36 protein-coding genes, 1 tRNA gene and 1 pseudogene are annotated in these 41,298 nt (G+C 46.0%); 8 read left to right on the forward strand and 30 right to left on the reverse strand.

Annotated features, from left to right (window positions below; genetic code table 11):
* Window positions 1-14: 14 nt before the first annotated feature.
* From KIV40_RS08355 to KIV40_RS08370, 4 genes are all read right to left on the reverse strand, one after another.
* Window positions 15-338: a hypothetical protein gene (locus KIV40_RS08355; protein WP_285348661.1), complete on the reverse strand. Its 324-nt coding sequence runs from the start codon at window positions 336-338 to the stop codon at window positions 15-17.
* 183 nt (window positions 339-521) lie between these two features.
* Window positions 522-612, reverse strand: a tRNA-Ser gene (locus tag KIV40_RS08360).
* A gap of 273 nt (window positions 613-885) precedes the next feature.
* Entirely contained in the window at window positions 886-1,335 is a 450-nt protein-coding gene (locus tag KIV40_RS08365) for an L-alanine exporter AlaE (protein ID WP_005426133.1), read from the reverse strand.
* A 440-nt stretch (window positions 1,336-1,775) separates the two neighbouring features.
* Complete coding sequence (locus KIV40_RS08370) at window positions 1,776-4,196, reverse strand: hybrid sensor histidine kinase/response regulator (protein WP_285348663.1); 2,421 nt, start codon at window positions 4,194-4,196, stop codon at window positions 1,776-1,778.
* Window positions 4,197-4,249: 53 nt separating this feature from the next.
* On the opposite strand from KIV40_RS08370, the gene KIV40_RS08375 reads away from it, so the two are divergent.
* Window positions 4,250-4,861 (forward strand): YecA family protein, encoded by a 612-nt coding sequence (locus KIV40_RS08375; protein WP_285348664.1) that lies wholly within the window; start codon window positions 4,250-4,252, stop codon window positions 4,859-4,861.
* 67 nt (window positions 4,862-4,928) lie between these two features.
* Here the strand turns inward: KIV40_RS08375 and KIV40_RS08380 are convergent, their stop codons facing one another.
* From KIV40_RS08380 to aspS, 21 genes and pseudogenes are all read right to left on the reverse strand, one after another.
* Window positions 4,929-6,095, reverse strand: coding sequence for a glutathionylspermidine synthase family protein (locus KIV40_RS08380; protein WP_045377923.1), 1,167 nt, complete (start codon window positions 6,093-6,095; stop codon window positions 4,929-4,931).
* 5 nt (window positions 6,096-6,100) lie between these two features.
* The gene (locus tag KIV40_RS08385) at window positions 6,101-6,670 is read right to left on the reverse strand and encodes a DUF1190 domain-containing protein (RefSeq protein ID WP_103413399.1); all 570 of its coding nucleotides are present in this window, start codon (window positions 6,668-6,670) and stop codon (window positions 6,101-6,103) included.
* Window positions 6,671-6,678: 8 nt separating this feature from the next.
* A complete protein-coding gene (locus tag KIV40_RS08390) occupies window positions 6,679-7,095 on the reverse strand; it encodes a DUF350 domain-containing protein (protein WP_285348667.1) in 417 nt (138 codons plus the stop codon).
* Window positions 7,095-8,138, reverse strand: a complete 1,044-nt coding sequence (locus tag KIV40_RS08395) for a potassium channel family protein (protein ID WP_010646945.1) — start codon at window positions 8,136-8,138, stop codon at window positions 7,095-7,097. Before KIV40_RS08395 ends, KIV40_RS08390 begins: the two co-directional genes overlap by 1 nt.
* A 144-nt stretch (window positions 8,139-8,282) precedes the next feature.
* Window positions 8,283-9,326 carry a quinolinate synthase NadA gene (gene nadA, locus KIV40_RS08400; protein ID WP_045397732.1) on the reverse strand — a complete coding sequence of 348 codons (1,044 nt, stop codon included), beginning with the start codon at window positions 9,324-9,326 and terminating at the stop codon, window positions 8,283-8,285.
* 327 nt (window positions 9,327-9,653) lie between these two features.
* Complete coding sequence (gene ybgF / locus KIV40_RS08405; RefSeq protein WP_285348668.1) at window positions 9,654-10,409, reverse strand: tol-pal system protein YbgF; 756 nt, start codon at window positions 10,407-10,409, stop codon at window positions 9,654-9,656.
* Between the two features lie 15 nt (window positions 10,410-10,424).
* Entirely contained in the window at window positions 10,425-10,946 is a 522-nt protein-coding gene (gene pal, locus KIV40_RS08410; protein ID WP_005426291.1) for a peptidoglycan-associated lipoprotein Pal, read from the reverse strand.
* 31 nt (window positions 10,947-10,977) lie between these two features.
* Entirely contained in the window at window positions 10,978-12,330 is a 1,353-nt protein-coding gene (gene tolB / locus KIV40_RS08415) for a Tol-Pal system beta propeller repeat protein TolB (RefSeq protein ID WP_005426162.1), read from the reverse strand.
* A 10-nt stretch (window positions 12,331-12,340) separates the two neighbouring features.
* Entirely contained in the window at window positions 12,341-13,369 is a 1,029-nt protein-coding gene (tolA, locus tag KIV40_RS08420; protein ID WP_045397726.1) for a cell envelope integrity protein TolA, read from the reverse strand.
* 13 nt (window positions 13,370-13,382) lie between these two features.
* Window positions 13,383-13,826 carry a protein TolR gene (tolR, locus tag KIV40_RS08425; RefSeq protein ID WP_009842719.1) on the reverse strand — a complete coding sequence of 148 codons (444 nt, stop codon included), beginning with the start codon at window positions 13,824-13,826 and terminating at the stop codon, window positions 13,383-13,385.
* A gap of 3 nt (window positions 13,827-13,829) precedes the next feature.
* Window positions 13,830-14,528, reverse strand: a complete 699-nt coding sequence (gene tolQ, locus KIV40_RS08430; RefSeq protein ID WP_005426224.1) for a protein TolQ — start codon at window positions 14,526-14,528, stop codon at window positions 13,830-13,832.
* Window positions 14,518-14,937 (reverse strand): tol-pal system-associated acyl-CoA thioesterase, encoded by a 420-nt coding sequence (ybgC, locus tag KIV40_RS08435; RefSeq protein ID WP_005426200.1) that lies wholly within the window; start codon window positions 14,935-14,937, stop codon window positions 14,518-14,520. Before ybgC ends, tolQ begins: the two co-directional genes overlap by 11 nt.
* Window positions 14,938-15,108: 171 nt before the next feature.
* Window positions 15,109-15,411: a cyd operon protein YbgE gene (gene ybgE, locus KIV40_RS08440; RefSeq protein ID WP_285348669.1), complete on the reverse strand. Its 303-nt coding sequence runs from the start codon at window positions 15,409-15,411 to the stop codon at window positions 15,109-15,111.
* Complete coding sequence (gene cydX / locus KIV40_RS08445) at window positions 15,404-15,511, reverse strand: cytochrome bd-I oxidase subunit CydX (RefSeq protein ID WP_000270284.1); 108 nt, start codon at window positions 15,509-15,511, stop codon at window positions 15,404-15,406. Before cydX ends, ybgE begins: the two co-directional genes overlap by 8 nt.
* A gap of 12 nt (window positions 15,512-15,523) precedes the next feature.
* Entirely contained in the window at window positions 15,524-16,660 is a 1,137-nt protein-coding gene (cydB, locus tag KIV40_RS08450) for a cytochrome d ubiquinol oxidase subunit II (protein WP_285348670.1), read from the reverse strand.
* Between the two features lie 17 nt (window positions 16,661-16,677).
* Window positions 16,678-18,264: a cytochrome ubiquinol oxidase subunit I gene (gene cydA, locus KIV40_RS08455; protein ID WP_012127445.1), complete on the reverse strand. Its 1,587-nt coding sequence runs from the start codon at window positions 18,262-18,264 to the stop codon at window positions 16,678-16,680.
* A 461-nt stretch (window positions 18,265-18,725) separates the two neighbouring features.
* A complete protein-coding gene (gene ruvB, locus KIV40_RS08460) occupies window positions 18,726-19,730 on the reverse strand; it encodes a Holliday junction branch migration DNA helicase RuvB (RefSeq protein ID WP_005426235.1) in 1,005 nt (334 codons plus the stop codon).
* A 21-nt stretch (window positions 19,731-19,751) separates the two neighbouring features.
* Window positions 19,752-20,366, reverse strand: coding sequence for a Holliday junction branch migration protein RuvA (ruvA, locus tag KIV40_RS08465; protein WP_043882971.1), 615 nt, complete (start codon window positions 20,364-20,366; stop codon window positions 19,752-19,754).
* A 78-nt stretch (window positions 20,367-20,444) separates the two neighbouring features.
* A pseudogene (locus tag KIV40_RS08470) lies at window positions 20,445-21,895 on the reverse strand (methyl-accepting chemotaxis protein).
* Between the two features lie 122 nt (window positions 21,896-22,017).
* Window positions 22,018-22,539, reverse strand: coding sequence for a crossover junction endodeoxyribonuclease RuvC (gene ruvC / locus KIV40_RS08475; protein ID WP_005426231.1), 522 nt, complete (start codon window positions 22,537-22,539; stop codon window positions 22,018-22,020).
* A gap of 100 nt (window positions 22,540-22,639) precedes the next feature.
* Window positions 22,640-24,418 carry an aspartate--tRNA ligase gene (aspS, locus tag KIV40_RS08480; RefSeq protein WP_285348671.1) on the reverse strand — a complete coding sequence of 593 codons (1,779 nt, stop codon included), beginning with the start codon at window positions 24,416-24,418 and terminating at the stop codon, window positions 22,640-22,642.
* A 272-nt stretch (window positions 24,419-24,690) separates the two neighbouring features.
* On the opposite strand from aspS, the gene KIV40_RS08485 reads away from it, so the two are divergent.
* From KIV40_RS08485 to KIV40_RS08510, 6 genes are all read left to right on the forward strand, one after another.
* Window positions 24,691-25,557, forward strand: a complete 867-nt coding sequence (locus tag KIV40_RS08485) for a DUF72 domain-containing protein (protein WP_285348672.1) — start codon at window positions 24,691-24,693, stop codon at window positions 25,555-25,557.
* Between the two features lie 104 nt (window positions 25,558-25,661).
* Window positions 25,662-26,399: a carboxy-S-adenosyl-L-methionine synthase CmoA gene (cmoA, locus tag KIV40_RS08490; RefSeq protein WP_005426299.1), complete on the forward strand. Its 738-nt coding sequence runs from the start codon at window positions 25,662-25,664 to the stop codon at window positions 26,397-26,399.
* 185 nt (window positions 26,400-26,584) lie between these two features.
* Window positions 26,585-27,556, forward strand: coding sequence for a tRNA 5-methoxyuridine(34)/uridine 5-oxyacetic acid(34) synthase CmoB (cmoB, locus tag KIV40_RS08495; RefSeq protein WP_285348674.1), 972 nt, complete (start codon window positions 26,585-26,587; stop codon window positions 27,554-27,556).
* A gap of 221 nt (window positions 27,557-27,777) precedes the next feature.
* Window positions 27,778-28,524, forward strand: a complete 747-nt coding sequence (locus KIV40_RS08500; protein WP_005426107.1) for an ATP-dependent zinc protease — start codon at window positions 27,778-27,780, stop codon at window positions 28,522-28,524.
* Window positions 28,525-28,535: 11 nt separating this feature from the next.
* The gene (locus KIV40_RS08505) at window positions 28,536-30,041 is read left to right on the forward strand and encodes an inactive transglutaminase family protein (RefSeq protein ID WP_285348676.1); all 1,506 of its coding nucleotides are present in this window, start codon (window positions 28,536-28,538) and stop codon (window positions 30,039-30,041) included.
* A 3-nt stretch (window positions 30,042-30,044) separates the two neighbouring features.
* Entirely contained in the window at window positions 30,045-31,013 is a 969-nt protein-coding gene (locus tag KIV40_RS08510) for an alpha-L-glutamate ligase-like protein (RefSeq protein ID WP_285348677.1), read from the forward strand.
* 146 nt (window positions 31,014-31,159) lie between these two features.
* Here the strand turns inward: KIV40_RS08510 and KIV40_RS08515 are convergent, their stop codons facing one another.
* The 5 genes from KIV40_RS08515 to cmoM all read right to left on the reverse strand — a co-directional run bounded on the left by KIV40_RS08515 (window position 31,160) and on the right by cmoM (window position 40,280).
* On the reverse strand, window positions 31,160-32,446 hold the full coding sequence (locus tag KIV40_RS08515; RefSeq protein WP_285348678.1) for a sphingomyelin phosphodiesterase: 1,287 nt from the start codon (window positions 32,444-32,446) through the stop codon (window positions 31,160-31,162).
* Window positions 32,447-32,976: 530 nt separating this feature from the next.
* The gene (mukB, locus tag KIV40_RS08520; RefSeq protein WP_285348681.1) at window positions 32,977-37,440 is read right to left on the reverse strand and encodes a chromosome partition protein MukB; all 4,464 of its coding nucleotides are present in this window, start codon (window positions 37,438-37,440) and stop codon (window positions 32,977-32,979) included.
* A 2-nt stretch (window positions 37,441-37,442) separates the two neighbouring features.
* The gene (gene mukE / locus KIV40_RS08525; RefSeq protein WP_005532796.1) at window positions 37,443-38,168 is read right to left on the reverse strand and encodes a chromosome partition protein MukE; all 726 of its coding nucleotides are present in this window, start codon (window positions 38,166-38,168) and stop codon (window positions 37,443-37,445) included.
* Window positions 38,149-39,486, reverse strand: a complete 1,338-nt coding sequence (gene mukF / locus KIV40_RS08530) for a chromosome partition protein MukF (protein WP_134977989.1) — start codon at window positions 39,484-39,486, stop codon at window positions 38,149-38,151. The genes mukE and mukF overlap by 20 nt, the downstream gene beginning before the upstream one ends.
* 2 nt (window positions 39,487-39,488) lie before the next feature.
* Window positions 39,489-40,280, reverse strand: coding sequence for a tRNA uridine 5-oxyacetic acid(34) methyltransferase CmoM (gene cmoM / locus KIV40_RS08535; RefSeq protein WP_005532800.1), 792 nt, complete (start codon window positions 40,278-40,280; stop codon window positions 39,489-39,491).
* A 114-nt stretch (window positions 40,281-40,394) separates the two neighbouring features.
* On the opposite strand from cmoM, the gene elyC reads away from it, so the two are divergent.
* Window positions 40,395-41,201 carry an envelope biogenesis factor ElyC gene (gene elyC, locus KIV40_RS08540; protein WP_005426158.1) on the forward strand — a complete coding sequence of 269 codons (807 nt, stop codon included), beginning with the start codon at window positions 40,395-40,397 and terminating at the stop codon, window positions 41,199-41,201.
* The last annotated feature ends 97 nt before the right edge of the window (window positions 41,202-41,298 follow it).

Genomic DNA, 41,298 nt, shown 5'->3' on the forward strand with positions numbered 1-41,298 from the left:
ATTGGGGTCCACTTCTATTGAGCAACTTTAGAGATCTTCTCATCCGGTGCATCCACTCCATACACTAAGTAGCTTTCAAAGCCATCCAGACAACGTTTAAAATCTTCTCCAACAAGTCCACCTAGTTCTATTGATAGCTCTTCAACGTAATTCAAAAAATTAACTACTGCATATGCATATGTTTCAACTGTCTTGAATGCATATTCCTTACTTAATTGTGCAGACCAAGCATCAAAAACGTCAGCTAACAATTGATTGCTGTGAAGTAACACATAGCGTGTCTTTCCTTGATAAGCACTAGTTTTGATATTCGCATGTTTGTTAGCTAACGGTCTCATGAACTCACCAATGTGCAGTAAATACACACTAAGGATAGGATATGTTCTTTTCGCGTCAACAGTGCGCAGTAGATTTACTGCATATTGATTTTTTATAGTGAAGCGGTTAGTTAAGGATTTAACTAAGTTTTGAAAAGGAAAAAAAGGGCTTACCTCGCGGTAAGCCCTTAATTTTTCTGAATTTGGCGGAAGGATGGGGATTCGAACCCCAGATACGCTATAAACGTATACCCGCTTTCCAGGCGAGCGCCTTCAGCCACTCAGCCATCCTTCCGAATTGTTTTTTATGATACTCGATACTAGCATAATATGCAGTAACTGTGTGACTCGTATAAGAACTCTCGATACGTTGCCGTATACACACTTTCCAGGCGTGCTCCTTCAGCCACTCGGACAACTCACCGAATCAAATTGTGGTTAGCATCATTGGCTAACGAGGCGCTAATTTAATGATTATGTGCCTGATGGTCAAGGCTAAACACGAAAAAAAGCGCCCTTTTGCGTTTGTTTGCTCACTATCTAGCTAAATTGCATAAAACAGGGGCAATTATGCCTCTTGATAGTAGCCAGGTACTCGGAACCAACGGCGGCATTGGTCAAGGAAGTAACCGTAAAGTACACCCATACCACAAGATACAACCGCGTTACTCGCCACTGCTGTAATGATTTGGTCAGTCGATGCGCCTACCGCAAACAAAATACCTGCGTAAACTGGAGATTGGAATAGCACATATGCCACCAAATCAGACACGTTTTTCATGAAAGATGAAGGTGAAAGCTTGTGGCCTTGGCGTAGCACCCAGTCACGGAACATGCCATAAGGCCATGCAATTGCGATATTGACTGGAATAGACAGAGTGCGTGATGCCAGAGACTGCTCGAACGTCATACCCGAGATCAAAATCTCAATGATCATCCCTGTGATAAAACAAAAAACCACCATAGCAAAAGTATCCGCTGCGGCGTTACGAATACAAAATGGTCCACGAGACTTCATTTACAACCTCTAAAATCAAACACTATTAAAAACGACATCTATAAAATGATTTACTGCATTTAAAACCACATAGCAGTTAATGGCGCCATTAAAACACAATATTTTCAGTTTATGATTTCGTTTTAAATTCTTGGTTGTAAATTAATAACCAACTTTAAGCCCAAAAGTAGCAGCTTTCACCAAAACCAGTAAAAACCACCTTAAAACGACCTAAAATGAGGTTTAAAAACGTAATTTATTTACTAATAAACGACTTAGCACACGAAAACACGCAGAAAACCAGAGAAATATCCGGTAAGTGAATTTCAAAAAGATCGGCTTATGCTACTTGGAGGTCGATTTTCAGAGTAAATGCGAAGTTTGTGGGGTTAGAGAAATGGGCTTGAACAAAGGAAGTTGCTCGAACCTCGGTTCAAGCGACTTCCTTTTTATGTGTGAGGTTATTGATCTGCCAATAATATGGTGAGCTGATCGATGTCTTCTTGCTCAGGAGGTAAGGCTTTAAGTAAGTGGCTTTCAATACGTTCGATAACGCTGCTTAGCTCTTCTGTCATGCTCGGTTGCACACTATCGAGAATATAAGACAGCGTCGTTAGCGCTTGAGTGAGGTTGCCATCATCTAACGCTAGATAGAAGTTCAAAAGTAACGCATCTACATCGTGCGGTGTTACTGGTTTATTCCCCTGCTTATCTTGGTATTGATAGAGGATAGAAGCGTGGCGATACAAAGCATCGTCCAATTCTGATTCAACAATAGGTTTTGCAATAATGTGGTTAGCGCCTACATCCAGCATCCGCTCTTGTGTCTCTTTGAATACATCGGCCGTACACCCGAAGATCAACACAGATTTTGCGGATGTATCCATAGAGCGAATCACCGCGATTGCGCCTACCCCATCGAGCACTGGCATGTGGTTGTCCATTAATACCAAATCAAACTTCTGACTGGACACCTGCTCTACGGCTTGTTTGCCATTCTCGACACAAACACAAGCGAAACCCTTCGAGCGTAAGAAAGTCTCCATGATGATGGTGTTGGTGCGGTTATCTTCAACGATCAACGCACGTAAACCTTGGCAATCAAGTTTGTGTGTGCTGGTAGGCTCCAATATCCCCGCTTCACAAGGGTTTAGTTCAAGTTCGACCACAAACTTAGTGCCGATGCATTCTTGGCTCTGCACGGTAATGCTACCGCCCATGTGCTCGGAAATCTGCTTAACAATCGCGAGTCCAAGGCCTGTGCCGCCATATCGACGCGTGGTCGAAGACTCCGCCTGCTCAAACGGCCTAAAGATGCGTTCCTGAGCGTCAGGACTAATGCCGATGCCAGTGTCTTTTACGCTAATGCGCAAGCGCGTTTGCTGTCCCTCAACATACTCTGTCAGTTCTACCTCCACATAGCCTCGGTCGGTGAACTTGACTGCATTATTGAGCAGATTGAACAAAACTTGGCGCAGTCGTGCTTTATCGTTGTTGTACCAACGCCCCTCTGGCACATTGGAAATGACGCGGAATTGCAGACCCTTCTCAGCACACAAGGTGTGATAGACACTGTTGGTACTGCCCAGAATCGAATCAATTGGGAATGGGGTGTTATCAATCTCGATGTGCCCCTGCTCAACCTTCGAGTAATCCAAGATTTCGTTTAGCAACGTCATCATGTGATCGCCTGAGTCATACAGGGTGTTGAGGTGTTTTCTCTGCTCGTCGGTTAACTGGGTTTTCAGCAGGATTTGCGCCGTTCCCAACACACCATTCATCGGCGTTCGAATTTCATGAGATAGCGTCGCCAAAAATGCCGTTTTCGCATTGGTGGAAGCCTGCGCTTTGATGCGCTCTTGCTCTAGGTAGACGGTTTTCTCATTGAACTTAGTGATCAGGTGTCCGATTTCATCTTCACTATCGTAGGTAATGTCGATGATGCCACCAGTTTTGGAGTCATCAACTTTTTGCGCGATGCGGACGATGGGTTCCACAATGTAGCGATTCAGTAGGTAGTAACCCACCAGCACACAGATCAATAAGAAAGGGATGATGCCCCGCTCTACACTCATCACTTGCTCAAACACTTGTTCTGCTACTTGAACTTTGGCATTCACAACGTCCATTTGCCATTGGAAAGCGCCGAATTCAAGCTGACTGATGTAAATGTCTTTGGTGAGATGAAAGTTATGCTCAATCACGACCTGTCCATCCGCGTCACGGATCACCACACCTAGAGAGTATTGATTGGTGTGCTCGCGAATGAATTGAAATAGCGCTTCGAGGGATAAATCGACCGTGGCGACACCAGCGAAAACGCCCTCTTTGTAGTAAGGCGCTGAAGCCGTGATCATCTGAACTTGGGTAAAGGTGTCAATATAAACGCCAGACCAACTTACATAACCAGCGGGCTTATTCGCCACAGATTGATACCAGGGCTCGTTGTCGTAACCACCGGACTCGGGGTTATTGTAAGAATGGATTTGATCTAAGCTGCCGTGCTCGTTCTTATTGAAGAATAAACTTGTGTATTGCCAGCGCTCATCTTCGAGTGTCGGCTTTGGCCATAAACCGCCACTGACGATGATGTCATCACTCACGGCAAGTAACTGGGGAATGGTGCCTTGCAGTGAAATATCGGCTGTTGGTGTTTGCCCTAACCCAACCAAGCTGTTCAGCAATCCAACGGAGCTGGTCAATGGCCCCTCGATTTGAGATGCAAGTAATTGGGTGCGTAAATTCAAATTACGTTCGAGCTTTTCTCGGACTGGCGGGTCAACAACGAGGTACACGACGGAGCCAATGGTCGCGATAAAGAAACACAAATAAAGCGTTAGGGCGAGAATGCTTTTTTTTCTGAGTGACGAACGAATTTCCATAGATGTAGACGAATCATTCCCTAATATCGATTTATCGCTGATTGATTGGTAATATGAGCGCAACCAACCAGCCCATTAACAAATGGTATTCGATTTTGAAACTACAAGACATCCTTTCTCTTCCAGAACTTGATGGAAAACTACTAAACCTAGCGAAAACTCAAGGCTTTGTAACGTCGATGGCGTGTGCGCCAAACGTTCTAAACCCTCAAGAGTGGCTGCCGTTCTTATGGGGTGGTGAAGAAACCGCACCTTTCTCTGATGGCGAACAACTAGAGCAGTACATTGATGAGATTATTCAAATGTGGAACCAAACTCGTCCTGCTCTTCTAGAGGGTTCATGGCAATGGCCAGAAGGTTGTGAACTGGATGATCAAGATATCGTTTCAGCGAACACGCGTGATTTCTGTGAAGGCGTACTTCAAGGCTGGCAAATCACTCGTGATGACTGGGAAAACTTAATGCCTGAGGATAGCGAAGACAGCGCTCTACTGGGTGGTGTTCTGCTTTCTCTTACTATGCTTTACGATCCAGAAACAACGATCGCGACACTTGCAGAGCAAGGCATAGAAGGTTTAGAGCAGTTTGAAGAGATCTTCAATGCGATGCCAATGATGCTTGGTGGCCTGACTCAGCGCGGTGTTATGCTAGCAGAAGAAGAGTAAGACGCTTTACTCACCTAAAGCAGACTGCATTTGATGAAAAGCTCTCCACGTCGGAGAGCTTTTTTGATCAATCGAGAATAACGTGTGGAATATAGCGCGCCATATCTTGCGTGACTAAACTGCTGTCTTCTCGAATAGAAATGCCGGCGGCTTTGTCATTGACTAACCAGCTGCCAATCAAAGTATGGCTCTGACCAAATTTCGGTAGCGGATGATATTGCTGGACGATGTTTTGGCTCGATTCGTACGGGCCAGGAGTTTTCACCAAACGCTGTCCATTTTTGACGATCTCTATATTTGCGCCTTCGCGAGAAAAAAGAGGCTTGATGACATAGTCTTTCAAACTGCTCGCTTTTGGATCGTTCGCAAAATACGCAGGCAGGAGATTAGGATGATTTGGAAAACGCTCCCAAAGCAACGGTAATAGCGCTTTGTTAGACAGAATCGATTTCCACATCGGTTCTAACCAGTTCACACTCGATGTTGCGAGATACTGGCTGTATTGCTCTTCGAACATGAATTCCCACGGGTAGAGTTTGAACATCCAGCGAATAGCTCGGTCATCGGCATCAACAAACTGCCCTTCTTCTGTCACACCAATATCTTCGACAAAAACAAACGCCGTAGCTAAACCAGCTTCACGGGCGCAATCTTCCAGATATTGCACTGTGCCTTTGTCTTCTTCGGTGTATTTGCAGCAACTGAAATGCAACGTCTGCCCCGGTTGCAATTTGGCGATCTCGGCGAAGCGCTCAATGAGGAAATCTTGCAGAATATTAAACTGATCCGCACTTTGGTGGATGCGGCCTTTGTTAACCACATCCTCTAACCATACCCACTGCCAAAAGCCTGTTTCAAACAGAGAGGTAGGGGTATCTGCATTGTTCTCTAGAAGTTTTGCTGGTGATGAACCGTTGTAAGCAAAATCCATTCTTGAATAGAGGGATGGCTCTCTGCGTTGCCAAGAGGAAGCCACTTGGGACCACATGGCTTCAGGAATGGCACATTGCGTCAGTAATCGCTCACTTCGTACGACCTCGTCCACGATTTCAAGACACATTTGATGAAGCTCCTCAGTTGGGTCTTCAATGTCTTGTTCGATTTGGGAAAGGGAGAACTGATAGTAAGCACTCTCATCCCAGTAGGGTTGGTCGTACATGGAATGGAAACCAAAACCAAACTGGCGTGCTAAATCACGCCAGTTTTCTCTTTCTTGTATTTCTCGTCGAAACATCGCTGTTAACCGCCACGACTCACTGATACTGCTTTACCAAATCCACCTCGCGACATGGCACGGCCAATCGTACCGCCACCTCGCTTGTTTAGGTTACTCGTCGCCACCTTGGTAGGTTGATTACGGTAAGAGCCGTAGAACTGCCCTGCGCCGTTGTAATACTTGGATTTGTAGCGATACATCGGCTCTGAATAGTAGCTTTTGTTGTAACCACTTAAACCGCTGACTGCACGGCTGAAGAAGTATCCTCCCACAAACGGTACGTAAGAACGGTGGCGTGAGCTGTAGTAACAATCGTCTTCGTAGAAATCGTCTTCACACTCGTACTCATTGTTATAGCGTGGTGCGTTTTCTTCTGCTTTCGCCATCGCTTCTTGATACGCGATTTCACACTGTTCGCTGAACTCTGGCGCATCCGATTTACACTCATCCGCGTCGGTGTAGATGTAACCTTCCGTTTTCGATTCGTGCGTTGCCAGAAAGAAGATGCCACCAAAAGCAACGAATGGAATGATTCGTCCAACTTTAAAGCTTTTGTCCATGGAAGAACGTTTGACGTTAGAACTGCGTTTCATCGCTCCTCCTAGTACGTCATGCAAGCCGCGTTCAGCACGCCGACACAGACAGAGACGGCCGCTAGCACGATGCCCGCTGGCACTTCATCATTCTCAATACGCTCTGAGACTTTTGGCAAAAGAATGAAACGTACGATACCAAACGCAATGATTTGCGCGAGCATGGCCACAACGCCCCACACCATGAAATCGACGATGTTCACTGAGTTAGTCGCCGCACCTGCAATCGCTAAGCAATAACCAAGGAACGCACCACTTAACGCAACCGCAGCCGCGGTGTTCTTCTCTTCTTTGATCAGGTGCCATTCATCGTATGGCGTCAGTTTGACGTAGATGAACTTGAACGCCAGTACGAAGATAATCGAAACGGAAAAATAGATAAGAAAGTTAGGAAAACCTGCCAACAGGTCGGCAATCATGTGCATTATTTGTCCTTGTTCATGTCAGTCCAAGCGAAATCATCAATTCGCTCATCGGCAATATAAAACAGTTTAGTGCTCGGTGGCACTTGAGCACTGAGCTCTGGGTTAAGCTCAATGCCACTACCAAGATCGAAAGCGATCAAGGTCGCTTGATGGTGCTTTTTAATGAACCCAAAGATCGTCTCGACCGTCGTCGTTGGTTGATCTTCAGGGTAGATCACAGAGTACTGAGTCATACCACGTGTTGAAGCCAACAGCTCTTGATGGAGTGCACTTGAGCCCGGATCCACCGCCGCTTTGGCAAGCATCTCTGCCCCTACTGCTGGGATACATTCCGCTCTCGGGCAGTGCTGGCTCAACAATCGGCCCAAAGCATCGTCTTTGAAATAAGCGAGCAAGTGTGCATCAGGATTCACAGAGGCACAATACAAGGCGGCTGAGAGGGTGATGTCATCGGTGAGATTATCAACAATGATACAGTTCGCTTCGGTGATGTTAGCATTCTTCATCTCCTGCGCATCGGTGTAGCTGTTAACCTTGATAAAACCAATCTCACCCGGCAGTGGGTTTTCAATGTCTGAACGACTGCACAAAACGATTGGACGCTTGCCATGTTCTTCATGTTGCAACATACGGATCAGATGCATGGTACGTGCGCCATTCCAACCCAGTAATACGATATGGTTTTCCACTCTTACTCTCCGTTTGCCCAATATTCCCGCTCGCCAATAGTCGATCGCGCCTCCTGCCACTCGTCCCAAAATGGCGGCAAATAAGCTCAGACCACCAGGGATGATAAACAACACGACTACCCACTTGCCCATATCGGTGACGGGTGAATGATCGCCATAGCCCACCGTAGAGGCGGTGACCATTAGGTAGTAAATGAAGTTCGAGAAGTTATCGGTTAGTGCGTGCTCCCCCGCGAGGGCCAGCAACAACCATGAAATGGCGATATATGCGGCACTAATGACAAGAAGGTTTCGGTTGCTCAATTTGAAAAGATGGGTACTTAGCCACTTTTTCAGTACTAGCCATACAGCCATAAGTTTCCGATTCCTTTCTGATTGCTATAACTAAATACTAACTCATTGATTGTAAAAAACAAAAAAACCAGCCATATTCGGCTGGTTTTTGAGATTTATCGTAGCAAACTTTGGTCTAAGAACTGACTAAGCGTTGCCTTTCAACTACATGTTAAGCTGCTCTGCGAAATCTAGCATGCGGTTCAGTGAGACCAGAGATTTCACACGTAATGCTTCATCAACGAAGATTTCGTGCTCTGCACCACCTTCTCTCAATGCTTTTTCAATCGCTTTAAGGCCGTTCATTGCCATCCAAGGACAGTGTGCACAGCTGCGACATGTTGCACCCGCACCTGCCGTTGGAGCTTCAATCAGCTCTTTCTCTGGTACTAACTGCTGCATCTTAAAGAAGATACCTTTGTCTGTAGCCACGATCATTTGTTGATGAGGTAGCTCTTTCGCCGCTTTGATTAGCTGACTTGTAGACCCCACAGCATCGGCTAATTCCACTACACTCGCTGGCGATTCTGGGTGTACTAGAATAGCGGCATCCGGATACACGTTCTTCATCTTACGTAATGCATCCGCAGAGAACTCATCGTGAACCACACACTCAGCATGCCATAACAACATGTCTGCGCCTGTCTTTTTCGCAATGTAAGAACCTAGATGGCGGTCAGGCCCCCAAATGATTGGCTTATCTTCTGCGTCTAAGTGCTCAACAATATCAAGAGCGATGCTTGATGTGACTACCCAATCAGCACGAGCTTTTACCGCTGCCGACGTGTTTGCGTATACCACGACCGTATGGTCAGGGTGTGCATCACAGAAATCACTGAACTCATCTGCTGGGCAGCCGAGGTCAAGAGAACATTCTGCCTCTAGCGTTGGCATCAGAATGCGTTTTTCAGGCGTAAGAATCTTTGCAGATTCGCCCATAAAACGAACACCACCAATGATCAGTGTGCTTGCTGGGTGACGGTTGCCAAATTTCGCCATTTCAAGCGAATCACCAACAAAACCGCCGGTCTCTTCAGCCAAAGCTTGGATCTCAGGATCGGTGTAGTAGTGCGCGATAAGTACCGCGTCTTTCTCTTTAAGCAGCTTTTTGATTCGCTCGATGTAATCGGCTTCTTCTTCTTGGCTTAATGGGATTGGTTTTGGAGGGAATGGGTAAACTGTCTCGATTTTATCTAGTATGTGGCTCATTGCTCTTGCTCTACGCAACTTCCTTTAATCCGGGTATTGTAACCTTGTTGATTTTCAAAAACCAACCCGTAACCGGAATTTATAGCAGTCTAGCCGTATATCTTTGTTGTAAGTAACAATTCTAACTGTAGAGAATGAACGCTTGTTACATCTCAGGTCAGCAATACAGAGACAAGTATTGAGGGGGATTGAGGCATAGGGAGATAAAGAGTAGAGATTGAAAGAGATAGGGAGATAAAGAGTAGAGATTGAAAGAGATAGGGACACAGAAAACAAAAAGGGAGCCTCTGCTCCCTTTGATATTGTCTTGCTACCGATTAGGCGTGATTACTTCAGCTTAGAGCTTGCAATTTTCGCCGAGGCACTGCCCGGGTACTCATCAACAACTTGCTGATAGTATTTCTTCGCCTGTGCGTCATTTTTGTTACGCTCTGCGATATCGCCTAGCTTAACCAATGCGTCCGCACGCTTGTTGGAATCTTTGTAAGAAACCACAGCAGCAAAGCTTTTCACGGCCTCTTTGTCCTGTTTCTTAGCGAAGTACAACTGACCTAGCCAGTAATGCGAGTTCGCTGAGTAAGTTGAATCAGGATAGTCCTTTTGGAACTGTTGGAATGCGGCGATCGCGCCAGTGTAGTCGCGTTTCTTAAGGATCAAGTCCACCGCATCTTGGTAAGCCGTTTGCTCATCGGCGTTCGATGAGTACTTACCACCCGTTTCCGCTGGTTTAGTTTCTTTTACTGGCGCGGCTTTCATTTCGCCACGCACTCGATCAAACTCAACGAACAACTCTCGCTGACGCTTCAGCATTTGCTGCATCTCGTAGCTGTTGCGTTCTAACTGACCACGTAGATCACTGATCTCTTGTGACATTTGGTCAATTTGCTCTTGCATTTGAAGCTGAACGCGGTTGCGATTTTGCAGCAAGCGCTCTAAACGCTCGATGTCGCTTTCGGAAGAAGATCGAGTAGATACTGATGATGTGCTGTTGAGATCTGATACTGGAGCTGGTGCAGCGAACGCGAAGTTCGCTGCACTTGCCAGTAACGTAAGCGTAACAGCGCGCTTAGTGTTACTGAACATGAGGTTTACCTCGAATTAGTATACTAGAACCGCACGACGGTTCTTAGCGTAAACTTCTTCAGATTGGCCTAGAAGAAGTGGCTTCTCTTCACCGTAGCTAACGATAGAGATTTGGTCAGCTTGAACACCTAGTGCTTGTAGGTAGTTCGATACTGCTTCAGCACGGCGCTCGCCAAGTGCGATGTTGTACTCAGGCGTACCACGCTCATCCGCGTGACCTTCAATCGTTACTTTAAGAGCAGGGTTCTTGCTTAGGTAAGAAGCGTGAGCTGCTAGCATTTCTTCGTAATCGCCCGCAATTGTTGAGTTATCAAATGCGAAATAGATAGTTTGAGTTTCACGTAGCGCTTGCTCTTTTAGCTCTTGCTCCGTTAGCTGACCATTTGGATCGATCGGCGTTACTACTGTTGTTTCTGAAGCACCAGTGTTTGTTTCTGCACCAGTGTTAGAAGCAGCGTCATCACTTGAACTACATGCTGTCATAGCCATCACAGGAATCGCGATTAGTAGCCCTTTTAGAACCTTGTTCAGTTGCATCTTATTTTCCTTTATTAATCAGTTTTTCTTACTACAAAAACGGTGACCATGCGGGAGCTCTTACACGCCCATTTGTTGCCGGTAATCTAGCTTTAAATCGACCATCAATTGACACCATCGATAGTACGTTTTTCTTGTTGTAAATCGAGCTATAGATAACCATGCCACCATTTGGGGCAATGCTCGGAGACTCATCAAGCAATGTTTTTGTTAGAACCTGAAGAGCGCCTGTTTCCAAATCTTGTTTAGCCAAGTTGAAACCCGAATCACTGCGATTCACCATGACTAGGAATCGACCATCAGGGGTGATTTGACCACCTAAGTTTTGGCTGCCTTGCCAAGTCAAGCGGTTAGTAGAACCGCTGCCCAAATCTACTTGATAAATCTGAGGTTTACCACCCCTGTCAGATGTGAAAATCAGTGATTTACCATCAGGGTGCCAGAACGGTTCTGTATTATTTGATCTGCCACGCGTAATTTGTGTCAGCTTGCGAGTTTTCAGATCCAAAGTGTATACCTGAAGCGAACCAGTCTTAGATAGTACCAGTGCTAACTGACTGCCATCTGGAGAGAATCTTGGCGCACCATTGTGACGAGGGTATGAAGTAATCTTCTCGCGCTCACCGGTATAAATGTTCATGATGAAGATTTCAGCTTGGCCATTTTGGAAGCTAACGTAAGCCAGCTTTTGACCATCTGGAGACCATGCAGGAGACATCAGTGGCTGCTTAGAACGCAGAACTAAACGCTCGTTGTAGCCATCATAATCCGCCACGCGAAGTTGGTAAGGGAAGTTATCTTTATCGTTCACTACCACGTAAGCAATACGCGTCATAAACGCACCACGTTCACCCGTCAACTGCTCGTAAACCAAGTCAGAGATGCGGTGTGCGTATTCACGCATACGTGGGCCTTCAACTGTTGCAACCTTGTTGAACAGAACATGATCTTTAGAAAGGACTAGCTCACCGTCACCACCCAATGCTTTGCTCTTACCACCAGTTAGCTGGCCGCGCACTACGTCAACCAATTGGTAGTTAACTACGTAGTTACCCTGCTCGTTCTTTTTGATTGAGCCAGTAAGCAATGCGTCCACACCTAAGCCGGTCCACGCGTCAAAGTTCACCTCTGATTCGTTGAATGGCGTTTGGGGCATTTTGCTGGTTGGTACCGGGCTGAATTTACCACTGCGTTGCAAGTCAGAAGCAATCACAGCAGAAATATCGGTAGGAAGCGGTTCACTGCCTTCCCATTTGAATGGAACAACAGCAATTGGTCGTGCTGAATCAATACCATCGGTAATCACCAGCTCTAATGCAGCGTGAGCTACACTCGTCAGACTGCCAAGCAGTACAAACATTCCTAGTAAAAGACGTTTAATCACGGCTTATCCCTTATTGTTGTAGTGCGACCGTAAGGTTAATATCCTTCAGCCTTTGGTTAACTGTTGAATCGGTAGACATTGGAAAACTTGGCACTTGTGCGATTGCACTCTTTGCAGCCGCACATACTCTAGAGTCTCCAGAAAGCACACTCACCGATGAGACTATCATGTCTGCCCCTGTCGGAATCAGCTTAATGTTAACTCTACACTCCTTTCCCAATAGGTAGTCGTCCTTTAGCAATTTGCTCTGAATAAGCTGAGTATAGATTGAGCTGTAACGAGAAACTTCGTCAGCAACAAATTGCCCTTGTGCCTGTTGGTTTGCACTCGACTCACTCTCTAGACCGGCAAAGATGTCATCCAGTGCCGCTTCTTGTTCTTTACGTTCACGCTCTATTCGCTCAAGACGCTCTTTTTCTTTACGCGCTTTCTCTGCGGCCTCTTTGGCTGCCTTTTCTTTGGCGATGCGTTCTTGTTCGGCTTTTGCTGCGGCTTCGCGTTCACGTTTCGCTTTTTCTTCCGCTTCTTTCGCGGCTTTCTCACGCGCTACACGTTCCTGCTCTGCCTTACGTACTGCCTCTTCTTTGGCTTTACGCTCTTTCTCGGCTTTTGCCGCTTGCTCTTTCGCTTTGCGAGTACGTTCTTCTTCGGCCTTACGTTCTTGTTCTTTCTTCTTGCGAGCAGCTTCGGCTTCACGAGCGGCTTTGGCGTCTTTTGCCTGCTGCTCTTTTAGCTTACGAATCTGTTCTTCTTCAGCTTTACGGTTTTTCTCAAGCTGCTCAGCTTCACGTCTCAGTTTATCCAGACGGTCTTGCTCTTTCTTCGCGGCTTTTTCGCGTTGCTGACGAATCTCGTTCGCTTGTTTCTGAACAAGTTTTGGATCAATCACCACAGCCTGAACCATCTGCCCTGTTGGCTCTGGTTTCGACATTGTGAAATCCGTACCCCAAAGCAGAGCAACGACTAACAGCGCATGCAAACCAACCGATATCGCTATCGGCTTGGTGTATTCTTTGCGTTTATTCTTGTTGTCTTTCATAGATGTACGATGTCTATTCCTTGATATCGGTCATCAGACCCACTTTTGGGATGCCTGCACGACTTAACTCGTCAAGCAAAAGTACAACGTCAGCGTATGGCGTTGCCGCATCACCACCGACTGCAACAGGTGAATCAGGCTTAATCTCACGCTCGGCTTTCACGCGCACAATCACGTCTTGTAGTGATAGACCGCGTTGAACCTCTTCATCATTCACGCTCAGGCCTAAATTGCCGTCACGATCGATTTCGATAATGATGAAGCTGCTGTCAGTATCACCAGCCAGATCTTGCATGGATTCAGCCGTCGACGTTTGTGGTAGATCCACATCAACGCCTTGAGTCACAAATGGAGCGGTCGCCATGAAAATGATCAACAGCACAAGCATCACGTCTATGTAAGGTACGACGTTGATCTCTGCAGTCATTTTACGCTTTTTAGGTTGGTAACCCGCCATGACTTATTCCTTACTTGCGCTGTCTCGACCCGCCATCGCTTGACGGTGCAGAATGCTGTGGAATTCTTCAGAGAAAGTGGCGTATGTGTGTTCTAGCTTACTTACTTTGTTACTTAGACGGTTGTAAGCCATAACCGCAGGGATTGCCGCGAATAGGCCCATCGCTGTCGCAATCAGTGCTTCTGCGATACCTGGCGCTACCATTGAAAGCGTTGCTTGCTTCACTTCACCTAAAGCGATGAACGCGTGCATGATGCCCCAAACGGTACCAAACAGACCAATGTATGGACTAATAGAACCAACCGTTGCAAGGAATGGTAGGCTGGTTTCAAGTTCATCAACTTCACGAGCAACGGCGACGCGCATTGCACGGCCAGTACCTTCCATGATGTAAGCGGGTGAGTTTGCGTTGCTCTTACGTAGGCGTGCGAACTCGGTAAAACCTGCGTAGAAGATTTCTTCTGTGCCCGTGATGTCGTCTTTGCGGCCTTTCACTTTTTGATAAAGCTGTGAAAGATCCGTGCCCGACCAAAATTTGTCTTCAAATGACTCTGCATCTTTTGATGCTTGAGATAAGACTTTGCTGCGCTTAATGATCATAGCCCATGATGCGATTGACATGCCTAGCAGTGTCAACATCACAAGCTTTACCAACAGACTGGCCTGAAGAAAGAGATCTAAAATGGAAATATCAGCAGTCACTATTTGTTAGCTCCGAATTGATAAATGATGGAATCGCAATTGGCTTCATTTTCTTATTATCGATACATGCTACCTTAACCATTGCCTTGCACAATGTTCTGCCTTCATCATTGACTAACTCTTGACAGAATTGCAGGGAAGCACGTTTTATTTCTGACACTCGGGTTAGAACGGTCAAATGCTCGTCCAGCCTAGCGCCTTGGTTGAAATCGATATCCATGTGTCGGACAACAAAGCCTATGTTTTGTTCCAATAACACATGTTGGGAAACGCCTTTTGCACGCAACATCTCAGTGCGCGCACGTTCAAAGAATTTCAAATAATTTGAATGATATACAACGCCGCCAGCATCCGTGTCTTCGTAATACACGGTGATCGGCCAGCGGAAGGGATTTGATGTGCCTTGCAAGGGAGTACCAGTAATTTCAATTCTTTAAAGCAATTACTATAACTGAAGCGGCGGTAATTGGTACTGAGCGAAGGGAATATTTTTGAATTTTGTAGAAAAAATAAAAGCCAGACAAACTGCCTGGCTTTTATTCGATGATTTAGTAACCGACTTTATTTCAAAGTGTAACGCTTACATGAAATACAGTGCAGTCAGATAAATTAAGATAGCAAATGAGAAGTAAGGGCTGAACAATACTTGCCAGTACCAGTTTCTCGGTTTAAAACCCACGCCATACACCATGGTTGAGCAACAAGCCCAAATCAATGCTGGCGCGATAAACGCATTAAAGCCACCAATTTCTCGATGGTATGCGTTTGGATCCCACATCACCAATCCAACGTGCATAAAGCCGAGGATTAAGGCCAAGACTCTCAACAGAGTCTTGTCCATTGGTGCGTGAAGTTTCGCTACCTTGTCAGCGAGATTACTCACTGTCTTTATCCATCATTTCTGAGTGCTCTAACCAAAGAGCGTTGATGATACCGAATGCACAAGCAAGTAGTACACCTAGAATCCATGCGAAATACCACATAGTAATAGCTCCTTAGTAAAGTGAGTTTTTGTTTTCTTCGATGAACTGATCATCTAAACGACCGAACATCTTGTAGTAAGTCCAAGACGTGTAAGCCAAGATGATTGGAACCATAACAAACGCTACGCCTGTCATTAGGTTCAGAGTCAGCTCAGATGAAGTTGCATCCCACATTGTTAAGCTGTGGCTTGGCACTACGTCTGATGGCATGATGAATGGGAACATCGCAATACCAGCAGTAAAGATAACGCCAGCGTTACCTAGGCTTGATGTTAGGAACGCAATACCACACTTCTCTAGACGAGATGCCAATACAGCTAGAAGCGGCATAGCAACACCCAATACAGGTGCAGCCCATAGTAGTGGGTAAGTTTCGAAGTTCGTCATCCACGCGCCTGCCTCACGGATAACCTCTTTGTTTAGAGGGTTAGACGCTGCTGCAGTATCGATGCCACCTACGATTACGTAGCCTTCAATGTTTTGGATCCAGAAGCCTGCTGCTACGAAAGCAACCACTGTTAGTAGGCCAGTAAGCTGAGCTACGTTACGAGCACGAGTGTGTACTTCGCCAGTTGTTTTCATTTGTAGCCAAGTTGCGCCTTGCATCAGGATCATGAACAAGCTTACTAGACCACATAGCAGAGCAAATGGGTTTAGTAGACCGAAGAATGAACCGTGGTACGTTGGCATTAGGAACTCGTTCAACTGGAATGGAACACCTTGTAGAAGGTTACCAAACGCAACACCAAAGATGATTGGTGGAACGAAGCCACTGATTGAGATACAGATATCCCAAGTGTTACGCCATTTTGGATCTTCGATTTTCGAACGGTAATCAAGACCAAGTGGACGTAGCCAAAGTGCCGCTAGAGTTAGGATCATCGCTAGGTAGAAACCAGAGAACGATGTTGCGTAAACTAGAGGCCATGCAGCGAACAATGCGCCACCTGCAGTGATAAGCCATACTTGGTTACCATCCCAGTGCGGAGCGATTGAGTTAATCATCACACGACGTTGCGTGTCGTTTTTACCGATTACAGGTACAAGCGCGCCTACACCCATATCGAAACCGTCAGTAATCGCGAAACCAACTAGTAGAATACCGATCAGTACCCACCAGATGAATCGCAAGATTTCGTAATCAAACATCTTGTTATCTCCTTGCCTTACGCTTCTACTTGGCGACTAACTTTGTCTTCAACAGAGTCAGCGTTTTGCTCGAAGTGGTAGCGACCTGTTTTCAGGCTGCTTGGACCTTTACGAGCGAATTTCACCATTAGGTATACCTCTGCGATTAGGAACACAGTGTATAGCGCTAGGATTGCGAATAGTGAAGTCCAAATCTGACCTGCAGTCAGTGCAGATGCCGCTACATGAACAGGTAGAATTTCACCTACTGCCCAAGGCTGACGACCGTATTCTGCAACGAACCAACCTGCTTCGATCGCAATCCATGGAAGTGGAATGCTGAACAATGCAGCTTTAAGAATCCAAGGTTTCTGTTCGATCTTCTGACGACATGTTTGGATGAATGACGCACCAAACACGAATAGCATGATGAAGCCACACGCAACCATGATTCGGAACGCGCTAAACAACGGCCATACAGTTGGAATTGAGTCATCCGCAGCCGCTTGGATTTGCTCCTCAGTCGCGTCAACAACGTTTTCTGTGTAACGTTTTAGAAGTAGACCGTAACCTAGGTCACCTTTCACTTCGTCAAACGCTGTCATGTTTGCTTCAGACTTGTCGCCTGCACGCAGTTTTTCAAGTAGCTCGTACGCGTACATACCTGTACGGATACGGTCAACGTGCTCTTCACGTAGATCGTGTAGACCTGTTACTTGCTCGTCAAATGAACGCGTTGCGATGATACCCATTACGTAAGGGATCTTGATTGCGTAATCGGTGTTCATTGTTTCTTGGTTTGGAATACCAAATAGCGTGAATGCTGCAGGCGCAGGCTCTGTGTGCCATTCTGCTTCAACTGCCGCTAGTTTCACTTTTTGAACTTCACCCAACTCGTAACCAGATTCGTCACCTAGAACGATTGTCGATAGGATTGCTGCCATACCGAAAGATGCTGCGATAGCAAATGAGCGACGAGCAAACGCCACGTCACGGCCTTTCAGTAGGTAGTATGAACTGATGCCTAGAACGAACATTGCACCACACGTGTAACCTGACGCTACTGTGTGTACAAATTTAACTTGCGCTACTGGGTTTAGAACAACGTCTGCAAAGCTCACCATTTCCATACGCATGGTTTCGAAGTTGAATTCTGCGCCTACTGGGTTTTGCATCCAGCCGTTCGCGATAAGAATCCAAAGTGCAGAGAAGTTAGAACCTAGAGCAACCAACCAGGTTACCGCCAAGTGTTGACGTTTCGATAGACGATCCCACCCGAAGAAGAATAGACCAACAAAAGTTGACTCCAGGAAGAAAGCAACCAGTGCTTCGATCGCAAGTGGCGCACCGAAGATGTCACCTACATAGTGGGAATAGTAAGACCAGTTCGTACCAAACTGGAACTCCATGGTAAGGCCGGTAGCCACACCAAGTGCAAAGTTAATACCGAACAGCTTACCCCAGAACTTGGTCATGTCCTTGTAGATTTGCTTGTTCGTCATTACGTACATCGATTCCATAATGGCCAAAAGAAAGGCCATACCAAGGGTCAATGGTACGAATAGGAAGTGATACATCGCTGTCAGTGCAAACTGCAACCGCGACAGATCAACTACGTCAATCATGGTAACTCCTATGTGTCGGCTGAATGACACTCTCTACATATTGCAATCCATACACAAGTGTTATTTACACTTGAAAAATGTTGAATTATCACAACGCTTTGTTGCAAAAATGTGCTTCGTTGGTTAGTTAATTGTTAAGCATTAGCTAATATAGCTGAACCTAATATTACTTCTAAAAACAGTTTGTTTCAAAAGGTTTATAGCAGGAAACCGCTTTGATATATATCAATCTTTAGGCGCCGAGTTTGAACAAAAATCCATCAATTTGATCTAGATCAAACGATATTTAAAAGGGATGTTAAAGGAGCGTAATCAGGAGAGAGATTTATCAGTTGGCTAAGAACATAGAGTTAACAACCAATAAGTTTTTATTACCTATTTTGTATTAGAAGAGATTTAATAAATGAGAGGTTGGTCAACATTGGTGAAAAGCTGAGCACTACGTGCTCAGCGTTGAAATCTTACTTTTCAATTCCGAAATGCAAATAAGCACGATCGGTGGCAATTCTACCACGCGGAGTGCGTTGCAAATAGCCTTGTTGGATTAGATATGGTTCAAGAACGTCTTCGATGGTGTCTTTCTCTTCACCGATCGCCGCAGCCATGTTGTCCAAACCAACAGGCCCACCGCCAAACTTCTCCATGATCGCTAACAGCAGCTTACGGTCCATATAATCAAAACCTTCGGCATCGACATCGAGCATGTTCAATGCCTTGTCTGCGGTATCAGCACAAATGTGACCGTTGCCTTTTACTTCCGCATAGTCACGAACTCGACGTAGCAATCGGTTAGCAATACGTGGCGTGCCACGAGCACGGCGAGCAACTTCTAACGCCCCTTCCGACTCCATAGACAAACCCAAACAGTCAGCACTGCGCTGAACGATATCTTGCAGGTCTTTCACTTTGTAGTATTCAAGACGCTGAGTAATACCGAAACGGTCACGCAGTGGTGATGTCAAAGAGCCTGCACGCGTCGTTGCACCGATCAAAGTGAAAGGTGGTAAATCAATTTTGATAGAGCGTGCCGCCGGGCCTTCACCAATCATGATGTCTAACTGGTAGTCTTCCATCGCTGGATACAACACCTCTTCAACCATCGGGCTTAAGCGGTGGATCTCATCAATGAATAACACATCGTTTTCTTCTAAATTGGTCAACAGCGCCGCTAAGTCCCCTGCTTTCTCGAGTACAGGGCCAGAAGTGGTACGAATGTTCACTTCCATCTCATTGGCAACGATGTTCGCAAGCGTGGTTTTACCCAAACCTGGAGGACCAAAAATCAAAAGGTGGTCGAGCGCTTCATTTCGTAATTGAGCGGCTTTGATGAAAATTTCCATCTGATCACGCACGTGATCCTGACCTTGGTAATCCGCCAGCTTCTTAGGACGAATCGCGCGGTCGATGACGTCTTCTTCACGAAACGAAGGATTTTCTGGCGCGATTAAACGATCGGCTTCAATCATATTGTTCCCTTGGGCTTTCCGTTACACCATTGATTTTAGTGCTTCACGGATCAGTTGCTCACTGGTCATATCCGGTTTAGCGATCTGAGAAACCACTTTCGACGCTTGAGTCGGCTTGTAGCCTAGAGCAAGAAGCGCACTGATTGCCTCTTCTTCTGCGTTGTTAGAAGCCGCAGAACCAGAGTCCGCAGGTGCTGCATCAGTAAACGGAGTAAACAGATCGCCAGCGCCCCACCCTTTCAGGCGGTCTTTCATTTCAACGACCAGGCGTTCAGCTGTCTTCTTGCCAACACCCGGTAGTTTTACAAGCGTTGAAATGTCTTCACGCTCTACGCAAGAAACGAATTGGCTCGCAGTCATACCTGAAAGGATACCCAGACCTAGCTTAGGACCAACACCGTTCGCTTTGATCACTTCACGGAAAAGCGCACGTTCTTTGACAGTGTTGAAACCGTAAAGCAATTGCGCGTCTTCACGCACAACAAAGTGAGTATAAATAATGGCTTCTTCACCGACATTTGGCAGTTCGTAGAAACAGCTCATTGGCATCTGAACTTCATAGCCAATGCCATTAACTTCAATTAAAACTTCAGGTGGTTGCTTTTCAAGCAGAGTGCCGCGAAGACGTCCAATCACTGTAAATACTCTTTGGAAATGAATTTGCGACAGGATAATAAAGAACTGGATAGACATCCAGTCCTTTATGCGGTGGGGTTAGATTTTTGAGACAACTTGATCAAGTTGCTGTGTGAGGTTGCGTACCGCGACCACTTGCCCATTCAACTCGGTTCCGTATTGCGCGACAGTTTCGGCAATAGTTTTGGTGTTCACTACACCGTTAGCCACTTCACTGCTGGCTTCATCTAACTCTTTTAAAGCCGTCATTTGCGTTGCCATGATGCCAGACAGACTCTGCACATCATGAGAGATGGTGGTAACTTGCTGAATAATGGTGTTCATTCGCTCTGTACTTGACGTCACAACGCTTTGACCATGCTTCACTTCTTGCTCACTGCGATCAAGCAAGTTGCGAATTTCCACCGCCGACTGACTGCTCTTAGCCGAAAGCTCTCTTACTTGTTCCGCAACGACCGCAAAGCCTCTGCCCTGCTCACCCGCTCGCGCCGCTTCAATAGCGGCATTGAGTGCCAACAAGTTGGTTTGCTCTGCGACCGAGGTAATCAAGTCTGCCACTTTCATGATATCTTCATGGCTGGTAATGATCTGGCTGATCGCTTGGGTTGAATCCTCCAGCAATTCCGAGCTTTTCTCAGCTTGTTGATGAACCTCTTCACTCTTCTCTCGTAGCTCTTCGACAAACTTGCTGGACTCTTCTATCCCCGTCGCCATGTGATGCACTTGCTGACTCATTTGCTCGGCTGCACTCGCTTGGGATTCACTGTTTATATTGAGCGCATTCACTTGAGCATCCAATTGTGATGATTGTTCGTCCAACACTTGAGAGACTTGTTTCAACTCACTTGAGTTTTGATTCGCCTGCTCTAGCACCTCTGCTAAACGTAGCTCTCCTTCTGTTGCCTTCTGCGCCACCAACTCACTTTCTGCTTTGGCTTTCTCTGCACTTTCAATCGCGATGTCTCGCTGCTTGGCGGTAAAGGCTTGTGCAATACAGACACCACCAGCGGTAACACGGTGCCTGACCATATTTCCACACGCTGGGCAGATTCAGACAACACAAGTTGAGGAAAACCAAAACCAGACACATGCTGATACGTCATTACCGCATAAAGCACTATCACTAACGCGCTCCATGAGATCGCCATGATACGAGTGCCAGATAAAAAGAAAGCGACGACTAACAAAGGTACCCAGTAAGTTTGGGTTGAATCGACCACACCACCACTTTGATAGATGATGTTAAGCGCATGTACTGACATGCCAACAAAACCCAAATTGAGCGACAATGCTGGTTTCTTGAACCATTTCAGGCTGAAGGCGGATATCAGTTCGAGTGCGATTAAGAGTATTGAGGTGAAAATTAAGCTTTCATGTCCATGTTTGGACCATTTGATCAGGCTATAGATCCCGACGAGAAAAGCGATGAGGGTAAATAGAGAGAGGATGTCGGCTTGACGTTGTTGTGTTCTCGTCCATTGAGTTTGGCGCGGCATAAATGCACTGCGCCACAGCGTGGCTGGATTCATGTTCAATCTTCCTTGATTGATTTCTTATTAGACCTCTGACCACTATAGTTTTGTAACATTTTCTCAACAAATTTAATCCTTAAATCTGTCTGATATGTCTCATTTTTAATACGAGAACACGCCTAACGGTAACGACCTTTTCTTGCACTGGTAGCTTTGCCTGCGAGCGCCACTAGTGTCTTATTGGTGTTAGCGTGACAAATGGCAACACCCAACGCATCGGCAGCATCGGCTTGAGGCTTGGCTGGCAATTTAAGCATGTGTTGAACCATATGTTGAACCTGAACTTTGTCTGCACCACCTGTGCCCGTTACCGCTTGTTTAATAAGACGTGCCGCGTACTCATGCACCGGAAGATCCGCATTCACAGCCGCCACAATTGCGCTACCACGCGCCTGCCCTAGCTTTAGTGCAGAATCGGCATTCTTCGCCATAAACACTTGTTCGATGGCAAATACATCTGGTTGAAACTGGGTGATGATTTCCGTCACGCCTGCGTAGATTTGCTTGAGACGACCTGGCAGCTCTTTTTCAGAAGTGCGAATACATCCGCTGCCTAGATATTGCAAATGACGACCTTGCTGGCGAATCACGCCATAACCGGTAATACGAGAGCCTGGGTCAATGCCCAAAATAATTGACATGAAGAGTCCTAATCAATAACTCACTGTAAGTATGAGAATAGTTGCCATTAAAACAAAAACTCCCGCAGATGCGGGAGTTTTTTCTTTAATTGTTGTGCGCTTATTCTGCGTCTTTTTCTTTCGCAACTGTCACTGCAATCGCTAGCTCTTCTAGAGCCGCTGGGTTTGCAAGGCTTGGTGCGTCTGTTAGTAGACACGCCGCCGCAGTTGTTTTAGGGAACGCGATAACATCACGGATGTTCTCTGTACCACATAGTAGCATCACTAGACGGTCTAGACCGAATGCAAGACCAGCGTGTGGAGGCGTACCGAATTTCAGAGCGTCCAATAGGAAGCCGAATTTCAGTTGTTGCTCTTCTGCATTAATACCTAGGATATCGAATACTGCTGCTTGCATTTCTGCGTTGTGAATACGTACAGAACCACCGCCAACTTCGTAGCCGTTTAGAACCATGTCGTATGCGTTTGAGTTCGCCGCTGCTGGGTTCGCTTTTAGCTCTTCCGCAGTCACACCTAGAGGTGATGTGAATGGGTGGTGCATTGCGTGCAGGTTACCTTCGTCGTCTTCTTCGAACATTGGGAAGTCAACAACCCATAGTGGAGCCCAAGTGCCTTCTTGCGTTAGCTCTAGGTCTTTACCAAGTTTAAGACGAAGTGCACCTAGTGCTTCAGCAACGATGTTTGCTTTGTCTGCGCCAAATAGGATGATGTCGCCAGATTCCGCTTGAGTGCGATCTAGGATACCGTTGATCACGTCTTCGTTTAGGAATTTAGCTACTGGAGATTGGATGCCTTCCATGCCTGCTGCACGGTCGTTAACCTTCATCCATGCTAGACCTTTCGCACCGTAGATACCTACGAATTCTGCGTAGCCGTCGATTTGCTTACGAGTAAGCTCAGCACCACCTGGTACGCGGATAACTGCAACGCGACCTTTCTCGTCGTTTGCTGGACCAGAGAATACTTTGAACTCAACGTCTTTCACTAGGTCAACAACGTCTACGAGTTCTAGTGGGTTACGTAGGTCTGGCTTATCAGAACCGAAACGACGAATCGCTTCGCTGAACGGCATTACTGGGAATTCACCTAGGTCAACGTTCAGTAGCTCTTGCCACATTTCACGAACCATTTTCTCAGTCGTTGCACGAACTTGGTCAGCCGTCATGAATGACGTTTCGATATCGATCTGAGTGAATTCTGGTTGACGGTCAGCACGCAAGTCTTCATCACGGAAACACTTAACGATTTGGTAGTAACGGTCAAAACCAGACATCATTAGAAGCTGTTTGAATAGCTGTGGAGACTGAGGAAGCGCGTAGAAGCTACCTTTGTGAACACGGCTAGGTACTAGGTAGTCACGAGCGCCTTCTGGTGTCGCTTTTGTTAGTACTGGTGTTTCGATGTCTAGGAAGCCGTTGTCATCTAGGAAACGACGAACAAAGCTAGACGCTTTAGCACGTAGCTTGATGCGGTCGCTCATTTCTGGACGACGTAGATCTAGGTAACGGTACTTCAGACGTTGCTCTTCAGAGTTCTTTTGGTTGAAGTCTAGAGGCAGAACGTCAGAGCGGTTGATGATTTCAAGACCTTTTGCAAGGATCTCAACTTCACCTGTTGCCATGTCTTTGTTTACTTGGCTTTCTGGACGAACGCGAACTTCACCAGTTAGCTTGATACAGAATTCATTACGAAGTGTGTTAGCCACTTCATACGCATCTGCCATATCTGGATCAACAACTACCTGAACGATACCTTCGCGATCTCGCATATCGATAAAAATAAGACCGCCTAAATCACGACGACGGTTAACCCAGCCGCAAAGTTCTACAGTTTGTCCTGCAAGGGACTTGTTCAGGTGACCACAGTAATGGGTACGCATAATGAAATTCCCAATCTCTCAAATATTGTTAACTACGCTCTGTCAGCCTCATTGCCGAGCAGAGTAAAGATCCATTTATACGCTGAAAGCCTATGAAAATCGACTACTCAACATACAATTAAGTGTGTTTTATCATTCATTGGTGGTTTTTAGTACAACAAATGTTCAAAAGCGCACCAAAGCGAAAAAATTGGTGGGGATTATAGCGTGAAATTACCCATTTCAGCAAAACTCTCGTAAAGTGGGCTCAGGAAAAAACGTAAAGCAGAGATATGGATAATTTACCCCTTCGACTTGGATTGACCATGTGGTCGCACAACCAGTGGCAGCAAAGCTTTTATGGCAGTGGCACCAAGCCTGCAGAGCGACTCGAAAAGTACGCGCAGGTGTTCCATACCGTAGAAGGCAACACCACCTTTTATGCCACACCGACGCTCAACACGGTGCAAAACTGGAAAGCCGCGACTCACGACGATTTCAAATTCACCTTTAAGTTGCCAAAAGCCATTACTCACGAACAGATGCTCAGAGGTTGCGACGAGCAGTTACGTGACTTTATGACGATCATGGAACCACTTCATGAGCGTGTTGGGCAATGGACGATTCAGCTTCCTGCCGCTTTTGGGCCTGAGCATCTTGAGCGCCTGAAGAAGTTCTGTGCCAGCTTTCCGCCGAATTTCCCACTTGGGGTGGAAGTCCGTCATATGGCTTTTTTCTCCAAAGGTGAAGAAGAGCGTGCGTTGAATCTGTGGCTGTTAGAGAGCGGCATTGACCGCATTATTATGGACAGCCGCCCTGTATTTGCCGCGCAGCCGACAACAGAAGCGGTGATCGATGCCCACCAGAAAAAGCCTCGCGTTCCGGTGCATGCAATTGCTACCGCCAAGCATCCAATGATTCGTTTTATTGGCCATCCAGATATGGACGATAACCTGCGCTTTTTCGAACCTTGGTTGAAGAAGCTGTCGATGTGGATTGAACAAGGTATTCAACCGTACTTGATGATTCACACACCAGATAACGTGTTAGCACCAGAACTGGCTGAAAAGCTGTATAAGCAGCTACAACTTAGGCTCTCACTGCCGAACTTGTCTGTATTTCCTGCCAACGATGGCAACTCGCAAATACAAATGTTTTAGACAAGCTTATAATTAAGCAAATGACAGAGGCGCGAATTTCCCATAAAATACGCGCCTTTTTTGATGCCTGACATTTCAGGCGGCTTGTATGCAGAGATTTGGTTATGAACCCTAAGAGCAATCCAGATACTATTTTTTCGGCTCCAATCGATAAAATTGGGGATTTCACGTTCGATGAACGCGTAGCGGAAGTTTTCCCTGACATGATTCAACGATCGGTGCCGGGTTACAGCAACATCATTTCTGCAATTGGTATGTTGGCAGAGCGCTTTGTTAAGCCTCACTCAAACATCTACGACCTAGGTTGTTCTTTGGGTGCTGCTACGCTGTCAATGCGTCGTCATATCAAACAAGAAGGTTGCCAAATCATTGCAGTGGACAACTCTCCTGCGATGGTTGAGCGCTGTAAGCTTCACGTCAACGCATACCGCAGTGATACGCCAGTTGATGTAGTCGAAGCAGACATTCGTAATATCGAAATCGAAAACGCATCTGTTGTGGTGCTGAACTTTACGCTGCAATTCCTTTCTCCAGAAGACCGCTATGCGCTACTAGAGAAAATCTACGCGGGTCTGCGTCCGGGCGGTATTTTGATTCTGTCTGAAAAGTTCGTGTTTGAAGATGAAGTATCTAACGAGCTGTTGATTGACCTTCACCACGACTTTAAACGTGCAAATGGCTACAGCGAACTAGAAATCAGCCAAAAACGCAGCGCGATTGAAAACGTGATGCGTCCTGATTCAAAGAAAGACCATAAAGAGCGTTTCGCAGAAATTGGTTTCTCAAGCTACGACGTTTGGTTCCAGTGCTTTAACTTCGGTTCGATGTTTGCGATTAAATAAGCTTCGCAACACAGTTCGCTCTCATTAGGACGTCATCCTAAAGAGCGAGGAACGAGCGAGTTGGGGATCTCTTATCAAAAACGATAAAAACCGAGATTCCCTATCACGTTCGTCCCTCACTGTAGGGAATGACACATTTAACTTTTACCCAGGGTCTGCTGACTCCATAAACTCAGTGAAAAACTATGTTTAATTTCGCTAATTTTTATCAGTTAATCGCGCAAGACACTCGTCTTCAGCCATGGCTAAACGTATTACCTCAACAGTTAACAGATTGGCAAAATGCTGAGCACGGTGACTTTGGTCGCTGGCTGAAAGCGCTGAACAAGATCCCACAAGGTGCACCAAACCAAGTGGACATCAAAAACTCAGTGACCATCAGCAACGATACGCCTTTCCATGAAGGTGAGCTGAAAAAGCTAGAAAGCCTACTACGTACATTCCACCCATGGCGTAAAGGTCCATACACAGTACACGGTATTCATATCGATACTGAATGGCGCAGTGACTGGAAATGGGATCGCGTGCTTCCGCACATCTCGCCACTGAAAAATCGCAGCGTATTAGATGTGGGTTGTGGCAACGGCTACCACATGTGGCGCATGCTAGGTGAAGGTGCACGCCTAACGGTTGGTATTGACCCTTCTCACCTGTTCCTAATTCAGTTCGAAGCGATTCGCAAGTTAATGGGCGATGACCAACGCGCTCACCTTCTTCCATTAGGGATTGAACAGCTACCTAAGTTAGAAGCGTTCGACACCGTATTCAGCATGGGCGTGCTTTACCACCGTCGCTCTCCACTGGATCACTTGGTGCAGCTAAAAGACCAGTTGGTATCAGGCGGTGAGCTTGTTCTTGAGACACTCGTTATCAAAGGCGATGAGAACGCGGTATTAGTTCCGACGTCTCGTTACGCGCAAATGCGTAATGTGTACTTCTTCCCTTCAGCGAAAGCGCTGAAAGTGTGGCTAGAGCTGGTTGGCTTTAAAGATGTGCGCATCGTAGATGAAAACGTAACGACGGTTGGTGAGCAGCGCACGACCGATTGGATGACACATAACTCGCTGCCGGATTACCTTGATCCAAACGACCCGAGCAAAACGGTAGAAGGCTACCCTGCCCCTCGTCGAGCGGTACTTGTGGCAACCAAGCCATAATTAACTGAGATTTCTGACATTGTCTTAACTCACTCCCTCCGTTAAGACATTAACCTCTCTTCAAATCTAATTAAGGATGCGTATTGCGTCCTTAATTTTTTGGCTTTTCGTCACTATTCCTCACTCTGTAAGAGACTGCCGCAGATTCTTGCTTGTGAGCGATTGTCGATAACGCTAAACTCCTAAAAAACAAACAACTTACTCCAATCTCAAGGTTTTCAATGTTTATACGATTGACTCCGGTTGTTGCCATCGCCTTACTATCTGGATGTACTTTAACCAAAGGCGAACAGTACCACCAAGAAACGTTAGCTGCTATTCAGGCTTCTGAAACGAATTTCAATACTCGCGTTACCAACTTAGAGCTTCAACTTAGTAACCAGTCGGATTACATCGAGAATCTGGAAGACCAAGTGGATAAGTTAAATGGCGAACTTAGCACCTTCCGCAAAGAAGCGATGGACGAAGTCAGGAAGCCAAAAGAACCTATCATTGTTCAAGCGCCTGCTCCTGTTCAAGCCACTCCTACCCATGACATTGTCCTTGGTTCAATTGAGCGAGTGACGATCGATTCAATCAAACAAACTTTCGATGCCCGCGTTGATACTGGCGCAGCGACTTCTTCACTGAATGCAGTCGATATTGAAGAATTCGAGCGAAATGGCAAAAACTGGGTGCGTTTCCACCTTGCTGACAATACCAAGTCAGAAGAAGAGAAAGATATTTGGATTGAAGCGCCAATTATTCGCTACGTGAAAATCCGCCAAGCAACCAATGAAGAACTAGAGCGTCGAGCGGTTGTTGAACTTTGGGTACGCGTTGGAAAAATTCATGAAAAAGCGCAATTTACGTTGGCAGATCGCTCTCAAATGAACCATCCTGTGTTACTAGGAAGAGAATTTATGCGCGACATCGCATTGGTTGATGTAAGCCGTAAATATATTCAAACGGAAGAAGAGAAAAAATAATAAGGTAGATTATGACGTCCAGAATACCATTTTACCTGTCAATCATCCTTTTGGTGGTGGCAGGCATCGCCTTGAGTGTTTTCAGACATCAGAATTACGGCGTTCCTTGGACTCCAGGTGAAACACGTCAAGTTTGGGATGTTGAAGCCCGCATTGAATTCAGTGCAAACGGCGGTGAAGTAAAAGCTTCTCTTGCTGCCCCTCATACACAAAAAGGCTACACCTTAATCGGTGAGTCTGCGTCTTCTCCAGGTTACGGTGTTTCTTACGTAAACTCGGATTCAGGCCGCCGTGCTGAATGGTCAATTCGTCAGGCAACTGGCGCACAAACCATTTACTACAAAGCACAATTCCTGGTTGACCCTCAAGCGAAGGTAGACGAACTACCACCATCAGGTGAAATCACCAAACCAACCCTTTCAGCTCCGCAACAAGCGGCTGCAAACGCGTTGATTGAGCGTGCGATGAGCCGTTCAGCAGACAACGAAACTTTCGCTCGTGAGCTGATCAAAACACTCAACGATCCAGACAGCCAAAACGCGGCACTGATTCTAAACGACTTTGACCGCACTGATGCACTGCATAAAATCTTGCTTACTGCAGGTGTACAAAGCAAAACCGTTGGTGTTATCGAGCTAGAAGATGGCCGTCGTCGTCAAACCATCCAACCTATGGTTCAAGTTTGGTCTGGCGATAAGTGGGTTCTGTTCTCACCAAATTCAGAACAAGCGGCAGCACAACCTAACCTTCTGGTGTGGGATGAATCAAACGTTTCTCTACTTGACCTAGTGGGAGGTAAAAACAGCCAAGTTCACTTCTCAATGATCAAGCAAGAACTCACGCCGCAAGAAGCGACAGACAATAAGGTTGAAGCTGACGGTCTATTGAACCTATCGATCCACAGCTTGCCACTTGAAGAGCAAGCGATGTTCAAGACCATCATGCTGATTCCAATCGGTGCTCTGATTGTCGTGTTCCTGCGCGTTATCATCGGTCTTAAGACATCCGGTACCTTCATGCCTGTTCTGATTGCGGTTGCCTTTGTACAAACGCAACTTGTGACTGGTATCGTTGGCTTCCTATTGATAGTTGGTACGGGTCTGATCATCCGAAGTTACTTATCGAGGCTGAACTTACTTCTGGTAGCAAGGATATCCGCGGTTATCATCACGGTAATCATGATCATCTCTGTGTTCACGGTTGTGGCATTCAAGATTGGTCTAACTGAAGGTCTAACCATTACCTTCTTCCCAATGATCATCTTGTCATGGACTATCGAACGTATGTCGATTCTATGGGAAGAAGAAGGTGCGAAAGAAGTAGCACTTCAAGGTGGCGGTTCACTGCTAACAGCGGTACTGGTTTACTTAGCAATGACTAACACGTACATCCAGCACCTAACGTTTAACTTTATCGGCCTACAGCTTATTGTACTGGCAGGTATTCTACTACTAGGTACATACACGGGTTACCGTCTAACTGAGCTGCGCCGCTTTAAACCACTAGCGGAGGACTAAACGATGTTTGAACGTTTTACTTCGCAATCAAAGCTTCGCCATAAAGGCATTATGGGAATGAACAAGCGTAATCACAGCTACATTGGTCGCTACAATGATCGTTCCAAATACCCATTGGTGGATGACAAGCTAAAAACCAAGATCATCGCTGAAGCAGCAGGCGCGACTGTGCCTGCTCTTATCGGTGTGATTGCCAGCCAAGCTGAAGTGAAAAAGATCCACAAAATGGTCGAAGACTGGCCTGGTTTTGTAATCAAACCAGCACAAGGCAGTGGTGGTAAAGGTATCTTGGTTATCACTTCGCACAAAGATGGCGTCTACACTAAGCCATCAGGTGCTACCTGTAACAAAGAAGAAGTTGAGCGTCATATCAGTAACGCACTAGCGGGTCTTTTCTCGCTTGGTGGTAAGAATGATGTGGCTGTGGTTGAGAACTTAATTAAGTTTGATGACTGCTTCGACGGCTTCAGTTACGAAGGTGTGCCAGACGTACGTATCATTGTATTCAAGGGCTACCCTGTGATGGCGATGATGCGCTGTTCTACGGCAGCATCAGATGGTAAGGCGAACCTTCACCAAGGTGCGGTTGGCGTTGGTATCGACATCGCAACAGGCAAAGCCATTCGTGCTGTACAATTTGACCAACCAGTCACTCACCACCCAGATACTGGGAAAGACTTGTCGACACTGCAAGTGCCTCACTGGGAGCGTTTGCTAGAGCTTGCGTCTAGTGCTTGGGAAATGACAGGCCTTGGTTATATGGGTACCGACATGGTATTGGACAAAGAAGAAGGTCCAATGGTGCTTGAGTTGAATGCACGTCCTGGTTTAGCAATCCAAATTGCTAACGGTGCTGGCCTTCTACCTCGCTTGAAACACATTGAAAGCCTTGGCATGCCAGCCGAGTATCCAAAACCGAAAGAGCGCGTTGCGTACGCAGCCGAACAATTCGGTGTGAAATCTCAGTTCTGATGTCCTCGCTAGCAACCATGATCATGGTTGCTAGCCTAGTCTTGGTTGTATTTTGATGTAAGAATTGACCATTTGATATGGTTAAATACCTCTCCAGTAACAATCTCTCCCACCCCGTGTAAGCGTTAGAGGTTTAAATTGAGCAATCAGTGAACATAAAAAGTGCCACTAACCGCTAGGTGATCGGAGAGATCCCATATTCCCCACATATCAGTATCAAAAGTACGTAAGACCTCTATTGAAGCTTTGCTTGAAGCAACGGCTCCATTATCAACATACAGAAGATAATCTAACCGCTCACGCTCAGATACATCACCACCAGCCAAATTTATATTTACTAATGGATCATAGCTGTACTCTAGGGGGCCACTCAGCGTCGGCTCTAATAAATTTAAGGAATCAAGCAGCATAGAGAAGTCCAGTGGGAACTTATGTTTGGCAATATTGAAATCCCCCCCTAGAATGATTGGCTCATCGTCAGGTATATTTAACTGCTCTAGAAAGGCTTTTATTTCATATATCTGCAATATTCTAACATCTCTATGTTTTTGCGAGTTCCAAGATCCTAAATGAAGATTAAGAAAATGAAAGTTGCGTCCATCTTTTAATATTTTAGTGTATAAAACACCTTTATCAGCAGCACAGTCGGTACCGATACAGTTATCAAAAACATGCTGAGATTGAGCTATTATTGGAAATTTGCTAAATGTAACTACGCCACCATCATAGGTATTGCTTCCCCCACCATCAAGCTTTTCACTCCTATATTCAAAGTGTTCACGCATAGTAGCGTAAATTTCGTTCTCATTTTCTCGACGAAACACTTCTTGCATAAATACTACATCATATTCCTTAGTCTCATTTACAATCTTATCATCTCTAAGATTCATATTAGATCCGATATAAGGCAACATCCAAACATTATAAGTTAGTACTCTTATATTATTTTTACTGTAAGGCTCAATAACTTTTTTTCTATCTACAACAAAAGTCACATCATCGTAGCCTCCAGTATATCTAGCTTTATAGTAGTATTGAAATTCACCCTTAGATGAGGAATAAATATTCCTATCAGATTTAAAACCACTTACATGAGTAGTCTCAGGATCAGTAAGAGTAAAAGACATATTTGAACCAAGTAAATTACCATCTAACTTCAACGCTAATGTCAGATGTTCATACCCTAAAAATATAAAGAAATAATAACTTTTTCCTGATTCTATATTACTATACCGACTTAGCTTAGAAACCTTAAAATATTGATATGGTTCTATAACATCAATTCCATCACCACTTATTATATTAGAATCTCCTGAAGAGAAAACATTAATTACCTCATCAGTATTATTTAAAACATAGATATTGCTATCTGCTCTAGAATAGCTCATTAAAAAGAGATTAATTAAGAAAGTTATTATTATTTTCCTAGCCATAAACTACACTCTAAAATATATAATTTAATTAATTTTAAAAGTTCACCCTGGGGAGGGGGGGCGAATGATTTTTTAGCCTCTCCTTTTTCTATATTGATTAACTAATAGCTAGAAAATTTCCAACATTTATATAGAAAAATAGATAATAGCATGAGTTTGTTAAATATTTCCCCTTCTTATTAAGAGAACACTGTAAGATAAAATGGTTATTTAACTAGCTAAAAAGTCACCACTAGACAAGAAAAGATTACGTCTCATTTATCCTTCAACTCTCTTGATAGAAATGACTAGACTATTGATTATTTTGAATTGAATCAAGGTACAAACGTTTCAAGTAATACCAGTAGCTATAATTAATCGTTAGCTTCAACACATCGGAATTTACTAGAAAGAACCTGAACGATTAAGATTATCTGTGATTTGGTATGAGCCTGAGTATAAATTTAATAAATCTAGGCCAAGATTTAAAAGTAGCACAAACAAAAACGCCCGCAATCATTGCGGGCGTTTTGCTTTATTAGATTCGGAGTTTACGATTCAAACTCTTCAATCATCTCTTGCTCTTCAGTCTTAGGCTTATCCGTTTGACCAAAACCGCGCAGACCAACTACGTGTACATGCTCGTGGTCTTTAAACACCTTACGCACGAGTTTGTAGGTCGTGCCTTTCTCTGGGCTGATGTTTTCTGGTGCCGCGATAAGAAGCTGCATATCCAGACGGTCACACAATTCGAACAATGTCGCGATAGACTTGGCATCCAGACGTGCTGCTTCATCCAAGAAGAGCAGACGACAAGGCACAATGTCTTTACTGCGTAGACGACGAGACTCTTCTTCCCAGCTTTGCACTACCATCAGTAGGATTGACTGACCGGTACCGATCGCTTCACCTGTTGATAGCGCGCCAGACTCAGCTTGTAGCCAACCATCTGTACCACGGTTCACTTCTACACTTAGCTCTAGGTAGTTACGGTAATCCAGTAGCTCTTCACCCAGAACCTGAGGAGAGCGTTGACCCATATCGATATGTGGGTTCACGCGTTGGAACAGTTTCGCCATTGCTTCAGAGAAGGTAAAACGAGTCGATTCAAACAGATCTTTATGCTGCTCTTGCTGTGTCGCTAGACCATTCAGTAGCACTTCGTGACTTTCGCGGATCTTCACGTTTAGACGTACGCCCTTCACCTGACCGAACGAGATGTTCGACAAACCTTGGTTCAGCATACGGATACGGTTTTGCTCACGCTGAATCGTCTTCTTGATGATGCTCGCTACCGACTCAGAGCTGATCGCTAGGCGGTTTTCACGTTGGGTTAGCTCTTCTGTTAGACGCGCTAGCTCTACTTCCATCTCTTCGATTGCTTCCACTGGATCATCAGTACGGATGATATCCTGACGAATACACTCACGAAGGTGTTGGTAAACCGCGATGTAGAACAGAACTTTACGCTCTGGACGTGCGTTGTCTTCTGACAGACGCAGCGCATCACGTAGGTCGTCATTGTTCGCAACCGCTAGACGCAGCGCACCCAATGATTTATCCGACATTGAACGCAGTTCATCCGCTGACATGTAAGCCAGTTCACGCTTGTGTAGACGACGCTCAACATCGTTCTCACGCGCCAAACGAAGTACTGAACACCAGCCAGCTTTAGCAGCAACCACGAACGTACGCAGCTCAACGTATTCTTTCTGAACTTTCTTCAGACGTTTCGCCAAACCTTTCATCTCTAGCTCAGTAGAGGTGATCGTGCGCTCGTATTCGCTCTTACGGCTACGAGACGTGTGTAGACGCTCATGCAGTTCGTCACGACGACGCATTGCACGTTCTTCTGCACCTTCGTCCGCGTTAACGCCAAACTCTTGAAGTTCTTGTTTGAACTCTTGAACCGTTTCCAGTTTCGCTTGGTGCGAACTCTTCAGAGAAGCCAATACTTGGTTGTATTGGTTCATTTGACCTTGCGATTGCTTCAACTCTTCACGAGAGCGTGTACGCATTTGTTCAGCTTGAACCAATTTCGCTTTTAGCTGCTCGCTCAGTTCGCTGCTCTTGTTCAATAAGTCTACTGAATCTGAGTAAGCGAAGTAGTGGCGACGTTCAACAAGATCTGAGAGTGCGAAGATTTGCTTCTTAAGATCTTGTAGCTGTTCGTCTGCCGCTTTGTATTCTGCTTCTAGCGCATCGAATTGCTCTGGATCGGCATCTAGGGCAACCGCCACTTTTTCCAATTCCGCCACCGCTTTCGCGTGGTTGGTTAGGAAAGCTTTTGCTTCTGAAAGTTGGGCGATTTTCTCTTCCAACTCATCAAAGCGCGCTTGCAGCGACTCATCTTCAATCAGTGCCATGTTTGGTGCTAGCTTGTCTAGAGAAGACAACGCTTGCTTGCTGGTTTGCAGTTGAGAACGTTGTTGTTGCTCTTTCGCATCCAGATCAGCCAGTACGCGAGAAATTTGGTTACGCTTGTCGCGAATGGTTGCCAATGCTTGCTCTGGGTCAGCTTCAAATGCTACTTGAATGTGGCTTGCCACAAACTGGTTGAACGCTTGGTACAGACGCTGCATTTTTTGCGAATCGAATGCTGCTTTCGCGTGCTTCTCGACTACTTCTTCACGTTCGTTACGTAATAGCTCTAAACGCTGCTCACGTGCCGCACGACCAAACAGTGGGATTTCAGGCAAGCGAGAGTAACGCATTTGGCGATCGTTCATGCGAACGCAAACCGCGCCTTCTAGCTCTTCCGCGTCGAATGAGCTGTCATCAAAGGCATCGATGTCACCTTCAATGATGTACAAGTCTTCTGGACAGTCGTCTAGCTCTACCAGTTTCTCTTCGATACCAGACAGATCAGAAACAACGATAGCGTGACGAGCCGGACCGTACATCGCACTAAAGTAAGGCGCGTCATCAATTGTGATGTCATCGTAGATCTCAGACAGCAATACGCCGCCCAGTGTATCTGCCAAACCTTTCAGACGAGGGTCGTTTGAACCACCAGGAGAAGCAAGACGCTCAATCTCAGAGTCAAGTTGGCTGCGACGCTCTGCTAGTTTGTCTTTCGCCAGAGAAAGGGTCTTCTCTTGCTCAAGCACCACTTGCATTTGGCTCATGACTGACTGGCTATCTTCTAGCTCAGCGCCACTTTGCTCACGCAGTTTTTCTAGCGCATCGTTCGCCGCAATCCATGTTGGAGCAATGGCTTCTAGCTTGTTGATTTCCGCTGCTGCATCTTGCTCTAGACGACGCTGTTCGCTGCGTTGCTCACGCACGTCTTCTTGCGTCATTTCTAGCGAGTCGATTTGCATCGCATGACGCTCACGTTCTTGTTCAAACGTGATTTCGTCAGTCAGTTCAACATGGAACTGCTTCTGGTATTCGTTGACTAGCTCACGTGCTTGACACTGCTGGTTAAGGCTACGCTCAAGGTCACGGTGCTGTGCACGCCATTGCTGTTCGTTTTGCGCGACTTGCTGAGATTCACGCGCTTTCGCAATTGCGGTTTTCGCATGTTCAGACGCGTCTTTACGCTCAACTTGACCAACGATGCTTTGTACCAGTTTAAGCGCGGTTTCGAACTGCTCTGCTGCTGCAGAAGACATGTCCAGTTTATGCTTAACCGATAGCAACGCGTTGGTGCTTTCTGATTCTTTGCTCTTAAGCTCAGAGACAAGCGCTTGTGCCGATTCAGCCGTTAGGCTGTCATCGCCAAGTAGCTGCTTCGCTTTTTCCAGCGCTTGAACCGCTTGTTGGTATTGAAGCGCGCGAGTTTGCTGAACGTCGAGTGCTTGTTGGTAGTCCGCCAGTTGCGTCTTAAGGCTATCCACCTCTTCTTCCGCAACGGTCGCCTGCTCTTCCACCATCATCACGCGTTCTTGCGCTTCTTCCACTACCATCATTTGTTCTTCAAGACGCTCACTTAGCTCTTCAAGATCTTCTTGGTAGCGTTCGATCTTCTCTTGCTGACGCAGTGCGTTTTGCACCAGTTGCAAGTGGTCCGAAGCCGCTTGGTAGTCTTGCTCTAATGCCGCTTCCGACTCAACTAACAGTTCTAGTTCTTCTTGAACGCGGTTAAGCAGGTTGTTTTGCTCAACAAGAGTTTCACGAGAACCGAACAGCTCTGAACGCAATGACAGTGTTTTATCTAGCTTATTGCGACGATCGTTCGCGTGACGCATGTAGTCCGCCGCCACGTAGTTAGTCGACTCTGTGATCAAGTGCTTGAACAAATCACGGTCTGCTTGCGTGGTTTTGATCGCTTCTAGCGTCATGCGGTTTTCACGCAGCGCCGATTCCATATCTTGGAACGCTTTCTTCACGCCGCCGTTTTGTGGTAGAAGGTAGTCACGTAGCGAGCGTGTAATCGCACTTGAGATACCACCGTAAAGCGATGCTTCGATCAGGCGGTAGAATTTAGAACGGTCACCAGAGTTACGCAGTTTCTTCGGAATCACACCGAATTCAAACATTTGCGCGTGGTAATCCACGATAGAAGAGAACGCTTTGAATTGAACACCTTCAAATTCTGCGATCGATTCTTTTACTTCGTTGATTTGACGTACACGAGCTTGAGTCGCTGATACGCTTTCAATCAAGATATCCGTTGGTTTCACATGGCTTGGAAGACCTTGGATAACAAACGGTTTGATGTCTACTTTCTTATCACGACCCGCAACTTGCTGCAGTTTTACTGCGAACAATAGGCGTTGGTTACGTGAGTTCACCACGTCTAGCGCCGCATAACATGCGCCCGGCTGTAGCTTACCGTACAAACCTTTGTCGCGAGACGATTGGCTGCTGCCTGCTTCTGTCGTGTTACGGAAGTGCAGTAGCGTTTGGTCAGGAATCAATGCCGTGATGAACGCCGCCATTGTGGTTGATTTACCGGCACCGTTACCACCTGATAGCGTGGTGACCAGACCATCGATGTCAAACGTACGGGCAAAGAAGCCGTTCCAGTTGACCATGGTCAGCGATTGGTATTTACCGCGTTCAATCATGCTCATGCTTCACCCTCTTCTGTTGTTTCTTCTTGGGCTTGGTCGTCTTGATCTTCTTCAGACAATAGGCTGCCTTGACTTGGTTCTTTGGTGTGCACTACCGCCTCACCATCACGGATCAGACGCAACTGCGCTTCACGCATATCATCGCCAACACGTACATCGGCACCAAAGCGGAATACCGCTTCACTGATGCTGAATTTACCGGTTTCACCGATGTTGATGATCATGCCTAGGCGGCGCAGACGACGAAGTGACGTACGTACTTTTTCAAACAGCTTTTCTTTATCAAGGTCTGAACCAGTCGCACGGTTCGTCACTAGCTTCATCAGCTTATTTTCATCTGCTAGTGCAAGCAGTTCGTCGTACAGCTCTTGGTTAGTGAAGATGCCTTCGTGCGCAAGACGCTCTGGGCTTAGGTAAAGGAAACACAGTACCTTACCCACCAGCATATCCAGTTCAGAAAGGACACTACGGCCAATCAGAGATGTTGAACGTGGACGAAGGTAGAAGAAACCTTCTGGCGCTTTCACCAGTTCGGTGTTGTAGCGCTGGTAGAAAGAAGAAAGCTCAAGTTCGAAATCCGACAACAACGCGTGGTTGTCTAGATCTTCACTTGAGATATGACGCCCTGCTCGAAGCATGCTATCTAGCGCTGGGAACAGAGGGTTAGAAATTGCTTTTGCCAGATTCTCTGACATGTATTCATTAGTATCGGTCGATGACATTCGCTTGTACCTTTGCCCCAAATTCGTTGATTGCTTTCCAGTCTGGCTGAACAGCTTGGTAGTCGGATTCTGAGTAACCCAGACGTACCGCCTGATCAACGACAATGCGAGCTAAATCAAAGTGATGAGTGTATGGGTGCTGTGCAAGGTAATCTCGCAGTACCACGCTCAGATCAATTGGTGCGCCTTGGTCTTTATGCGCTTTCAGCATGTCACCAATTCGCTCCGCCAACTCATCATTGACTTGTTGAAACTCTTCGTATTCCACTTCCATCGGAACTTGACCTGTTACCTCGTCATCACGCAGTACTAGGGCTTCATCACGAAGGTCAGAAAGCCTTTCCGCATCTGCATAAGTCAGATACCAAGGCGAATCAAAGTAGTCTTTCACGGACTGGCGCAGACGCGAGCTAAACGCACGGTTCTTATCCATATCGATCGCGGTACGGATAAACTTGTGCACGTGTCGGTCGTAGCCAATCCAAAGATCGATCGCTTGCTGGCCCCAGCTTGTGATTCGGTCCAGTTTCATCTGCAGACCAAACAAAGCTTCTTCGATAAACTCAAGCTCAGGGTCACCATAAACAATTTCTTGGATGTCTAGGATCTGAGTTTGCAGTTCATCGCTGGCAGCTTGCAGCGTATCTTGAAGTTCACGCAACGTGCTGGATGTTTCTGACAGAAGCGCTTCACAGTTGTTGATCGCTTCACGCCAGTCTTTGTTAAGCAGGTCAGCAATCTGTTGTTTAACAGACTGTTGCTGCTCATCCATCACACGTTGGTTAAGGTCGATTTGATCGAAGATTTCGCCTACAGAATATTTCAAAATTCCATAAACGTTTTTCTTCCAGTGGCCTGGAGTGCCACCCTTTTGTGCCGCTTCAATCGCTTTTGCCATTTCATCCGCTACCATCGATAGCTGGATAGAAAGACGCAGTTTCGAGAACTCGCGATGACGCACGTAGTAGTCGGTAATTCCTATCGCTAATGGCGACAAGCGGTAAATGCTCGCTCCGTCAGTAATCTCACTGACAAAACGGCTCATAAGACGCTGTTTAACCATCTCGTTGATGGCATTGTTCGCACGGAAAGCCGAAGCTTCGCCGGTCTCATCAAAAAGTCGAGTGACGATGGCAAATGCGTCGTGCAATTCACCTTCACCCAATTCTTCATCGAACCTTTCATTACTTAGTACTGCGATAGCAATCAAAAATGCCAGTCGCTCAGTGGTCAGGTTCAACGAGAAATCGTGCTGCTTTACCCAGCCAACCAACTCATCGATTGGTTGCTCTGCAGCATTGAGAGTCATCTCACTCATCGTTATTCCTGTTTATCGTTCTTCTTAGCCCACACATGAATATAGCGGCCTAATGAGAGGTATGGCTCTTGTCGACAAAGTTGTTTTTCTAGCGCCAACACATCTTCAAACTCGTAATCGCCCATGTATTCCATATTGCCTATGTAATCACTGAATGAACGAATACCAGATTTTCCACAAATACTAAAACCAGAATCTTCTATCCATTGATAGACCTCTTCGGGTTTTAGGCCTTTTTGTGGCTGTAGTTTAAATCTTTTTCGGTGAGGCATGCCGTCTAAAACATGAGGAATGTTGCCACAAACCACATTTTTATAGACTAAGCCGTGGTGGTTATAGAACATAACCGAAGCGATGCCCCCCGGCTTGACCTGTTCCAAAACGGTTTCGAGTGCGGTTTTCGGGTCTACCAACCACTCCATGACAGCATGGAACATGACAAGGTCCACCTGCGCTTCCATGTGATCACCAATGGATTGGACAGGCGAATGAATCAGGCGATACTGCTCAAGCAAACCGTTTTTTTCAATATCCTGTTTCGCTAGTTGCAGCATTTCCGAAGATAGATCACATAAAGCGACATGATGTCCGAGCTTAGCAAGCTTTTGCGACATTTGTGCTAAACCACCACCAGCATCAAGGACTTGTAGAGCTTGATGGTCGGCGCCTAATTCACTTAGAATCTGTAGAAAATCTTCCCACACAATGATTTGACGGATCTCCCCTTTATCGGAGCCGTAAATATTTTTTGCAAATTTGTGGGCGATATCGTCGAAATTGCGGTCTTCTGTCACTTCTGCTGAGTTATCATATCGGATTGTGACGCTATTCTGTCACAAGGAAAGCAGGAATAAAGAGGGTCAACCTCATTTTTATAATCAATTGATGTTTTTTCGGACTATTTTCGTATGTTTGAGCTGAAAAAAGTAATGTCTGCCTTGCTTATGCCACTTCCGGCATTGTTAATCATAGGCTTGTTAGGTCTTGCTCTCATTAGTTTTACCACAAAACGTAAAACTGGCTGCTTTGTTGTTCTATTCTCTTTCGTCGGCATTTTTCTTGTTGCCTTCCAACCTGTTTCAACTAAGCTGTTAATGCCTCTTGAGCGCGAGTACAAAGCGTTTTTACCTGTTTCTGGTACCGTTGACTATGTCATGGTGCTTGGTAACGGACATGTGGTGGACAATGAGATCCCACCCACTTCTCAATTAAGTCGCACAGCACTGATGCGACTCACCGAAGGCATTCGTATTTTGCGTATGTACCCAGGCGCAAAACTCATTCTGTCTGGCTACGCTGGCGGCTCTGAAATAAGCCATGCTCGTATGATGGCGAACGTTGCGCTTTCTCTTGGCGTTGCTAAATCCGATATCATTTTGTTGGAAGACGCGAAAGACACCTGGGAAGAAGCACGCCAAGCGGCAGCCTTCGTAAAACAAAAAGATATTGTGTTAGTGACTTCTGCTAGCCACATGAAACGTGCTTTGTATGAGTTCAACGCTGCGGGTATTAAACCAATCCCAGCACCAACGAACTTTATGGCGATTGATGACATCGAGCAGCCATGGCAGAAGTACGCACCAAAAGCACGCTACCTAGAGCAAACCGAACTCTACTGGCATGAATACCTTGGTGGGTTGTGGCAAAAGCTGCGCGACAACGTCGGTCAAACACCAATGGTTGAAATGGAAGATCCTGAAATATTGCAGCCATAGAAACAGCGTTTAATCGCTAGCAAGCTTCTTACGCTAGATTGCGCTACAAAAATGACAGACACAAAAAAGGAGAGCCAATGCTCTAATGCCGTTCACT

The sequence above is a fragment of the Vibrio sp. D173a genome, assembly GCF_030248475.1.

Coding starts and splice junctions, on each gene's coding strand:
- KIV40_RS08370 (WP_285348663.1), bottom strand. CDS start 4,196: ATGGAAATTCGTTCGTCACTCAGAAAAAAAAGCATTCTCGCCCTAACG.
- mukE (WP_005532796.1), bottom strand. CDS start 38,168: ATGTCATCGACCGATACTAATGAATACATGTCAGAGAATCTGGCAAAA.
- cydX (WP_000270284.1), bottom strand. CDS start 15,511: ATGTGGTATTTCGCATGGATTCTAGGTGTACTACTTGCTTGTGCATTC.
- cydB (WP_285348670.1), bottom strand. CDS start 16,660: ATGTTTGATTACGAAATCTTGCGATTCATCTGGTGGGTACTGATCGGT.
- KIV40_RS08380 (WP_045377923.1), bottom strand. CDS start 6,095: ATGTTTCGACGAGAAATACAAGAAAGAGAAAACTGGCGTGATTTAGCA.
- KIV40_RS08500 (WP_005426107.1), top strand. CDS start 27,778: ATGTTTATACGATTGACTCCGGTTGTTGCCATCGCCTTACTATCTGGA.
- ruvB (WP_005426235.1), bottom strand. CDS start 19,730: ATGATTGAAGCCGATCGTTTAATCGCGCCAGAAAATCCTTCGTTTCGT.
- cmoA (WP_005426299.1), top strand. CDS start 25,662: ATGAACCCTAAGAGCAATCCAGATACTATTTTTTCGGCTCCAATCGAT.
- KIV40_RS08375 (WP_285348664.1), top strand. CDS start 4,250: ATGAGCGCAACCAACCAGCCCATTAACAAATGGTATTCGATTTTGAAA.
- KIV40_RS08395 (WP_010646945.1), bottom strand. CDS start 8,138: ATGGCTGTATGGCTAGTACTGAAAAAGTGGCTAAGTACCCATCTTTTC.
- KIV40_RS08385 (WP_103413399.1), bottom strand. CDS start 6,670: ATGAAACGCAGTTCTAACGTCAAACGTTCTTCCATGGACAAAAGCTTT.
- KIV40_RS08505 (WP_285348676.1), top strand. CDS start 28,536: ATGACGTCCAGAATACCATTTTACCTGTCAATCATCCTTTTGGTGGTG.
- ruvC (WP_005426231.1), bottom strand. CDS start 22,539: ATGTCAATTATTTTGGGCATTGACCCAGGCTCTCGTATTACCGGTTAT.
- elyC (WP_005426158.1), top strand. CDS start 40,395: ATGTTTGAGCTGAAAAAAGTAATGTCTGCCTTGCTTATGCCACTTCCG.
- tolR (WP_009842719.1), bottom strand. CDS start 13,826: ATGGCGGGTTACCAACCTAAAAAGCGTAAAATGACTGCAGAGATCAAC.
- tolA (WP_045397726.1), bottom strand. CDS start 13,369: ATGAAAGACAACAAGAATAAACGCAAAGAATACACCAAGCCGATAGCG.
- pal (WP_005426291.1), bottom strand. CDS start 10,946: ATGCAACTGAACAAGGTTCTAAAAGGGCTACTAATCGCGATTCCTGTG.
- KIV40_RS08485 (WP_285348672.1), top strand. CDS start 24,691: ATGGATAATTTACCCCTTCGACTTGGATTGACCATGTGGTCGCACAAC.
- KIV40_RS08365 (WP_005426133.1), bottom strand. CDS start 1,335: ATGAAGTCTCGTGGACCATTTTGTATTCGTAACGCCGCAGCGGATACT.
- cydA (WP_012127445.1), bottom strand. CDS start 18,264: ATGATTGACGTAGTTGATCTGTCGCGGTTGCAGTTTGCACTGACAGCG.
- mukB (WP_285348681.1), bottom strand. CDS start 37,440: ATGATTGAACGCGGTAAATACCAATCGCTGACCATGGTCAACTGGAAC.
- nadA (WP_045397732.1), bottom strand. CDS start 9,326: ATGAGCCACATACTAGATAAAATCGAGACAGTTTACCCATTCCCTCCA.
- mukF (WP_134977989.1), bottom strand. CDS start 39,486: ATGAGTGAGATGACTCTCAATGCTGCAGAGCAACCAATCGATGAGTTG.
- KIV40_RS08390 (WP_285348667.1), bottom strand. CDS start 7,095: ATGCACATGATTGCCGACCTGTTGGCAGGTTTTCCTAACTTTCTTATC.
- ybgF (WP_285348668.1), bottom strand. CDS start 10,409: ATGTTCAGTAACACTAAGCGCGCTGTTACGCTTACGTTACTGGCAAGT.
- KIV40_RS08510 (WP_285348677.1), top strand. CDS start 30,045: ATGTTTGAACGTTTTACTTCGCAATCAAAGCTTCGCCATAAAGGCATT.
- aspS (WP_285348671.1), bottom strand. CDS start 24,418: ATGCGTACCCATTACTGTGGTCACCTGAACAAGTCCCTTGCAGGACAA.
- KIV40_RS08515 (WP_285348678.1), bottom strand. CDS start 32,446: ATGGCTAGGAAAATAATAATAACTTTCTTAATTAATCTCTTTTTAATG.
- cmoB (WP_285348674.1), top strand. CDS start 26,585: ATGTTTAATTTCGCTAATTTTTATCAGTTAATCGCGCAAGACACTCGT.
- KIV40_RS08355 (WP_285348661.1), bottom strand. CDS start 338: ATGAGACCGTTAGCTAACAAACATGCGAATATCAAAACTAGTGCTTAT.